Below are 57671 nucleotides of genomic sequence, written 5' to 3' on the forward strand. Positions count from 1 at the left end.
GGCGTCACCATCGGCAGCGCCGGGAAGGCGGGCGTCGGCACCGGCGGCATGGTGACCAAGGTCGAGGCCGCCCGGATCGCCACGGCCGCCGGAGTCCCGGTCGTCCTCACCTCGGCGAGCCGGGCCGCCGACGCCCTGGCCGGCCGCGACACCGGTACGTACTTCCACCGCACCGGACGCCGCTCCGCGGACCGGCTGCTCTGGCTCGCCCACGCCTCCACCCCGCAGGGCTCGCTGACCCTGGACGACGGGGCCGTCCAGGCGGTCGTCGAGCGGCACAGCTCGCTGCTGCCCGCCGGAATCGCGGCGGTCGAGGGCGAGTTCACCGCGGGCGACCCGGTGGAACTGCGCGACCTCGAAGGCCGCCCCGTGGCCCGCGGACTGGTCAACTTCGACGCCAAGGAGATCCCGCAGCTGCTCGGCCGCTCCACCCGTGACCTGGCGCGGGAACTCGGTCCGGCATATGAGCGCGAGGTCGTACACAGGGACGATCTCGTCCTCCTGTACCCCTGACAGACCCCCTGAAACGGCTGAAAGTCCAGCCTCAGGACGGAGACCTTCACCAAAACCGCCCCATACTCGGCCGCGGGCTGGTCAACTTTGTAGCGGGGACACAGCGGGGTACAGCACAGTGAACGCATTCACAGGAGGCCGCCGGTGAGACGAGCGCGCCCGGGGGCGCCACCCCGAGGAACGGGTGGCCGGGCCCTGACCAGCGTCGGAGCAGGTGCCGGCTTCGACGGGAGCCGGTCCATGGACCGCAGGGACGACCTGACCACCGGACCGGAGCCGACGACGGCGGGGGAGGAACGTACCCCGTCGAGACTCTGGCACATCACGCTCAGTGTCTCGGGCGCCGCGATTCCGCTGAAGGAGGTCAGACGCGGTCTCGAACAACTCGCGCACGACCACCCCTTCCTGCTGACCAGCCGGTACGCCGACGACCGCGCGGAGATCCGCTACTGGGAGGAGGCGCGCGATCTGCACGACGCGGCGGCCGTCGCGCTGCGGCTGTGGGGAGAGCACCGCTCCACCGCCGGGCTTCCGCCCTGGGAGATCGTCGGCCTGGAGGTCATCGACCGCGAGACGTACCACCAACGCGTCGCCGAGGGATACGGGCCGCCCCCGGCGACCCCGGTCGGCGTCCACCCGTACTGAGCGCGGAGACGGCCCCGGGGAGACGGTTCCGGACAGTTGTCTCGCATCACGGGATACGTGACGGATGCCCGCAGTGTGCGCACTACTCTGCGGGCATGACCACGTTCTCGCCGTACGACAACATGTCCCCGGTCGCCCAGGCCGCCTACCGGGCACGCTCCGCCGCCGCCGACATCGCGCCGCTGCCGCGCGCGGCGAAGGACGACGCGCTGCTGGCGATCGCGGACGCGCTGGAGGTGCGGACGGGCGAGATCGTCGAGGCCAACGCCGAGGACGTCGCCCGCGCCCGCGAGGCCGGCACGAGCGAGTCGATCGTCGACCGGCTCACCCTCACCCCGGAGCGGATCCGCGCCATCGCCGCCGACGTGCGGGACGTGGCGGCGCTGCCCGACCCGGTCGGCGAGATCGTCCGCGGCTCGACCCTGCCCAACGGCATCGACCTGCGGCAGGTCCGGGTGCCGCTCGGCGTCGTGGGGATCATCTACGAGGCCCGGCCCAATGTGACGGTCGACGCCGCGGCCCTCTGCCTGAAGTCGGGCAACGCCGTCCTGCTGCGCGGCTCGTCCTCGGCGTACGCCTCCAACGTCGCACTGGTCCAGGTGTTGCGCGACGCGGTCGGGGGATCCGGTCTCCCCGCCGACGCGGTGCAGCTGGTGCCGGGCGAGAGCCGCGATTCGGTACGGGAACTGATGCGGGCCAGTGGTCTCGTCGACGTCCTCATCCCGCGCGGCGGCGCCTCGCTGATCCGCACGGTGGTCGAGGAATCAACCGTTCCGGTCATCGAGACGGGCACCGGCAACTGCCATGTGTACGTGGATGCGCAGACCGATCTCGGCATGGCCGTCGACATTCTGATCAATTCCAAGGCGCAGCGCCCGAGCGTCTGCAACGCGGCCGAGACGCTCCTGGTCCACAAGGATGTCGCCGCGCAGTTCCTGCCCCGCGCCCTGGACGCGCTGGCCGAGGCCGGGGTGACCGTGCACGGCGACGAGCGGGTGCTCGAACACGCCGAGGGGTCCAAGGCCACCGTGGTGGCGGCCACGCCGGAGGACTGGGAGACCGAGTACCTCTCGTACGACATCGCCGCAGCCGTCGTCGAGTCGCTGGACGCGGCCGTCGCGCACATCCGGCTCTGGTCCTCCGGGCACACCGAGGCGATCGTGACCACCTCCCAGGCGGCGGCCCGCCGCTTCACCCAGTTGGTGGACTCCACGACGGTGGCCGTGAACGCTTCCACCCGCTTCACCGACGGCGGTCAGTTCGGCTTCGGCGCCGAGATCGGTATCTCCACGCAGAAGCTGCACGCCAGGGGCCCGATGGGGCTGCCGGAGCTGACCTCGACGAAGTACATCGTCACGGGCGACGGCCACGTGCGGTGACGGTCCGGGTGCGGTGAATGTTGCGGGCTCCCTGCCCAGAACGACCCGGCGGGGCTAGTCTGGAGCCGTGCCGGACGACGTGGGGGGCAGGCCGTTCCCGGACGGCTGGGAGCCCGACGACGACCGCGGGGGCGCGGACGAGGACTTCGCCTCCGTGGTGTTCGACGAGGACTTCGTACGGGCCGCCGAGTTCCATGAACCCACCGCGGTGGAGCGGCTGCTGGCGGCCGCGCAGGCGCGTGCCGAGGCCGAGGCGTCCCGCGCGCGGGCGGGCGGCGGCCAGCTGGACGACGAACTCCACGACGAGGCGTACGGGCCGGGCGGCCTGTACGGCCGCGGGAGCGCCTACGACGACCCGCTGGACCCTGACGACGACGCGTACGGCAGCGGCCCCTACGGGCGCCACGGCGGTGCTCTGCGCCCCTACCGGGGCGCGGCGCGCTGGCACCGGCCGGTGGCCTGGCTGCTCGCCGTGCTGATGGGCATCGGAATGGTCGCGCTGGCCTTCAGTGCCGTTTACCGCAACACCTCGGGCAGCAGCCGCCAGGACCCCGCCCCGCCGCCCGCCACCACGGGCGTGGACAGCGCCCCTGGGCCCGTCCCCAGCGCCATCCCGTCGACCTCGGTCGGACCTCTCCGGCCCACGGCCTCGACGGTCCCCCGCACGGGCTGAGGACGCGGATCCCGTCGGCGGAGGTTCTGTCCGAGGCCGCGTCCCCCGCGGCGACGGCGCACGCCGCGCCTCCCGTGCGCCCGTGTTCCCGGCATCTCGCGACGGCCCCCGGGGCCCACGACCGTTCGGGGACTGCCCGGAGACCGTCCGGAGGGCGGTTCCCCGGGCTCCGGGGCAACTCTCGGACGGTTCTCTTGCCGCCCGGCGTTTACCCAGGTCCCAATCGACCTACCCTGAAGGTGTGACCCCTCTCTCCGAGGGGGCTTCTCACTCGTCCGTATGCGTAGTCGTACGACGTCATGCGAGTTCATGGCGGGCGGGCCCTGTCCGAAGCCGTTCGGCCGAAGCAGAGCGAAGCGTTTCGGCCCCGGTCGGTGACGTGGAGTCGGGAGAAGTCATGGCAGACCGCGGAGAACCACCAGAAGGTCCGCCCGAGAACGCGCCGGGCGGCGGTGAGGACGAGTACAGGTCGCTCGTCTTCGACGAGTCGTTCGTGCGTGCTGCCCGCCTGAAGGAGTTCTCCGCCGAGGAGCGTATGGAGGAGCATGCCCCCGCCGTACGCAGTCTTCCGCCCCGGAGCCTGCGAGCGGGTTCCAGGGCCGTCATCGCCTTGGTGCTCCTCATTGCTCTGGCCTTCGGAACGGCCGTGTACATGGGCTTCCGCCACCCCTACACCGCGCCCGTCGGCCGAAGGGCCGAACCTCTGAGGTCGACCGTCGTGCCCCTGGCCCCCCGGGACGCCGTACCCGGTGGAACCGCTGCCGGGCTCCTCGCACGGAGCCCCGCCGCACAGTTCGCAATTGGTGCCGCAGGCATCAATCTGCCGGCGATCCGAGGGACGGACCACTTCTCGGACAGCGAGGTGGCGGCGGCTCTGACCACGGTCAAGGACTACCTGGCGGCGTCCTCGCTCGACCCCGACGTCCTCACGGGACACGCCGTGCGACCGGTGGAGCTCCTGCTCGACCCCGACCAGACGGCCCAGTTCAACCGCAGCATGAGCCGACCTGACGACGACGGACAACACGCCGCGACCGGCTGGCTGGTCCGGTTCGACCCGGCGAAAGTGGCGCTGGCCGGTCCGGACATACGGGTCCGGGGCACCCTGAGCTACACCGAGACGGGGTCGGACACCCTGGAGGTGGTGTCCGACCACACCTTCACCTACACGCTCCGCCCGGCCACCCCTGGGCCCCAACGCGCGGGCGGTGCCTCGCTCTTCACCGTACGGCGCGAGCTGCACTTCCGCTTCGACCGGGAGGACCTGCGGCTGCACCGGCTGGAGCTGCGCACCAGCTACGTACAGGCCGGACCGCAGGCGTGCCCGACGGACACCACCGGTGCGTTGCGGCCGCTGCTCGCCGGGCAGCGGGCCCTCTCCCACGGCCCCGCGGGCACCGACCCGTATGCGACGGGCCGGCCCACGGCAGCTGTTTGCGGGACGCTGGCGGTCAGCTCTCCGCGGACCCCGGCTCGGGCTGATCAGGGTTCCGGGGCTCCTCCGGCCGCGCCGAGCCGCCCGTAGCGCCGCCCTTGCCGGTGGCACCGCCGCCCTGACCGGTGAATTTGTCGCGGAGCTTGCCGCCGAGGTCCCCGGCGCCGCCCGCTATGTCGCCGACCAGCTTCATCAGCGGATCCTTGCTGGTCCGCACAGAGTCCGCGTAGTGGGCCGCGGACTGGCGGAAGGAGTCCGTCACCGAGGTGTCCTTGTCCTCGTCGCGCCGCGGGTAGTGACCGTCCATGATCCGCTGGTGGTCGCGGCTCTCGGACCACTTCTTCAGCTCGGCGGCGCGCACCGTGGTGAAGGGGTGCGAGCGGGGCAGCAGATTGAGGATCTTGAGCACGGAGTCGCGCAGATCGCCGCCCTTCTCGTACTCGTCGGCCTGGGCGAGGAAGGCGTCCACATTCATCTCGTGCAGATGATTGCCGCCCGCGATCTTCATCAGACCGCGCATCGACGCGTGCAGATCCTGGCCGACGAGCAGCCCCGCCCGGTCGGCCGACAGCTCCGACTTGCGGAACCACTCGCGCAGCGCCGTCACGATCGCCATGATCGCGACATTGCCGAGTGGGATCCAGGCGACCTTCAGCGCGATATTGGTGAGGAACAGCAGGATCGTGCGGTACACGGCGTGGCCGGAGAGGGCGTGCCCCACCTCGTGGCCGATGACGGCCCGCATCTCCTCCTCGTCGAGCAGCTCCACCAGCCCCGTCGTCACCACGATGATCGGTTCGTCGAGACCGATGCACATGGCATTGGGCTGCGGGTCCTGGTTGACATACATCGGCGGGACCTTCTCCAGGTCCAGGATGTAACAGGCGTCTCGCAACATGTCGTTGAGATGGACGAACTGCGCGTCGCTCACACGGACGGAGTCGGAGAGGAAGAGCAGTCGCAGGCTGCGCTCCGGCAGCAGACCGCTCAATGTCTTGAACACGGTGTCGAAACCGCTCAGCTTGCGCAGGGCCACCAGGGCCGAGCGATCCGCCGGGTGTTCGTAGGCCCGGGACGAGATTCCGGCGAATCGCCTGCGCTGGCGGCTCGGCACGCCCTCGTGGCTCTCGTGGCTGCGTTCGGTCATGAATTGGGCCCCCTGTTCGTACGAGACGTCGCTCGCCCCCTGACAAATCCCAGCGTAGGTGCTGGGGCTACGGTGTGCGGGGGGCTGTGGATAACTGAGGAGACGCCCGACATGCCGCACACCGTTGCTCTGCTCGCCGCCGCATCCGGGGACCAGGGGCCCGGTAACACGCTCCGTATCGTGCTGCTCGCCTCGCTCGTCGGAGCCGGCCTGCTCGCCTGGTTCCTGCTCCGCGGATACCGCAACGACGACCACAACGACTGAGTCGGCGTGAGCGTGCCCGGGGCGCCCGCATACGATGTGCGCGACGTCTCCCTTCCGACTCCCGATCGATAGGTCCTGCCGAAGATGAGCCTCACGAGCACCGCGCACCAGCTGGTCACTCTCGCCGCCGAGGGCGGCGAGCACGGTGGCAACCACGAAAGCCTCAGCCCGTACGTCACCGGGGGCGGTGCGTTCGTCGTGCTGCTGCTCCTGCTGTGGATCACCACCCGCTTCAACCGCGACCGCTGAGGCAAAGGCGTACAGCTGTGCCAGTAGGCTCTGCACGCATGGGAGAGCAGGAAATGCCTACCGGCCGGGGAAAGCGCCGAATCGGCGTGATGGGCGGGACGTTCGACCCGATTCATCATGGACACTTGGTGGCGGCCAGCGAAGTGGCCGCCCAGTTCCACCTCGACGAGGTGATCTTCGTTCCAACCGGGCAGCCGTGGCAGAAGAGCCACAAGCACGTCTCCCCGGCCGAGGACCGCTATCTCATGACGGTCATCGCGACGGCGTCCAACCCGCAGTTCTCGGTCAGCCGGAGCGACGTCGACCGCAGTGGGCCGACGTACACGATCGATACGCTGCGGGACCTGCGCGCGATCCACGGCGACGCGGACCTCTTCTTCATCACCGGCGCCGACGCGCTCTCCCAGATCCTCACCTGGCGTGACGCCGACGAGCTGTTCTCGCTCGCCCACTTCATCGGTGTGACCCGACCGGGGCATGTGCTCGCGGACCCCGGGCTGCCGGAGGGCGGGGTCTCGCTGGTGGAGGTTCCCGCGCTCGCGATCTCGTCCACGGACTGCCGTGAGAGGGTCGCGCAGGGGGATCCGGTCTGGTACTTGGTGCCGGACGGTGTCGTCCGCTACATCGACAAGCGCCAGCTGTACCGCGGCGACTGAGCCACGCAGAGGGGCACCGGTGAACGACCGACAGAACCCGTACGACCCGTACTACCAGCAGCCGCAGATCATCGGCTACGACGAGTACGGGCAGCCGGTGTACCAGCAGCCCGGACACCAGGCGTACGACCCGTATGCGCCTCAGCAGCCGCAGCCGCAGCAGCCGCAGCAGCAGTCACATCAGGCCGATCAGGGGTACGGATACGACCCGTACGCGCAGCCTCAACAGCCGTACCCCGGGCAGCCGCAGCAGCAGTACGACCCGTACAGCTCCCAGCAGCCCCAGCAGCCCCAGCAGCCCCAGCAGCCGCAACAGCAGGCATACGGCGGTTACGACGGCTACGGCTACGACACCGGCAGGCAGCCCGCCGCGGTCGACACCACCCAGCAGTGGAACATCCCGCAGCAGGCCGCCGCGCAGCAGACCACGCCCGCACCGGCACCGGTCACGCCGGAGCCCCGGCCGGAGCCCGACGTCGAGACCGAGCCGGAACCGGCCGTTCCAGGGCAGCGCCGCGCCGACTACCGCACCGAACAGTTCTCCTTCATCGAAGAGCCCGACGAGGACTCCGAAGACGTCATCGACTGGCTGAAGTTCACCGAGAGTCGCAGTGAGCGGCGCGAGGAGGCACGGCGTCGCGGCCGCAACCGCATGGTCGCACTGATAGTCGTGGTGGCCCTGGTGGTGGTCGGCGGTGTCGGCTACCTCTGGTCCGCCGGAAAGCTGCCGGGCCTCTCCGGCTCGGAGAAGGACAACACGGCCTCGACGGGCCCGCAGAAGCGGGACGTCATCGTGGTCCATCTGCACGACACCAAGAAGGGCGGCACCTCCACGGCGCTGCTCGTCGACAATGTGACGACCAAACAGGGGACCACCGTCCTGCTCCCCAACTCGCTCGCGGTCTCCGACGACGAAGGCGTCACGACCACCCTCGGCAAGTCCGTCGAGGACGACGGCGCCACCGGCACCCGCGGCTCCATCGACACCCTGCTCGGCACCAGGATCAGCGGTACGTGGCGGCTCGACACCCCCTATCTGGAGACCCTCGTCGATCTGGTCGGCAACATCGAGATCGACACCGACACCGAGGTGCCCGACACGAAGAAGGGTGCTTCCCCCCTGGTGAAGAAGGGCGAGGCGCAGACGCTGAGCGGTCGGATGGCCGTCGCGTACGCCACCTACCGACCGCCCGGTGAGGCCGAGACGAAGCAGCTCATGCGGTTCGGAGAGGTTCTGCGGGGCGTTCTGCGGAAGATCTCGGACGACCCGAAGGCCGCCACGGTCACCGTGCAGACGCTGGCGCAGATCCTCGACCCGTCCCTCCCGGAGAAGGATCTCGGCGCCTCGCTGGCGAAGCTCGCGCAGCGTGCCAAGATCGGCGACTACAAGACGGCACTCCTGCCGGTACAGGCCGACGGCACGCTCACCGACGCGGCCACCGAGAGCGTCGTCAAGGACATCCTCGGCGGCACGGTGAAGGCCCCGGACGCCGACGCGGCGGTGCGGGTCGCAGTCAAGAACGCCACCGGTGACAAGGACGGCATGGAGTCCGCCCGGATCAAGCTGGTCAACGGCGGCTATACCTTCGTCGGCGGCGGAACGGCCGAGACCGTGGCACTGTCCGAGGTCGTCTACAAGGCCGCGGCGGACAAGGAGAAGGCGACGCAGACCGCGAAGACCCTGGGCCTGCCGACGAGCGCGGTGAAGCAGGGCAAGCCCTCCGCGAACGCCGATGTGTCCGTCGTGATCGGCCAGGACTACGTAATCAAATGACCGGGTCCGCACCGCCCGGATGACGTCGATTCGATCGTCGAACGTTCGCTGCGTGGGCTGTCGGCGGTCCGTGAGACCCTAGGGGTTGATCTGACCGCCGACGAAAGCCTGCTTGTGACCGCCACGGACCGCTCCATCGAGCTCATCAACGCCGCCGCCCAGGCGGCCGCCGACCGGCTCGCGCACGACATCATCGCGTACGACGTCAGCGACGTGCTGTCGATCACGGACGCCTTCCTGCTGGCCTCGGCCCCCAGTGACCGCCAGGTCAAGTCGATCGTCGACGAGATCGAGGAACGGCTCCAGAAGGAGCTCGGCGCCAAGCCGGTACGCCGTGAGGGCGACCGCGACGCGCGCTGGATCCTCCTCGACTACGTCGACATCGTCATCCACGTCCAGCACAGCGAGGAGCGGGTCTTCTACGCGCTGGAGCGCCTCTGGAAGGACTGCCCCGAGATCGCGCTCCCGGAGGACGCCGTCAAGACCCGCGGCAAGGCCGAGGAGCATGCCAGGCTCACCGGCACGGAAGGTGAGCAGAGCTGAACGGCACCGGAAGCGGCAGGGGCCGCAGGATCGTCCTCTGGCGGCACGGCCAGACGGCGTGGAATCTGGAGCGCCGGTTCCAGGGCTCCACGGACATCGCGCTCACCGAGACCGGTGTCGGACAGGCTCAGCGGGCCGCCCGGCTGCTCGCCTCGCTGAAGCCGGACGCGATCGTCGCCTCCGATCTTCAGCGGGCGACGGCCACGGCCGCCGAGCTCGCCGCGATCACCGGCCTCGAAGTCACGCACGACGCGGGACTGCGCGAAACCTACGCGGGCGCCTGGCAGGGCCTCACGCACGAGGAGATCGTCGGGCAGTACGGCGAGCAGTACGCCGCGTGGAAGCGCGGCGCGCCCGTGCGCCGCGGCGGCGGTGAGCTGGAGACCGAGGTCGCCGACCGGGCCGCCCCGGTCGTGCTCGGACACGCCGACAAGCTGCCCGACAGCGGCACGCTCGTCGTGGTCAGCCACGGCGGCACCATCCGCACCACCATCGGCCGGCTGCTGGGCCTGGAGTCGCACCACTGGGAAGGGCTCGGCGGGCTCTCCAATTGCTGTTGGTCGGTGCTGGGCGAGGGGGCGCGCGGCTGGCGCCTGCTGGAGCACAACGCCGGCACTCTGCCCGAGCCGGTGCTCGGCGACGACACCTGACCAAGAACTGTCCCGTGATCCCCGGGCCCTTGGCCAAGGTCTTTCGTTTGGATCACGCCGGGCTCGGAGTGCCGGTGGCGGCGTGGCGGGGGAGAGTCGGGGCCTGTCATTTCGGTGGTCGGAGGCGGTGCTCGGAGGCCACCTCCGGGCGGCGTCGGCCGGATTTCACTTTCTGGCTGGTCACAGGCTAAAGTTCTTCTTGTTCGCAGCGCGGAAACGCAGAGAAACACAGCGAACAGCGGGGCTATAGCTCAGTTGGTAGAGCGCCTGCATGGCATGCAGGAGGTCAGGAGTTCAATTCTCCTTAGCTCCACAATCAAGATCCCGTCCTCATCAGGGGGCGGGATCTTCGTTTCCCCTGGCCTCCTCCGGTTGCACCTCCCGGTGCCACCGCGCCGTCATCTGCTGTCGGTTCTCCTCGTCGGCCGGGGCGCGGACCACGATCCGGCACCCCGGCAGCCCGTTGACGGTCAGTGGCATCGAAGGCGTCGGGCAGCCCGTCGACGGCCGGTGGCACCGAGGCGATCCCCTCCCAGCGGTCGCCGCTCGGCGATTCGTTGCGGCCGGCCGCACCAGGTCCCGCCCCCATGGGCGTGTTGGCGAATGCACGTTCTGAAGAGGCTGCCGACGCGGGCGGTGTCCGGGTGACCGTCACTCGGACAGGCGGGCTGATCGGTGCCGCGCCGTTCGGCTCGCTCCATCTCAACCGCCTTGATACGCCCGGGAGACAGGGGCCGGGCATGCGCGGCGGGGATGGGCTCCCGCGCTGTCGGGGGCCGCGACGACAGGCGCGTGCGCGGGCCTCGTGCGGCATCGGTGATCAGCCGGACATCCGGTGGGCTGAGCCCCTTGCGGGGGCATGGCAGAATCGGACCGCCGGAGGGGGCGACGGACCGAACGGGAGGGAGCGCGCGATGCCTGCGAGCCGCTACGAGGTCCCGGACCTGCTCCTTGTCCCCCGACGCCGCGACCGTACCGGCCGTCCTGCCGTTGGCCCGTCCCGTGCGGCCCGCGTGTCCGGCGGGAACGGCGGAGCCCTCTGCGTGTGCACCGCCCGCGGCCGAAGCCGGAGCTGACTCATGGGTGCACACAGGCGGAAATGCGACTGGTGCGGCAGCGGTACGCCCATCGTCAGGGACATGGATCCGATCAATCCGGACTACCAGTACTGGTGCGAGGAGTGCGCGCGGGCGCTGATCATAAAGGGCGACCCGATCGAGACCTACCGCGAGCTGGAGGGGGAGCCGATCTACGGACGGCTGTTGGAGGAGCACTGCACCCTCAAGCGCTTCTACTCCTTCGCCACTGCCTGAGACCCTGCCTCGACGCATGGTCGAGGTGTTGTAAATCGGTCAAATCGGGCCAGGTGGGAATCGATTTGGTGGAGTGGTGGGGTCACCGGTAATGTTCTCGATGTCGCCAAGGGGAACCGGGTGGCACACGGCAAGGGGCTATAGCTCAGTTGGTAGAGCGCCTGCATGGCATGCAGGAGGTCAGGAGTTCAATTCTCCTTAGCTCCACAGTGAAGACACAAGAAGCGGGTCATCCTTCCAGGGTGACCCGCTTCTTGTGTATGCGCGTCAATCGCGCCCGCTGCCGCGAGCCTTCGGCTCGGCGTGCACCGCGCGTCCGGGGCCGTGATCGCGCCGTCCTTGCTCGGAAGGCCTTGCGCGGCGTACCGGTCGCGGCGGTGACCAGCATCGGCGGGACCGTCCGGCGGGCCGGATCCGGTCAGCTCCGCCGTCCGTCCCGTGCTCGGTGGACGCGAGGTTGCGCGTGTGCCGGTCCGGTCGCGGCGCGGCCGTGCCCGGACCGGCTCCGGGTCCGTGCGGTACCCTGGCGCCATGCGTGCCGTACGCCTTCTGCTTAGCGAGCCGCGCTGATCAGTCCCGACCGGTGAGAATGCCTGGTCGGAATCGGCGCGGCGTCCCCTCCTGTGCGAGGGGATTTTTCGTTTCCGTAGACGCGTGTCCGTAGACGTGGGCGCCGGCAGATGACGATCGATGGAGCTTTGAGGATCATGAGCGAGACGAATTCCGCAGCCGAGACGGCTGCGCCGCACCGCTACACGGCGGCGATGGCCGCCGACATCGAGGCACGCTGGCAGGACTTCTGGGACGCCGAGGGCACGTACGAGGCGCCGAATCCGACCGGTGACCTGGCGGACGATCCGGAACTGGCCGCCAAGCCGAAGAAGTTCATCATGGACATGTTCCCGTACCCCTCGGGTGCGGGCCTGCACGTCGGTCACCCCCTGGGCTACATCGCCACCGATGTCTTCGCCCGTCACCAGCGGATGACCGGGCACAACGTGCTGCACACCCTGGGCTTCGACGCGTTCGGCCTGCCCGCGGAGCAGTACGCCGTGCAGACCGGCACGCACCCGCGGGTCTCCACCGAGGCCAACATCGAGAACATGACCGCTCAGCTGCGCCGGCTGGGCCTGGGTCACGACAAGCGCCGCTCGTTCGCCACGATCGAGTCGGAGTACTACAAGTGGACCCAGTGGATCTTCCTGCAGATCTTCAACTCCTGGTACGACACCGAGGCCGACCGGGCCCGTCCGATCGACGAGCTGGTCGCGCAGTTCGAGAGCGGTTCGCGTGCCACCCCGGACGGCCGTGACTGGAGCGTGCTGAGCGCCGCCGAGCGCGCGGACGTCCTGGGCGGGTACCGCCTGGCGTACGCCTCCGACGCGCCCGTCAACTGGTCGCCGGGTCTGGGCACCGTCCTGGCCAATGAGGAGGTGACGGCCGACGGGCGCTCCGAGCGCGGCAACTTCCCCGTCTTCAAGGCCAAGCTGCGCCAGTGGAACATGCGCATCACCGCCTACGCCGACCGGCTGCTGAACGACCTGGACGGGCTGGACTGGCCCGAGGCCATCAAGCTGCAGCAGCGCAACTGGATCGGGCGTTCCGAGGGGGCGCGCGTCGACTTCCCGGTCGACGGCGCGGGCGACATCACCGTCTTCACCACCCGCCAGGACACCCTGTTCGGTGCCACCTACATGGTGCTGGCGCCCGAGCACGAGCTGGTCGAGCGGATCATCCCGGCCGCCTGGCCCGAGGGCACCCACCCGGTGTGGACCGGCGGACACGCGTCCCCGGCCGAGGCAGTCACCGCGTACCGCAAGCTGGCCGCCGCCAAGTCCGACGTGGAGCGGCAGGCCGAGGCCAAGGACAAGACCGGTGTCTTCACCGGTGCGTACGCGACCAACCCGGTCAGCGGCGAGAAGGTGCCCGTATTCATCGCGGACTACGTCCTGATGGGCTACGGCACCGGCGCGATCATGGCCGTACCGGCACACGACGCGCGGGACTTCGCCTTCGCGCGCGCCTTCGAGCTGCCGATGCGCTGTGTCGTCGAGCCGTCGGACGACCGTGGCACGGACCCCTCGACCTGGGACGACGCCTTCGCCTCGTACGAAGCGAAGCTGGTCAACTCCGCCAATGACGAGATCTCGCTGGACGGTCTCGGCGTCGTCGACGCCAAGGCGAGGATCACCGAGTGGCTGAAGACGCACGGTGTCGGCGAGGGCACCGTCAACTTCCGGCTGCGCGACTGGCTGTTCAGCCGCCAGCGCTACTGGGGAGAGCCCTTCCCGATCGTCTACGACGAGGACGGCATCGCGCACCCGCTGCCCGAGTCGATGCTGCCCCTGGAACTGCCGGAGGTCGACGACTACTCGCCGCGTACCTTCGATCCCGAGGACGCCGACACCCAGCCCGAGACCCCGCTGTCCCGGAACGCCGACTGGGTCAACGTCACCCTGGACCTGGGCGACGGCAACGGTCCCAGGAAGTACCGCCGCGAGACCAACACCATGCCCAACTGGGCCGGCTCCTGCTGGTACGAGCTGCGCTACCTGGACCCGAACAACGACCGCAAGCTGGTCGACCCGGAGATCGAGCAGTACTGGATGGGCCCGCGCGAGGGGCAGCCGACCGGCGGCGTCGACCTGTACGTCGGCGGCGCCGAGCACGCCGTGCTGCACCTGCTGTACGCCCGTTTCTGGTCCAAGGTGCTGCACGACCTGGGGCACATCTCGTCCGCCGAACCGTTCCACAAGCTGTACAACCAGGGCATGATCCAGGCGTTCGTCTACCGGGACAGCCGCGGCATCGCGGTGCCGGCGGCGGACGTCGAGGAGCGCGACGGAAAGTTCTACTACCGGGACGAGAAGGTCAGCCGCGTCCTGGGCAAGATGGGCAAGTCCCTGAAGAACGCCGTCACGCCCGACGAGATCTGCGCCGAGTACGGGGCGGACACGCTGCGCCTGTACGAGATGGCGATGGGCCCTCTGGACGTGTCGCGGCCGTGGGACACGCGCGCCGTCGTCGGCCAGTACCGACTGCTGCAGCGGCTGTGGCGCAATGTCGTCGACGAGGAGACCGGCGAGGTCACCGTCGTCGACACGGAGCCGAGCGAGGAGACGCTGCGTGCGCTGCACAAGGCGATCGACGGCGTCGGCCAGGACATGGCCGGGATGCGCTTCAACACGGCGATCGCCAAGGTCACCGAGCTGAACAACCACCTGACCAAGGCGGGCGGCCCGCTGTCCCGGAGCGTCGCCGAGTCGCTGGTGCTGCTGGTGGCGCCGCTGGCGCCGCACATCGCCGAGGAACTGTGGCGGCGCCTGGGCCACACCGAGTCGGTCGTGCACCAGGACTTCCCGGTCGCCGACCCGGCATACGTCGTGGACGAGACCGTGACCTGTGTCGTACAGGTCAAGGGCAAGGTGAAGGCACGCCTGGAGATCTCTCCGTCGATCACCGACGAGGAGCTGGAAGCACTGGCCCTGGCCGACCCGGCCGTGGTCACGGCGCTGGACGGTGCGGGCATCCGCAAGGTGATCGTACGTGCGCCGAAGCTGGTCAACATCGTCCCGGCGTGACGGCGCCTATGGTCGCCGCGTGAGAGTGTGCACCGTTCTCGCGTGACGTCCGTCGCGTAACCGCATGATGCCGTACGGCGATGTGGGGGCGTTCCCCTACGGGCAGGTTGGGGGTTCCGAAGGAACCTGCGGCCTGCCCTTTCCGTTTACCGTGGAGGGGCCGGCACCCGGCAGCCGAAACGACATCCGAGGGGCGCTCATGGAAGCCGTGATCCTGATTCTGGGGTTGCTCTTTTTCGCGTTCGTGGCCCTGGGGGTCTATGCGGGCGTCAAGGCCATCGGCGCGGCGAAGCGGGGCGTGGATCGCACGATCACCCAGGCACGCCGCACCGTCGAGGACACCACGCTGCGGGCGAAGAGCTACGGCCAGCCGGGCGTGGCCGGTGAGCTGGCCCAGCTGCGGCTCTCGCTGCGCACGTCCATGCGGGCCACACAGGAGGCGCTGCGGACGGGCGTCGTGGAGGATGCCTCGCTCTCGGAGTCGCTGGGCCTCTTCGAGCGGCTGAGTGCGCACGGTCGGGAGCTGGACGACGACCTGAAGCGACTGGAGCGCGAACCCGACCGTGCGACGGTCGCCTCGCTGCTGCCGGGCCTGAAGCAGCGTACGGAGCGGATCACGCACTCGGCGGATTCGCTGCGCTGGGCCGCGCGCGACCGGGCGCGGCGGTTCATCGAGGACGATCTGGACGCGCTGAACGCGCAGATCGACGTGGAGGCGGGGGCGCTGCGGCACTGGACGGTGGAGCCGGACGAGCCTGTCCGCGGACAGGGACAGCCACAGGGCGAGCGACATGAGCCGGGGATCGGGCAGGCGCAGGGACAAGCGCGGGGGAGCCGACGGGGGCAGGGAGCCGGGCCGGCCGACGATGCGGCACAGGCGATCACGGCTCCGGACCCGCGACGACGGACCGCGTACCCGTGGCAGAAGACAGCCCGGCCCGAAACGACGAACTGAGCCCCGCTCGAAACGACGAACCGAGCCCGGCCCGAAACGACGAACCGACTCAGACGTTCGTCGACCGGCGGCGACAGGATGCGGTCCGAAGAGATCGGGAGCGATCATTCGGTCGGGGTCGGACTGCCGAGCCGCGGACTCGCCAGGTAACCTCCCGCTCATGTCCCGCCATGTCGCGATCGTCACCGATTCCACGGCCTACCTGCCGCCCGAGGCGATGGAGCGGCACGGCATCACCGCGGTGCCGCTGACCGTCGTCCTCGGTGATCAGGCTCTGGAGGACGGCACCGAGATCTCGGCCCGCTCCCTCGCCCTGGCACTCCAGAAGCGTCGCCCCGTGACGACCTCCCGGCCCAGCCCGGAAGTCTTCGCCGCCGCGTACCGGGCGTCCGCCGAGGCAGGAGCCGAGGGCATCGTCTCGCTGCACCTCTCGGCCGAGATCTCGGGTACGTACGATGCCGCTCTGCTCGCGGCGAAGGACGCGCCGGTCCCGGTACGGGTCGTCGACACCGGGATGGTCGCCATGGCCCTCGGATTCTGCGCCCTGGCGGCCGCGGAGACGGCGGAGGTGGGCGGAAGCCTGGACGAGGCCGTCGCGGCGGCGGAGAAGCGGGCCGCGGGCACCTCCGCGTACTTCTACGTCGACACGCTGGACTATCTGCGCCGCGGCGGCCGTATCGGGACCGCGCAGGCACTGCTGGGTTCGGCGCTCGCCGTGAAGCCGCTGCTCCAGCTGGACGGAGGCCGTATCGAACTGCTGGAGAAGGTACGGACGGCCTCGAAGGCGATCGCGCGCCTGGAGGAGATCGTCACGGAGCGGGCGGGAGGTGACCGGGTGGACATCGCCGTGCATCACCTGGCGGCACCCGAGCGGGCCGAGCGGCTGGCCGAGCGGTTGCGCGAGCGGGTGTCCGGCCTCGTCGAGCTGCATGTCAGCGAGGTGGGTGCGGTGATCGGAGCGCACACCGGGCCCGGTCTGCTCGGCGCCGTGGTCTCGCCGCGCTGAAGCCGGTCCGACGACCCTGCTCATCGGCTTTCACTCGTCTGGGTGGTCGAGTTGTCCACAACTGGTGGGTTGTCCACCGGAATTGAGCCTGTTCGGCGAGTCCGGACGGATGTGCCTACCGTCGTGAGGCATGGCTCCCCGATCACATCGTGCAACCAGAGGAAGCGGCAGCGGTCCCGGCCGCGCCGGTAACGGCCCCGGTCCGGGCCCCGGACGACGGCGGTCCTCGCGCGGGCGCGCGGAGGACGTAGTGGCGGCTTCGCGCGGTCGGGCGGACGCCCTCATGACAGGGGCGTACGGCGGGCGAGAGGCGCGGCCCGCGTCGAGGACGGCAGTGGCTCCGGTTTCGGCGCCCGCTTCCGCTTGGGGCCCTGTTTCCGTCTCCGCCTCCGGTGCGGCACCTGCGCCCTCTTCCACTTCTGCCCCTGCTGCGGTTCCCGCCGCCGCCTCCGCCCCGGCTCGGCCCCCGGGCCTCACTCCGACGTCGAGTTCCGCTGCCGGCAGGGCCATGGTCAAGTCCGCGGTGACAGCCACGGCTTCCGCGTCGCCCTCGGCGGCTACCTCGCCGGCGGCCTCGACGGCCGCCCTGACGCCGTCACCGTCACCGTCACCGACCCCGGTCTCCGGCTCCGCGGCGCCGGGGGGTTGGGAGCGGACGGTTCCCGCGTTGCGGGAGCGGATTCCGGTGTGGCTGCAGCTCAGATGCGGCGTGCAGCCGCGGACCCTCGCCGCGCTGGCCGTTGTCCTGGTCGCGGCCGCGGTCTTCGCCGCGGTGCACTTCTGGTCCGCGCGCCCTCATTCCGTACGCGTTCCTGATCCGGTCAACGAGGGTGCGCCCGGCAGGACTTCGAAACCGGTGGCGGCGGGCGACGCACTGCCCGAACCGTCACCCGGGCTGCCACCCGCGACAGGGCCGGACGGGCACGTCGTCGTCGATGTGAGCGGAAAGGTCCGAAAGCCGGGAGTCCTTCGACTGCCGTCCGGCTCAAGGGTCGCCGATGCGCTGCGAGCGGCGGGCGGAGCCAGGCCCGGTGCCGATCTCGCGGGCCTCAACCGGGCTCGTGTGCTCATGGACGGAGAGCAGATCGTGGTGGGTGTCCCACCTGACCCCGCCGGCACCGGCGGTGCGGGAGGAGCCGCTCCGGGCGCCGGCAGCGGGCCCTTGGCAGGGCCGGTCAGTCTCAACCAGGCGACCGTCGAACAACTCGACACCCTGCCCGGTGTCGGCCCGGTTCTCGCCCAGCACATCATCGACTACCGCACACAGCACGGCGGATTCCGGTCCGTCGAGGAACTCCGCGAGGTCAATGGGATCGGCGACCGCCGGTTCGCCGACCTCCGGCCGCTGGTGGGGCCGTGAGTCCCCCGGACGTCCATGCGGCGGCGTCGGGCCGGCGGTCGAGTGCTTCCGACCCGCGGCACGAGGGCCCGCTCGACCTTCGGCTGGTCCCGCCGGCCATGGCGGCCTGGGCCGGAGCGTCGCTCGCGCTGAGCGCGCCGGGGCGGTGGACGACGGCGGGCGTGATGCTCTGCGTCGGTGCGGCCATGGTGCTCCTGGCGATGCGGGGAGTTTCGGCGACCCGTGCGATGCGCGGCCGGCCGGCCGGTACCGGGGGAGGGGCTGCGCGGGGCGAAGACGCGGTACGCAATCGGCGGCCGCGCAGCAACGCGACCACAATCGTGACGGCCGCGGCTGCGGCGCTCCTCTGCGCGGCGGCCGGGGCCGCGTCGGCCGGGTTGCACCGTGCCGAGGCACGGCAGGGGCCGGTCCCGGGGCTGGCCCAGCGGTTCGCGAGGGTCGAGGCGGAGGTGACGGTGACGTCCGACGCCCGGTGGACCCTGCCCCGGGTGCGGGGCGATCACAGCGCGCCCGCCTCGCTCCTCATGGACGCCGAGATCACGGCGCTGACCGGGCCCGACGGGGCGGTCACCCGGTTGAGCACGCCGGTGCTGCTCATCGTCCCGCCCGGCCGATCGACCGCCCAGTGGCAGCAACTGCTCCCTTCCACACGCGTGCGCGTCGGCGGTCGGCTGGCGCCTTCGCGGCACGACGGGGAGCGCAATGCCGCCGTGCTGCGGCCGGAGGGCAAAGGCCCGCCCCGCGTCACCGGGCCGCCTTCCTCGGTCCAGCGCACGGCGGGTGCCCTGCGTGGCGGGCTGCGGCGGGCGACCGAGCGGCTCGATCCCGATGCGCGGGCTCTTCTGCCGGGCCTGGTGGTCGGCGACACCTCACGGGTCACCCCGGAACTGCACGATGCCTTCCAGGCGACCGACCTCACCCACCTGATGGCGGTCTCCGGTGCCAACCTGGCGATCCTGCTCGTTCTGCTGATCGGACCGCCGGGCACGGCGACGCGCGCCGAACGTCGAGGCCTGGCACCCAGGTTGGGCATCTCGCTGCGGATGACCGCGTTGCTCGGCGGCGGGCTCACGCTCGCCTTCGTCATCGTCTGCAGACCCGAGCCGAGCGTGCTGCGTGCCGCGGCCTGCGGACTGATCACGCTGCTCGCCATCGGCACGGGGCGCCGCAGGTCACTGATCCCCGCGCTGGCCGCCGCGGTCCTCCTGCTGGTCCTGTACGACCCGTGGATGGCGCGCAGTTACGGCTTCGTCCTCTCCGTCCTGGCCACCGGAGCCCTGCTCACCATCGCCCCGAAATGGAACGACGCACTGCAGCGGCGTCGAGTTCCGTCCCGGCTCGCCGAGGCGCTGGCCGCGGCCGCCGCCGCGCAGGCGGTGTGCGCGCCGGTGGTCGTGCTGCTCGCCTCCCGGGTCAGCCTGGTGGCGATCCCGTGCAATCTGCTGGCCGAGTTCGCGGTGGCGCCCGCCACGGTTCTCGGGTTCGCCGCACTCGCCCTGGCACCGGTGGCCATGCCGGTGGCAGAGCTGCTCGCCCGGATCGCGGGGTGGCCGACCGGGTGGATCGCCTCGGTGGCCCGCACCGGGGCGGCCCTGCCCGGTGCGGAGATCGACTGGCCCGACGGCGGGAGGGGCGCGCTGCTGCTCGCCGCGCTGACGGCTCTCGTGGTGCTGTGCGCCCGTCGTGTCGTGCGCCGTCCCTGGGTCTGTTCGGCCGCCGTACTGCTGCTGCTCCTCGCGGTGTTGCGCCCGGTCCCCCTCACCCGGGTGCTGTCCGGATGGCCGCCGCCGGACTGGGCATTCGCGATATGCGACGTGGGGCAGGGCGACTCGCTGGTGCTGGCCGCGGGGGACGGCACGGGCGTGGTCGTCGACACCGGTCCTGATCCCCGGCTCGCCGACCGCTGCCTGCGCGACCTGGGCATCACCGAGGTGCCGCTCCTGGTGCTCACGCACTTCCACGCGGACCATGTACGGGGCCTGCCCGGCGTGTTGAAGGGCCGGGCGGTGGGAGCGATCCAGACGACGAGCCTGGACGAACCGCCGGACCAGGTCGCGTTCGTACGGAGAACCGCTGCCGCGTCGCGCGTCCCTCTGGTGCGGGCCGTTCCCGGTGAGCGTCGCCGGATCGGGCCGATCGACTGGCGGGTTCTCTGGCCGGCGGGCGCCATCGGGGCGGGCGGCTCGTCGGCGGTCCCGGGGGCCTGGCCCGTACCGCAGGAGCCGAACGACGCCAGCGTCACCCTGTACGTCCGGACCGGCGGGCTGACCCTGCTGCTCCTGGGAGACCTCGAACCTCCCGCCCAGCAGGGGTTGTTGCGCAGCCGTCCCGCGCTGCCACGGGTGGACGTCCTCAAGGTCGCCCATCACGGCTCCGCCCATCAGGACCCCGCTCTGCTGCGCAGCGCGCACCCGAGACTGGCCCTGGTGAGCGTCGGCAGGGACAACCCGTACGGTCACCCTGCCCCACGCACCGTCGACGCGCTCAGAGCGGGCGGTGCGGTGGTGCTGCGCACGGACACGGACGGCGCGATCGCCGTGACGGGTGCCGGGGCCGGGCTGAGGGCGGTGAGCCGGTCGTGAGCCCCACTCCGGCGACCGCCTGCGCGGCCGGGCGTAGGGCCGTGCAGGCGTGCGGTCGCCGCGGCTCAGGCGAGCCAGGCCCCGTCGGTCATGAGGTCCCGCCCGGCGAGTTCGTTCTCCTCCCGCCACGCCTTGACCGCGTACGGGGTGAAACGGAGGTAGACCCACGTGGTGCGGCCCCGCGGATCCCAGTTCAGTTTTGTCGCGAAGGCGTCGCCCGATGCCACGGGGAGGTCCGCCCCCTCGACGACCTCGGCCGTCGCCTCGATGAGCACCACGTCACGGGTGTGACCGAGGCTGATCCTGGCCCGCCCGGTCGGAGTGACATTGACCGCGGTGGGGTTGGTGCGCCGGGTGGCCATCAGCAGTGTTCCGGCGTCCCACACGAACGACAGCGGCACCAGGCTCGGTTCCCCGTCGGCAGAAGCGGTCGCCACCCATGCGTCCTGGTCCTTCTCCAGACGGTCGAGTACGTCCTGCTTGCGCTGCTCCCGGCTGCGCGCCGGCTCCGGATTCGTCATGCTCCGTAAGCTAGTGCCTCTCGTTCGGGCCGCGCCGGGCTCGCGTGCCCCGGCAACGCGCCTCGCCGTCTTGCCGTCGGCCGCCATGGCGCCGCCATGACTTCCTCCTCCGCCGTGCGGCGCACCGCACCGGACGCCGCGAGCCACCCGGCAGACCTTTCCGGCCGCAGCGTCGGCGGGACGCGACGGACCGGTGACGCACACAGGCGGAACGGCCAATTCGGACCTTCGGTAACACCTCTACTCAAGCTCCTGCGAGTCGCTCTGTTTGCCTCGAACGCCACAAGAGTGATCGAATGCATGCTCGTCGGTGGGCCGCTGCTCCGACGAGGACGTCCAGCCGCCAGGCCCCAAGGTGAATCGCCCCCGGGGGTTGGTGGAAGATGTTCGGTCGTTGGCTGGGAAACAAGGGAGCGGCGGGTGCCGCGCGCGGCAACGCCCTCTCCGGACTTGAGGTGCCGCGCACCGCCGGAGTACTCAGTTGCCGAGTGCTCGACCCGGTCAACGAGATGGTGCCGCAGGCCGAGTTCGTCATCACGGACAGCACGGGCCGCAAGGTCGTCGGCGGTGAGACGGACCCGTACGGCAGCGTCCTCGCCACGGTCCCCGCCGGTGAGTACCGACTGGCCGTCACGGCTGAGGGCTTCACTCCGTTCCATGGTGCGGCCACGGTCGTCGAGGGCGGCCATGCGAGCCTCGGCGATGTGACCCTGCAACTGTCCACGCCCCCGCAACTGCCCGATCCGGGCGAGTGGGAGGTCGAGCCGATGCACTCGCAGATCGGCTTCACGGCCCGGCACATCGGCATGGCGCGCATCCACGGCCGGTTCAACACCTTCGCCGGGGCCGTCCGGATCGCCGACCGCATGGAGGACTCGGCGATGCACGTGGTCATCGACGCCGCGTCGATCGACACGAACGTCCAGATGCGCGACGACCACCTGCGCTCCAGCGACTTCCTCGATGTGGGTCGCTACCCGATGCTGGAGTTCTACAGCGACCGTTTCGTCCACCGCGGCGGTACCCGCTGGGGCGTGACCGGCGCGCTCACACTGCACGGCGTCAGCCGCACGGTCACGCTGGACACCCAGTACCTCGGTCTGGGCAACGGCCTGGAGGGCGAGACCCGCGCCGCCTGCCGGGCCACCACGGAACTGCACCGCGAGGACTTCACCCTCACCTGGCAGACCATGCTGGCACGCGGCATCGCGGCCGTCGGCTCCAGCATCTCCATCGACATGGACATCCAGATCGTCCCCAAGAGCTGAGCGGAGGTCCCCGGTGCCTGCCCAGGACGACGTCTAAGGGGCTTCGAGCCAGCCCTCGTACTCCGCGGCGAACGCGTCCAGTGCCGAGGCGTCCAGCCGCCCCGCCGGGTCCTCCACGACCACCAGCCACTGGGCGTCCTCGGCATCGTCCTCCCCGGCCAGCGCATCGCGTACGAGTTGAGGCTCCTCGGGCACCCCGAAACGGTCGGCGAGTTCTCCGGCCACCTCCTCCGCGGCCTCGCGGTCGGGCAGCACCAGTACATGTCTCACATCGCTCACCTGCTCATTCTCCCGTACGGCGTACACCGTCCGGTCCGGCCGGCACGGCCTCGCCGGGCGGGTGGCGCCGGGCTCCCAACGGCCGTTCATGGGCATGACGCTCTCGGGACAACGGGTACCGGCGACCGCCGAAGGCGGCAGTGCGGCGTCCGGGCGTCGCAGGACGTCCGGGTCCGGTGCGAGTTCCGTGGCGGCGAGGTTCTCCTCCGGCGTCGTCCGGCGCTTCGTGCCGGGGACGGGTCGGGCAAGGGAGCCCGGTGGCTGTCAGTGCCCCATGGGATGCTGGACGGCGATGGCCACCAGAAGGAATTCCACCGACGACCCGCTCGCCCCCGTCACGCTCGCCGTGGGACAGGAGGACCTGCTCCTCGACCGTGCCGTGCAACAGGTGGTGGCGGCGGCCCGCGCCTCCGATCCCGACACGGACGTCCGCGACCTCACCTCCGACCAGCTCCAGCCCGGCACCCTCGCCGAGCTGACGAGCCCGTCGCTCTTCGCCGAGCGCAAAGTGGTGATCGTGCGCAACGCGCAGGACCTCTCCGCCGACACGGTCAAGGATGTCAAGGCGTATCTGGGCGATCCGGTCGAGGAGATCACTCTCGTGCTGCTGCACGCCGGCGGCGCCAAGGGCAAGGGGCTGCTGGACGCGGCGCGCAAGGCCGGGGCGCGGGAGATCGCGTGTCCGAAGACGACGAAGCCGGCCGAGCGACTCTCGTTCGTACGGTCGGAGTTCCGGGCGCTGGGGCGCTCGGCGACCCCCGAGGCGTGCCAGGCGCTGGTCGACTCCATCGGCAGCGATCTGCGGGAGCTGGCCAGCGCTGTCTCGCAGCTCGTCGCGGATGTCGAGGGCACGATCGACGAGGCGGTCGTGGCCCGTTACTACACGGGCCGTGCGGAGGCTTCGAGCTTCACGGTCGCCGACCGGGCGGTGGAGGGTCGGGCGGCGGAGGCGTTGGAGGCCTTGCGTTGGTCGCTGTCGACCGGGGTGGCGCCCGTGCTGATCACCAGTGCGCTGGCACAGGGCGTACGCGCGATCGGCAAGCTGTCGTCGGCGCGCGGGGGCCGGCCCGCCGACCTCGCGCGTGAGCTGGGCATGCCTCCGTGGAAGATCGACCGGGTGCGCCAGCAGATGCGCGGCTGGACGCCGGGCGGCGTGGCGGTGGCGCTACGGGCGGTCGCCGATGCGGACGCGGGCGTCAAGGGGGGCGGCGACGACCCGGAGTACGCGTTGGAGAAGGCCGTGGTCGCGGTGGCGCGGGCGGCCCGGTCGGGGCGGTAGGCCGTGTCGTCGAACCGCCGACGTCCGCCGAAGGCCGGGTGCAGGCCTGGCTGATGCGGTCGTCCCGACCGGCGCGGGCCGGCGTCGCTCGGCGCCGCACGGACGGACTCGGTGGTTCACCCCGCCCACCGATCCATGGCGGGCGGGTCGGACCGGGACCCCGTATGCCGAAGGCCCCGGCCTCGCTCTGGGGGAGAGCGGAGATCGGGGCCTTCGGTTCACGCTTGGTGCGCCGCACCCGCGTGGCGAACGCAGGTTCGGTGTGCGGCGCGGGGACCGGGCAGGGACGGGAGAGAGGGCCCGCTGATCCGTTCCGGCGGTTACATCAGAAAAGCTCAGCCCTGGAGGGAGGCAACCTTGGAGGCCAGCGCCGACTTCTTGTTGGCGGCGGCGTTCTTGTGGATGACACCCTTCGAGACGGCCTTGTCGAGCGCGCGGGAGGCGTCGCGAGCGGCCGTGGTGGCCTTCTCGACGTCACCGGCGGCGGCAGCCTCACGGGCCTTGCGGATAGCGGTCTTGAGCGAGGACTTGACGGCCTTGTTGCGCAGGCGCGCCTTCTCGTTCGTCTTGTTCCGCTTGATCTGGGACTTGATGTTCGCCACGAAAAGAGCCTTTTCAGGTTCGTTGGATCTTCGATGTGCGCCCCACGGCCCGGGAGAGTCGCGAGGCACAGCTGTCAACGGTACCAGCACCGCTCCGACCGGCCCAAACCGGTCTTCGCCCCGCAACCATGGGACGATGGAGGCTACGTATCGATCCGACCGAACCGACATCGACCCGAGACACGGCGTTCGGCGTCTCAAGAATCAGGACCCTGCGTGCCCGCGACTCCTACCCACGTGCCCGAGCCGAGCCGTACCGACCCGGCGCTGATCCGCAACTTCTGCATCATCGCGCACATCGACCACGGCAAGTCGACCCTTGCCGACCGGATGCTTCAGCTGACGGGCGTGGTCGACCAGCGGCAGATGCGCGCCCAGTACCTCGACCGGATGGACATCGAGCGCGAGCGCGGCATCACCATCAAGTCCCAGGCGGTTCGACTGCCCTGGGCACCCGAAACGGGTGAGGACCAGGGCCGCACCCATGTCCTCAACATGATCGACACCCCGGGCCACGTGGACTTCACCTACGAGGTCTCCCGTTCGCTCGCCGCCTGCGAGGGCACGATCCTGCTGGTCGACGCCGCGCAGGGCATCGAGGCCCAGACGCTGGCCAACCTCTACCTGGCGATGGAGAACGACCTCACCATCGTCCCGGTGCTCAACAAGATCGACCTGCCTGCCGCGCAGCCGGAGAAGTTCTCCGAGGAACTGGCCAACCTCATCGGCTGCCGGCCGGAGGACGTGCTCAAGGTCTCGGCGAAGACCGGCCTCGGTGTGGAGGCGCTGCTCGACCGCGTGGTCAAGGACGTCCCGGCCCCGGTCGGCAGGGCCGACGCCCCCGCCCGCGCGATGATCTTCGACTCGGTCTACGACTCGTACCGCGGCGTCGTCACGTACGTCCGTGTCGTCGACGGACAGCTCAACAAGCGCGAGCGCATCAGGATGATGTCGACCGGCGCCACCCACGAACTGCTGGAGATCGGTGTCTCCTCCCCGGAGATGACCCCGGCCGACGGCCTCGGTGTGGGTGAGGTGGGCTACATCATCACCGGGGTGAAGGACGTCCGGCAGTCCAAGGTCGGTGACACCATCACCTCCTTGAGCAAGGGCGCGACCGAGGCGCTGGGCGGCTACAAGGACCCCAAGCCGATGGTGTTCTCGGGCCTGTACCCGCTGGACGGCTCGGACTACCCGGACCTGCGCGAGGCGCTCGACAAGCTCCAGCTCAACGACGCCGCCCTGGTGTACGAGCCGGAGACCTCCGCCGCGCTCGGCTTCGGCTTCCGCGTCGGCTTCCTCGGCCTGCTCCATCTCGACGTGATCCGCGAACGGCTGGAGCGCGAGTTCGGCCTCGAACTCATCGCCACCGCCCCCAACGTGGTCTACCGCGTCGAGATGGAGGACGGCACCGAGCACACCGTCACCAACCCGAGCGAATTCCCCGAAGGCAAGATCGACAAGGTGCACGAGCCCGTCGTGCGCGCCACGGTCCTGGCCCCCAGCGAGTTCATCGGCGCGATCATGGAGCTCTGCCAGAACCGGCGCGGCACCCTGCTCGGCATGGACTACCTGTCCGAGGACCGGGTCGAGATCCGCTACACCCTGCCGCTCGCCGAGATCGTCTTCGACTTCTTCGACCAGCTGAAGTCCAAGACGCGGGGTTACGCCTCCCTCGACTACGAGCCCACCGGCGAGCAGTCCGCCCAGCTCGTCAAGGTCGACATCCTGCTGCACGGCGACAAGGTCGACGCGTTCTCCGCGGTCACGCACAAGGACAAGGCGTACGCGTACGGTGTGCGGCTCGTCGCCAAGCTGCGCGAGCTGATCCCGCGGCAGAACTTCGAGGTGCCGATCCAGGCGGCCATCGGCTCCCGGGTCATCGCCCGCGAGACGGTCCGCGCCATCCGCAAGGACGTCCTCGCCAAGTGCTACGGCGGTGACATCTCCCGTAAGCGGAAGCTGCTGGAGAAGCAGAAGGAAGGCAAGAAGCGGATGAAGATGGTCGGCAATGTGGAGGTGCCGCAGGAGGCCTTCATCGCCGTGCTGTCGACGGACGAGTCCGGCGGGGACGGCAAGGGCAAGAAGTAGCGTCCCCCGCGGGGCCGGGGAGTTCCTCGGGCCCCGGCTCCGCCCCGCCCCACCCGGTGGTGGCCCGACGGGCCCCTGTGTCGCACCGCGCCGCGACACAGGGGCCCGTTCGTTATGAAGCGGCGGCCCATTGCCCCTTACGCCGCGGACGCGGGCGCTCTACCCTGATCACGGCCTCGTAGTTACTCGCCAGTTAAACAAGCGGGACCGAGCACCGCAGGACCGAACACAGGCGTACCGCCGAATACACGGACGTACACAGGAACACGCGCAGGAAACACTCGTAGGAACAAGCAGCAACCAGCAGCCGGTCGTGAAGCACTGCCGCAGGCCCGGAGGATGTCGTGAGCGACACACAGACCCTGATCGAGAACCGACCGCCCTCCGTGGCGAACCTCTTCGTCGACCGCGTGGCGGCCACTCCGGACGAGGAGGCCTACCGCTACCCCGTCCCCGCGGCCACCGGCGAGGGGCCCGACGAGTGGAAGTCGCTGAGCTGGGCGCAGGCCGCCGAGCGGGTGTACGCCGTCGCGGCCGGGCTGATCGATCTGGGCGTGCGACCGGAGGAGCGCGTCGCGCTCGCGGCCGGAACCCGGGTGGAATGGATCCTCGTCGACCTCGGTGTGATGTGCGCGGGCGCCGCCACCACCACGATCTACCCGTCGACCAACGCCGAGGAGTCGGCGTTCATCCTCTCCGACTCCGAGAGCCGGGTGCTGGTCGCCGAGAACGCCGGCCAGCTGGCCAAGGCCCGTGAGCGGCGCGCGGAGCTGCCGAACCTCGCCCATGTCGTCGTCATCGACCCCGAGGGCGCCGGACCCGCCGAGGGCGACCCGGAGGGCTGGGTCCTGACCCTCGCCGATCTGGAGGCCCGCGGCGCCGAGCACCTGGCGAAGCATCCCGACGCGGTCGAGGAGCGGGTCGCCGCCATCACGGCCGACCAGCTCGCCACGCTGATCTACACCTCGGGCACCACCGGCCGCCCCAAGGGCGTGCGCCTGCCGCACGACAACTGGTCGTACATGGCCAAGGCCACCGTGGCGACCGGCATGATCAACAAGGACGACGTCCAGTACCTCTGGCTGCCGCTCGCGCACGTCTTCGGCAAGGTCCTCACCTCGGGCCAGATCGAGGTCGGCCACGTCACCGCCGTCGACGGCCGGGTCGACAAGATCATCGAGAACCTTCCGGTGGTCCAGCCGACGTACATGGCCGCCGTCCCCCGTATCTTCGAGAAGGTCTACAACGGTGTCGCCGCCAAGGCGCGGGCCGGTGGCGGGGCCAAGTACAAGATCTTCCAGTGGGCGGCCGGGGTCGCCCGTGAGTACGCGGTGGTCTCGCAGGACAACTTCCGGCGCACCGGCACGGCCTCCGTCCCGTTCGCGCTCGGTGCCAAGCACAAGGTCGCCGACACCCTCGTCTTCGCCAAGATCCGCGAGGCCTTCGGCGGGCGGCTGCGCGCCTGCATCTCCGGTTCCGCGGCCCTCGCCCCCGACATCGGCCACTTCTTCTCGGGCGCCGGCATCCACATCCTGGAGGGCTACGGCCTCACCGAGACCAGCGCCGCCTCCTTCGTCAACCCGGGCGAGGCCTACCGCACCGGCACCGTCGGCAAGCCCCTCCCCGGCACCGAGGTACGGATCGCCGACGACGGCGAGATCCTGCTGCGCGGCCCCGGCCTGATGGAGGGCTACCAGGGGCTGCCGGAGAAGACCGCCGAGGTGCTGGAGGCGGACGGCTGGTTCCACACCGGCGACATCGGAGAGCTGTCCGTGGACGGCTATCTCCGGATCACCGACCGCAAGAAGGACCTCATCAAGACGTCCGGCGGCAAGTACATCGCCCCGGCGGAGGTCGAGGGGCAGTTCAAGGCGGTCTGCCCGTTCGTCTCCAACATCCTGGTGCACGGCGCGGACCGCAACTTCTGCACCGCCCTGATCGCGCTCGACGAGCCGACCATCCTCGGCTGGGCCGCCGAGAACGGCCTGGGCGGGAAACCGTACGCCGAAGTGGTGGCCTCCGCACAGGTCGTCGAGCTGATCGGGGGCTACGTGAGGCGGCTCAACGAGGGGCTGCAGCGCTGGCAGACCATCAAGAAGTTCCGGCTGCTGCCCCGCGATCTCGACATCGAGCACGGCGAACTGACGCCCAGTCTGAAGCTGAAGCGGCCGGTCGTGGAGCGTGAGTACAAGGACCTCATCGACGACATGTACGTGGGGTCCCGCGAGGCCTAGCGCCGGTCCTCGCGGACCGGTCGCGCGGTGCGGCTGCCTCGGTTCCTCTTCGCTCACTTTCTCTGCTCACTTCGGCAACTCGTCGCTTATGGGCATGGTCCATCTGTCACTCTGTCGGTGTCGTCAGCGGCGCCCAGCGAGAAACAGACAGAACGAGAACAGACAGAGCGAGAACAGGTCAGGAGCCGCACCGTGGGGCCCATTCCCTTGCAGCGGGACATAGTTCAGCGTCCCGGTACCACCGCCGACCATGCGGACGCACGACCGGTCGCCCGTACGTCCCTGCCCGGAAACCTCCTCGCACCCTCCGCCGGCCGCCGTTTCGTGCGGGCCGCCCTCACCGAGTGGGCCGGACTCGGACTGCCGGCGGCCGTGGGCTTCAGCGAGCGCCTGGCCGATGACGCGGAGGTCGTCGTCAGCGAACTCGTCACCAATGCGGTCGTGCACGCCGGGACCAACGTCGAGTTGCTCTGCCGACTGGAGGAGACCACCGAGGACGAGGTGGCGGCCCTGGTGCTGGAGGTCTCCGACCACCACCCGGCCCGTGCCGTGCGCAGCGAACGCAAGGAGGACGACGGCGGCACGACGGGCGTGACGCAGGACGGGGTCCCCACCGTCTCCGACGGGCCCGCCGAGTACGGTCGCGGGCTCCAGCTCGTCGGCACCCTCGCCGAGCGCTGGGGCATCACCTACCGCACCGGCCTCAAGACCGTCTGGGCGCGCCTCCCCGTCGACGACTGGAACCCGTTCCCCGGATCGTCCACCGACCCGGGCTTCCAGCAGGGGCTGCGCGCCGCCGAACTGCTCGCCCCCACCGCCCGGCGGGCGCTGCGCGACGATGCGGACTGGGCCGGCCGCGGCGCGCTGTCGTTCCTGGCCGAGGCCTCGGACCTGCTCGCCGGCCAGCTCGACGAGGACATCGTGGCGGCGCTGGCCGGACAGTTACTGGTGCCCAGACTCGCCGACTGGTGCGCGGTCTGGCTGGAGCCGGAGAACGGCGGTCCCTCGGCCGTCCCCCGGCTCGCCAGCGTCTGGCACCGGGACGAGGCCGAGACCGGGCCGCTGCGCACGGCGCTGGAACAGGACCCGATCCGGCTGCCCGAACGGGTGGGCACCGGACCCGTCTCCATGCCCTGGCCGGGTGGCGAGGAGGACGGCGGCGAATCCGACGGACATGCCGTCGGGTCCGCCCTGGCCTACCGGATCACCTCGGGCGGCCGGACACTCGGCGCCGTGCTCCTGGGCCGGGAGGGGCTGGCACGTGTCCCCGACGAAGTGACCGCCCTGATCGAGGACTTCGTACGCCGCGTCGGCCTCGCCGTGGGCGCCGCCCGCGCCTATACCCGGCAGGCCACCATCAGCCGCATCCTGCAACGCGCGCTGCTGCCCGGCAAGGTCGCCGACATACCGGGCGTCACCAGCTCCCTGGTCTACGAACCCAGCGACGACGGGGTCGTCGGCGGCGACTTCTACGACATCTTCCCGTGCCCCGGCGACCGCTGGTGCTTCGTTCTCGGTGACGTCCAGGGCAGCGGCCCGGAAGCCGCCGTCGTCACCGGCCTCGCCCGGCCCTGGCTCCGGCTGCTGGCCCGTGAGGGGTTCGGCGTCGGCGAGGTGCTCGACCGGCTCAACCGGCTGCTCCTCGACGATGCGATGGAGGCCGCCGAGGCGGCCGCGCTCATGGTGGCCGCGGCGGGCGGCCAGCAGACGGCGGACACCGGACAGTCCCGCTTCCTCTCCCTGCTGTACGGAGAACTCGTGCCGCTGCCCGACGGCGGCGTGCGTTGCACCCTCGCCAGCGCGGGCCACCCGCTGCCGCTGCTGCTGCGGCCCGACGGCGAGGTGCGCCCGGCTGCCGAGCCGCAGATGCTGCTCGGGATCTTCGACGACGTCGCGTACGAGAGCCAGAGCTTCGACCTGGCGCCCGGCGACAGCCTGCTGTGCGTCACGGACGGCGTGACGGAGCGGCGCTGCGGGCCGCTCATGTTCGACGACGGGGACGGCCTGGCCCTCGCGCTCGCCGGCTGTGCCGGACTGTCGGCGGACGGGATCGCGGACCGGATCAAGCGGGCCGTGCACGAATTCGCCGAGCGGCCGCCCGATGACGATCTGGCCCTGCTGGTGCTCCAGGCGGGGTGAGGACGAGAACGGGGGGACGACGAGGGGAGAGCAGGGGGAAGGACGAGGGGGCGGGCGGGACGGGACGGCGCGGTCGCCGAGGGAGCCGTGCGGTCCGTGGGCGCCGTCGTTCCGTGATCACGGGCGTGGCTCGGAGGTTCCCGGGCGGCGAGCGACAATGGGCGGTATGCCTTCCGTACTGCCCGATGGTGAACCCGTACCCGACGACGGGGCGCTGCCCCGCCATGCCCTGGAAGGCGCCGCCGACCGGCCGCTCGGCTTCTACCTGCATGTGCCCTACTGCGCGACCCGCTGCGGCTACTGCGACTTCAACACCTACACCGCCACCGAGCTGCGCGGCTCCGGCGGTGCCCTGGCTTCCCGCGACAATTACGCGGCCCATCTGATCGGCGAGGTCCGCCAGGCCCGCAAGGTCCTGGGCGACGATCCGCGTCCGGTCCGTACGGTCTTCGTCGGCGGTGGTACGCCGACGCTGCTGGCCGCCGCGGACCTGGTGCGGATGCTGGGAGCGATCCGCGAGGAGTTCGGGCTGGCGGACGATGCGGAGATCACCACCGAGGCCAATCCGGAGTCCGTCGGTCCGGCGTATCTGTCCGAGCTGCGGGAGGGCGGCTTCAACCGGATCTCGTTCGGGATGCAGAGCGCGCGGCAGCATGTGCTGAAGATCCTGGACCGTACGCACACGCCGGGACGGCCCGAGGCGTGTGTCGCCGAGGCGCGGGAGGCGGGCTTCGAGCACATCAACCTCGACCTGATCTACGGCACGCCCGGGGAGTCCGACGACGACTGGCGGGCCTCGCTGGACGCGGCGATCGGAGCGGGGCCGGACCATGTGTCGGCGTACGCGCTGATCGTCGAGGAGGGTACGCAGCTGGCCCGCCGGATCCGGCGCGGCGAGATCCCGATGACCGACGACGACGCCCACGCGGACCGGTACCTGATCGCGGACGAGGCGATGGCCGCGGCGGGCTTCTCCTGGTACGAGGTGTCGAACTGGGCCCGTACGCCCGAGGGCCGCTGCCTGCACAACGAGCTGTACTGGCGCGGCGCCGACTGGTGGGGTGCCGGTCCCGGGGCGCACAGCCATGTCGGCGGGGTGCGTTGGTGGAACGTCAAGCATCCGGGGGCTTACGCGCAGGCCCTGGCCGAGGGGCGGTCGCCCGGCGCCGGGCGCGAGATCCTCTCCGCGGAGGACCGCCGGGTCGAGCGGATCCTGTTGGAGCTGCGGCTCGTGGACGGCTGCCCGCTGTCGCTGCTGGCGCCGGCGGGGCTGGCCGCGGCGGGGCGGGCGGTGGACGACGGGCTGCTGGAACGCGGGCCGTACGGGGCGGGGCGGGCGGTGCTCACCCTGCGCGGGCGGTTGCTGGCGGACGCGGTGGTGCGGGACCTGGTGGACTGAGGGGCGGGGGGCGGGGCCGGGCTCCCGCTCCCGCCCCCGGCCGGCGGGCTCCCGCCCCAGGCCCCCGGGCGCCGGAGAAGCTACTCGGGCGGCGCCGTCACGAAGTCGATCAGATGCTCCACCGAGCCCAGCAGCGCCGGCTCCAGGTCCCGGTACGAGCGCACCGTGGACAGGATCCGCTGCCAGGCCGCCCCCGTGTTCTCCGGCCAGCCCAGCGAGCGGCACACGCCCGTCTTCCAGTCCTGTCCGCGCGGCACCACCGGCCAGGCCGGAATGCCCACGGTCGACGGCTTCACCGCCTCCCACACGTCGATGTAGGGGTGGCCGACCACCAGTACGTCCGCGTCCGAGACCCGGTCCGCGATCCGGGACTCCTTGGAGCCGGGGACCAGGTGGTCGACCAGGACGCCGAGCCTGGCGTCCGGGCCGGGGGAGAACTCGCGCACGATGGCGGGGAGGTCGTCGATGCCCTCCAGGTACTCGACGACCACGCCCTCGATCCGCAGGTCGTCGCCCCAGACCCGCTCGACCAGCTCCGCGTCGTGGCGGCCCTCCACATAGATCCGGCCCGCCCGCGCCACCCGGGCGCGCGCCCCGGGGACCGCGACCGACCCCGAGGCCGTACGTGTGGGGCGCACGGGACCGGCGGCCGACGGGCGTACCAGCGTGACCACCCGGCCCTCCAGCAGGAAGCCGCGCGGCTCCATCGGGAACACCCGGTGCTTGCCGAAACGGTCCTCCAGGGTCACGGTCGGACCCTGGGCCGTCTTCTCACAGCGGATCACCGCACCGCAGAATCCGGTGGAGACCTCCTCCACGACCAGATCGGGCTCGGCGGGGACCTCGGGAACGGGGGCGGACCTCTTCCACGGCGGGGTCAGGTCCGGCTGGTAGCTGCGCATTGGATGACGATAGGACGACAACACCTCACGACACGCCGAAGAGGGCGGCCAGCCGGTCGCGCTGGGCCCTGACGAACGCCGCGTCCACCACCGCCCCGTGCCCCGGGACGTACACCGCGTCCTCGCCGCCGAGCGCCAGCAGCCGGTCCAGCGCGGCCGGCCAGCGGGACGGCACCGCGTCCCGGCCCGCCTGCGGTTCGCCGGACTCCTCGACCAGGTCGCCGCAGAGCACCACCGTCGGGGAGCCGGGGACGAGCGCCACCAGATCGTGGCCGCTGTGGGCGGGGCCCACGTTCGCCAGCAGCACCTGACGGCCGCCGCCCAGATCGAGGGTCCACTCGCCGCACACCTCGTGGTGCGGTGCCACCAGCACACCGGCGGCCTCCGCCGCGTCGTGCTCGGGCACCCCGTGGCGCACCGCGTCGGCGCACAGCTCGTCCGCCCCGCGCCTCAGGAGCCCGGCCATGCCGACCGCTCCGTACACCTGGGCGCCGGAGAACGCCGCAGTACCCAGCACATGGTCGAAATGAGGGTGGCTGAGTGCGATATGCGTCACCCTCCGGCCCAGCAGGGCCTGTGCCTGGGCCCGCACCTGCGCCCCCTCGCGGAGCGTCGATCCGGTGTCGTAGAGCAGCGCGCCGTCCGTTCCGGCCACCAGTGCGACCGTCGCATCCCATCCGGGAAGCCGCCGCCGGCCCACTCCGTGACCGAGTCGCTCCCAGCCGAACTCTTCCCAAGAGGCGTCCATACCGCGACGCTATCCGCAAAGACCTGCACGGTCTCGCGGCAGGGTGGCCGGTCGCCCTTGCTAGGCCCCCACTCGTCCGCCGTACACTGGCCGGGGGATTGCTGGCACTCACATCGGCAGAGTGCCAGGAGGATTCCTGGCAAAGAAACAGGAACGGCCCGAGAACCACCGAGGAAACACAGCTGGAGGTGTGCGCGATGCTCAGCGAACGCAGACTCGAAGTGCTGCGCGCCATCGTCCAGGACTATGTCGGCACCGAGGAGCCCGTCGGCTCCAAGGCGCTCACCGAACGGCACAAGCTGGGGGTCTCCCCGGCCACCGTCCGCAACGACATGGCGGTGCTGGAGGACGAGGGCTTCATCGCCCAGCCCCACACCAGCGCGGGACGCATCCCGACGGACAAGGGCTACCGGCTCTTCGTCGACAGGCTCGCGGGTGTCAAGCCCCTCTCGTCGCCGGAACGTCGCGCCATTCACAACTTCCTCGACGGCGCGGTCGACCTCGACGACGTCGTGGGCCGCACCGTTCGGCTGCTGGCGCAGCTGACCCGGCAGGTCGCCATCGTGCAGTACCCCTCGCTGACCCGGTCCACGGTGCGGCATGTGGAACTGCTCTCGCTGGCGTCCGCCCGGCTGATGCTCGTGCTGATCACGGACACCGGCCGGGTCGAACAGCGCATGATCGACTGCCCCGCTCCGTTCGGTGAGACCTCTCTCGCCGATCTGCGGGCCCGGCTCAACAGCCGGGTCGTCGGACGCCGTTTCACGGACGTCCCGCAGCTGGTGCAGGACCTGCCGGAATCCTTCGAGAGCGAGGACCGGGGAACCGTGTCCACCGTGCTCTCCACCCTGCTCGAAACCCTCGTCGAGGAGACGGAGGAGCGGCTGATGATCGGCGGCACCTCCAACCTCACCCGGTTCGGGCACGACTTCCCCGTGATGATCCGGCCGGTGCTGGAGGCATTGGAGGAGCAGGTCGTGCTGCTGAAGCTGCTCGGCGAGGCCAAGGACTCGGGCATGACCGTACGGATCGGGCACGAGAACGCCCACGAGGGGCTCAACTCCACGTCCGTCGTCGCGGTCGGCTACGGTTCGGGCGACGAGGCAGTCGCCAAACTCGGCGTGGTCGGACCGACCCGCATGGACTACCCCGGAACGATGGGAGCGGTACGCGCAGTGGCACGTTACGTCGGACAGATCCTGGCGGAGTCGTAAGTGGCCACGGACTACTACGCCGTACTCGGCGTGCGCCGCGACGCATCTCAGGACGAGATCAAGAAGGCATTCCGGCGGCTCGCCCGTGAGCTGCATCCGGATGTGAACCCCGATCCGAAGACCCAGGAGCGGTTCAAGGAGATCAACGCCGCCTACGAGGTGCTGTCGGACCCGCAGAAGAAGCAGGTCTACGACCTCGGCGGCGACCCGCTGTCCGCCTCCGGCGGCGGTGGCGCGGGCGGATTCGGACAGGGCGGCTTCGGCAACTTCTCCGACATCATGGACGCGTTCTTCGGTACGTCGTCGCAGCGCGGGCCCCGTTCGCGCACCCGGCGCGGCCAGGACGCGATGATCCGGCTGGAGATCGATCTGGCGGAGGCCGCGTTCGGCACCACCAAGGACATCCAGGTCGACACGGCCGTCGTCTGCGCGACCTGCAACGGCGAGGGCGCCGCGCCCGGCACCTCCGCCCAGACCTGCGACATGTGCCGCGGCCGCGGTGAGGTCTCCCAGGTCACCCGGTCCTTCCTGGGCCAGGTCATGACCTCGCGGCCCTGCCCGCAGTGCCAGGGCTTCGGCACGGTCGTGCCGACCCCCTGCCCGGAGTGCGCCGGCGACGGCCGCATCCGCTCGCGGCGCACACTCACCGTGAAGATCCCCGCCGGTGTCGACAACGGCACGCGCATCCAGCTGGCGGGCGAGGGCGAGGTCGGCCCCGGCGGCGGTCCGGCCGGTGATCTCTACGTGGAGATCCACGAGCTGCCGCACCCGGTGTTCCAGCGCCGCGGCGACGATCTGCACTGCACGGTCACCATCCCCATGACGGCGGGCGCGCTCGGCACCAAGGTGCCGCTGGAGACGCTCGACGGACTGGAGGAGGTCGACATCAGGCCCGGCACCCAGTCCGGCCAGTCCGTCCCGCTGCACGGACGCGGCATCACGCATCTGCGGGGCGGCGGACGCGGCGATCTGATCGTGCACGTCGAGGTGATGACCCCGACGAAGCTGGACCCGGAGCAGGAGCGACTGCTGCGGGACCTGGCGAAGGTGCGTGGCGAGGAGCGGCCCACCGGCCAGTTCCAGCCCGGACAGCAGGGGCTCTTCTCCCGGCTGAAGGACGCCTTCAACGGCCGCTGACGGTCCCCGCACACCGTTCCTGACCGCCGGACGGGCTCGCTCGCCGAGCCCGTCCGGCGTTTAAGGGCAAAATGGACCGCAGGCCGCGCACGCCGAGGCGTGCGGGACGTGACACGATGCGGTCATGTCATCCGTGTTGACCGATCTCTGCCGGTATCCGATCGTGCAGGCCCCGATGGCGGGTGGAGCGTCCTGTCCGCAGCTCGTCGCCGCCGTCGCCGAAGCGGGCGGGCTGGGTTTCCTCGCCGCCGGGTACAAGACCGCGGACGGCATGTACAACGAGATCAAACAGCTGCGCGGGCTGACCGGTCAGCCCTTCGGCGTCAATCTCTTCATGCCGCAGCCGGGGCTCGCCGACCCGAGCGCCGTCGAGGTGTACCGGCACCAGCTCGCCGGTGAGGCCGCCTGGTACGAGACCCCGCTCGGCGACCCGGACTCCAGCGGCGGCGACGACGGCTACGAGGCCAAGCTCGCCATCCTTCTGGAGGACCCGGTCCCGGCCGTCTCCTTCACCTTCGGCTGCCCGACCCGCGACACCCTCGACGCGTTCGCCGGAGTCGGCACGTACACGGTGGTGACGGTCACCACGCCCGAGGAGGCCCAGGCCGCCCAATGGGCGGGCGCCGACGCGGTCTGCGTCCAGGGCACGGAGGCAGGCGGCCATCAGTCCACCCACCGGGACGACCCGCAGACCGACGGCACCGGGATAGGACTGCTCTCCCTGGTGGCCCAGGTCCGCGAGACGGTACAGGTGCCGATCATCGCCACGGGCGGGCTGATGCGCGGGTCCCAGATCGCCGCGGTGCTCGCCGCGGGCGCGGAGGCGGCGCAGCTCGGCACGGCTTTCCTCGTTTGCTCCGAGTCCGGGGCGCATCCGCTGCACAAGCAGGCACTGACCAACCCGCTGTTCGTACGGACCGCCCTGACCCGGGCGTTCTCCGGCCGCCCGGCCCGGGGCCTGGTCAACCGTTTCATGCGTGAGCACGGTCCGTACGCCCCGGCCGCCTACCCACAGGTCCACTATCTGACCGCCGGGCTGCGCAAGGCGGCGGCCACGGCCGGGGACGCCCAGGGCATGGCGCTGTGGGCGGGGCAGGGACATCGGATGGCACGCGAGCTGCCCGCCGGCCGGCTGGTCGGCCTGCTCGCCGAAGAACTGGACGCCGCACGGACGGCAGTGAGCACAGGGAGTACGCAGTGACCGCACCGGTCTTCGTCGTCGAACAGGTTCCCGACGGGCCCGAGTTCGTCCTGGAAGGGGCCGAGGGCCGCCACGCCGTTTCGGTGAAGCGGCTGCGCGCGGGTGAGGATGTCGTGCTGACGGACGGCCACGGCCGTTGGACGGAGGGCGTCGTCAGGGCCGCCGAGGGGAAGGACCGGCTCGTGGTCGCCGACCTGGTGGCCGTCCACGAGGAGCCCCGGCCCGCACCCCGCATCACCGTCGTCCAGGCCCTGCCCAAGGGCGACCGCGGCGAGGTCGCCGTCGAGACGATGACGGAGACCGGTGTCGACGCGATCGTTCCCTGGCAGGCATCGCGCTGCATCACGCAGTGGAAGGGCGACCGCGGCCTCAAGTCCCTGGCGAAATGGCGCAACACCGCCCGGGAGGCGGGCAAGCAGTCGCGCCGGGTCCGCTTTCCCGAGGTCGCGGACGCACTGACGACCAGACAGGTTGCCGCGCTCATGGCCACGGCGGACTTCGCCGCCGTCCTGCACGAGGAGCGGGGGTACGACAGCGAGCCGCTGGCCACCGCCCAACTCCCCACCCAGGGCGAGATCGTGCTGGTCGTCGGCCCCGAGGGCGGGGTCTCACCGGACGAACTGGAGGCCTTCGCCGCGGCGGGCGCCCGGATCTGCCGGCTCGGAACGAGCGTTCTGCGCACCTCGACGGCGGGCACGGCGGCAACGGCACTGCTGTTGGGGCGCACCGGCCGCTGGTCGTGAGACCGCCCCGCCCGAGCCCCCTTTCGTGCGCCGGAGCCACCCCCGGTGTGGCCGCAAGCCGTCTACCGCCCCGCGGGGGAACGGTGGGAAGCTGCCCGTATGGGGACAACAAGGGCATGGGGTCAGGGAAGTATCCGTCGCTTTCTGGCCGCGTCCGCACTCGCGGGCACGGCGGTCGCAGGTGTCGTGGCCTGTGAACCCGTGGGCGGGCTGAACTCCGCATCCATCGCCGTGACCACCGACCGGACCGGCACCAGCGCCCTGGAGCGCAACGGGGTCGATGTCCAGTGGCTGAGCTGCACGGCCGACGTGGTGGGGGACCGGATCGGGGGCGCGTCGCCCTCCGCCTCCGCGCGCCGGATCGCGGACGTCGACTGCACCGGGCGGACCGGCACGGGCAAGGCCATCACGATCGACGGCCAGGTGACCCACGCGCTCGACGGGCGGTGTGTCCGTGGGGACCTGACCGGAAAGGCCGCCGGGAAGGTCGTCTTCCGGGCGGATGTGCTCGGCGACTGCAACGCCGTCCCGTCGCCCGTCGCCGTGAACCCACCCCTCGGCGGCGGCGACGGCGGCGCCCGGCCCACGGTCACCGTGACGGTCACGGTGACCGAGGCGCCCCGGGGCAAGTGGTCGCTCCCGCCGTCCGGCCACCCGGCGCACTCCGGCCAACTCGGTTCCGCGGAGCACGCCCGCGGCCTAGGCTGACCGGTGTGACGCAGCCTGCCTACCTCCGATACCCCCATGTCCAGGGCGATTTGATCGCCTTCACCGCCGAGGACGATGTCTGGCTGGCGCCGCTGGACGGCGGCCGGGCCTGGCGTGCCAGCGCCGACAACCGACCGGTCACCAACCCGCGGATATCTCCCGACGGAACCCGGGTCGCCTGGACGTCCACCCGGGACGGGGCCCCGGAGGTACACATCGCGCCGGTCGACGGCGGCCCCTCCGAGCGGCTCACGTACTGGGGCGACGCCCGGACCTCCGTCCGCGGCTGGACGCCCGAGGGCGACGTGCTGGTCATCAGCGCCCAGGGGCAGGCGTCGATGCGGCGCAGCTGGGCCAGGGCCGTCCCGGTCGACGGCGGCCCCGCGCGGACCCTGCCGTACGGGCCGGTCGGCTCCCTCGCGTACGGGCCCGGCGGCCGGATCCTGCTGCTCTCGGCCACGATGGGGCGCGAGGCCGCTACCTGGAAGCGCTACCGGGGCGGCACCGCGGGCAAGTTGTGGATCGCGGCAGAGGGCGCGGGCGACGGCCCGGCGGAGTTCGTGCGGCTGCACGAGGACCTCGACGGGAACATCGAAGCCCCGATGTGGGTGGGCGGCGGGGCCCTTGCCGGCCGACCGGAGTCGGGCACGTCGGAGCGGGTCGCGTTCCTCTCCGACCACGAAGGGGTCGGTGCGCTCTACTCCTCGCTCCCCGACGGTTCGGACCTGCGCCGCCACAGCGGCGTCGAAGGCTTCTACGCCCGTCACGCGACGACCGACGGCACCCGCGTCTGCTATGCCTCCGCCGGTGAACTCTGGCTGCTGGACGACCTCGAAGGAGCCGAACCCCGCCGCCTCGGCATCCGGCTCGGCGGCCAGCGCGCCGACCTCCAGCCGCACCCCGTGCACGCGGGCAGCCACCTCGACTCCGCGTCCCCGGACCGTACGGGACGCGGCAGTGCCGTCGGGACGCGCGGTGCCGTCCACTGGGTCACCCACCGCGAGGGCCCGGCCCGCGCGCTCGCCGTCGAACCGGGGGTGCGGGCCAGGATGCCCCGCGCCTTTCAGGCGGACGGCGACCAGCACGCCGTCTGGGTCACCGACGCCGAGGGCGACGACGCCCTGGAGTGCGCCCCCGCCACCGGCACCGCACCGGGTGCCGTACCGCGTCGCCTCGCCGCGGGTCGTATCGGCAGGGTCCTCGACCTCGCAGCGGCACCGGACGGCAGCCGGTTCGCCGTCGCCGCGCACGACGGACGGCTGCTGATCGTCGAACGGGAGAGCGGTGAGGTCCACGAGGTGGACCGCAGCGAGCACGGTGATGTCTCCGGGCTCGTCTTCTCGCCCGACTCCTCCTGGCTGGCCTGGTCGCACCCCGGACCCGATCCGCTCAGACAGCTCAAGCTCGCGCACCTCGCGGATCTGTCCGTCGCCGAGGCCACTCCGCTGCGTTTCCGGGACTTCGCCCCCGCGTTCACCACCGACGGCAAGCACCTCGCGTTCCTCTCCGAGCGGTCCTTCGACCCGGTCTACGACGCCCATGTCTTCGATCTGGCGTTCATCGGCGCCTGCCGTCCGCATCTGCTGACGCTCGCCGCCACCACGCCCTCCCCGTTCGGGCCGCAGCGCCACGGTCGCCCGACCGAGAAGGAGAAGGGCGGCGACGGCGAGGACAACCCGACCGCGCTGCCCGTCACTCGGATCGACCTCGAAGGACTCGCCGAGCGGATCGTGCCGCTGCCCGTCGAGGCAGCCAGCTACTCCACGCTGCGGGCCGCCAGGGACGGGCTGCTGTGGCTGAGCCACCCGGTGACCGGGGTGCTCGGTACGAGCGGCGCCACGCCGGACTCCCGGCGGCCCGAGACCGTCCTGGAACGGTACGACCTGGAGAAGCTGCGCTGCGAGGAACTCGCCTCGGACGTCGGCGGTTTCGAGGTCAGCGGCGACGGCAAGCGGATCGTCCTGCGGACCCGGGGCAAGCTGCGCGTCGTGCCGTCCGACAGCCGCGTACCGGCCGGTGACGACGACCACGACGGCGACAGCAGCGTCACCGTCGACCTCTCCCGGATCCGCCGGATCCTCGACCCGGCCGCCGAGTGGCGTCAGATGTACGACGAGGCCGGGCGCATCATGCGGGACAACTTCTGGCGTCCCGACATGGGCGGTGTCGACTGGGACGGGGTCCTGGACCGCTACCGCCCGGTGCTGGAGCGCGTCGCCACCCACGACGACCTGGTGGACCTGCTGTGGGAGGTGCAGGGGGAGCTCGGCACCTCGCACGCCTATGTGACACCGCCCGGGGGATGGCGCGACGACTCGACCCGGCAGGGGCAGCTCGGCGCGGACATCTCCCGTACGGACGAGGGGAGTTGGCGCATCGACCGCATCCTGCCCTCCGAGACCTCCGACCCGGCGGCCCGGTCGCCGCTGACCGCACCCGGGGTGGCGGTGCGCGTCGGGGACACGATCCTCGCCGTCGACGGGCAGCCGGTCGACCCGTTGACCGGACCCGGACCGCTGCTCACCGGTTCGGCCGGCAAGCCGGTCGAGCTGACCGTGTCGCCGGTGGACGGCGGCTACCCGCGCCATGTCGTCGTCGTGCCGGTCGCCGACGAGGAGGCGCTGCGCTACCACGCGTGGGTCGCCGACCGGCGGGCCTACGTCCACGAGCACTCCGGCGGACGCCTCGGCTACCTCCATGTCCCCGACATGGTCGGCTCGGGCTGGGCCCAGCTCCACCGCGATCTGCGCCTCGAAGTGGCCCGCGAGGGGCTGGTCGTGGACGTCCGGGAGAACCGCGGCGGCCACACCTCGCAGCTGATCGTGGAGAAGCTCGCCCGGCGCATCGTCGGCTGGGACATGCCGCGCGGGATGCGGCCGTACAGCTACCCGGAGGACGCGCCGCGCGGCCCCGTGGTGGCCGTCGCCGACGAGTTCTCCGGCTCGGACGGCGACATCGTGAACGCCGCGATCAAGGCGCTGCGCATCGGGCCGGTGGTGGGTACGCGCACCTGGGGCGGGGTGGTCGGCATCGACAGCCGCTACAAGCTCGTCGACGGGACGTCGGTGACTCAGCCCAAGTACGCGTTCTGGTTCGAGGGTTACGGCTGGGGCGTGGAGAACCACGGGGTCGATCCCGACGTCGAGGTCGTGGTGACGCCGCAGGACCATGCGGCGGGGCGCGATCCGCAACTGGACGAGGCGATCCGGATCGCGCTGGCGTCGCTGGCCAGGACGCCGGCGAAGCGGGCGCCGGAGCCGCCGGGGATGTAGGGGGTGGACGCGGGAGGGGCGGGTGCGCCTGCGGTCGGCGGGTCAGCCCGCCCGTCCCTTCCCGGTACGGGGGAGGAGCCCGCCGCCGGCGCCCCGATACCATGCCGTACAACGATCACCACCGACCGAGGAGCCGACCCCATGGCGGGAGAACCGCAGCCGGACTGCCTGTTCTGCAAGATCGTCTCGGGTGACATCCCGGCAACCATCGTCCGGGAGACCGACACCACCGTCGCCTTCCGGGACATAAACCCTCAGGCCCCCACCCACGTGCTCGTCATCCCCCGCGTCCACCACCCGGACGCCGCCGCCCTCGCCGCGGCCGAGCCGGGAATCGCCGCCGACGTACTGCGCGAGGCCGGACACGTGGCCGCCGACGAGAAGATCGTGGACACCGGCTACCGGGTCGTCTTCAACACCGGCTCCGGCGCCGGCCAGACCGTCTTCCACGCGCACGCCCACGTCCTGGGCGGCCGCGGGCTGCAGTGGCCCCCCGGCTAGAACGGCCGATCGCACACCGTGTCCGTACGCGAACTCGTGGTCCTCGGCACCGCCAGCCAGGTCCCGACCAGACACCGCAACCACAACGGCTATCTGCTGCGCTGGGACGGCGAGGGCATCCTCTTCGACCCGGGTGAGGGGACCCAGCGCCAGATGCTGAGGGCCGGCGTCGCCGCGCACGACATCGACCGGATCTGCGTCACGCACTTCCACGGCGACCACTCGCTCGGCCTGGCCGGGGTGATCCAGCGGATCAACCTCGACCAGGTCCCGCATCCGGTCACCGCGCACTACCCGGCGAGCGGACAGCACTTCTTCGAGCGGCTGCGTTACGCGACCGCCTACCGCGAGTCCGTCGAGCTGACCGAGGCTCCGGTCGCGGCCGACGGGGTGCTCGCGGCCACGGACGCGTACACGCTCAGCAGCCACCGGCTCTCGCACCCCGTCGAGTCGTACGGCTACCGGCTGGTCGAACCCGACGGGCGCCGGATGCTGCCCGCCAGACTCGCCGAGCACGGCATCAAGGGGCCAGACGTCGGCCGGATCCAGCGCGAGGGTTCTCTCGGCGGTGTCACGCTCGACGACGTCTCCGAGCGCAGGCGCGGCCAGCGGTTCGCGTTCATCATGGACACGAGGCTCTGCGACGGCGTGCACGTGCTGGCCGAGGGATGCGATCTGCTGGTCATCGAGTCGACCTTCCTCGACGAGGACGAACGACTCGCCACCGACCACGGCCATCTGACCGCCGGCCAGGCGGGCCGGGTGGCCCGGGACGCGGGCGTACGGCACCTCGTGCTGACCCACTTCTCGCAGCGCTACGACGACCCGGCCGTCTTCGAGGCGCAGGCCCGCGCCGCGGGGTTCGAGGGCGAACTGACCGTCGCCCGCGACCTCGGCAGGGTTCCCGTGCCCACCCGGCGCCCCTGAAACAGGGCGGCCGCCCCGCCATTTCTGGACACGGGTGTCCACCGGCACCCGCGAACACATTGAACACATCAGCACCACCGTTTGTGAGCGTGAAAGACCCGTGCACCTCCCCAAAGCCGAACTCCACCTCCACATCGAAGGCACCCTCGAACCCGAGCTGGCCTTCGCGCTCGCCGAACGCAACGGCGTGACGCTGCCGTACGCGGACACCGAAGAGCTGCGCACCGCCTATCTCTTCGACGATCTGCAGACCTTCCTCGATCTGTACTACGCCCTGATGGCGGTGCTCAGGACCGAGGAGGACTTCGAGCAGCTCGCCGACGCGTATCTCACCCGCGCCGCGGCCCAGGGCGTCCGGCACGCGGAGATCTTCTTCGACCCGCAGGCCCACACCGCCCGCGGCGTCCCGATCGGCACCGTCGTCGAGGGGCTCGGCAGGGCGCTGGACCGCAGCGAGGAGAAGCACGGCATCTCCACCCAGCTGATCATGTGCTTCCTGCGCGACCGGTCCGCCGAGTCGGCGCTTCAGACCCTTCAGGCCGCGAAGCCGTATCTGCACCGGATCAGCGCGGTCGGCCTGGATTCGGCGGAGGTCGGGCATCCGCCCGTCAAGTTCCGCGAGGTGTACGAGGCGGCCGGGGCGCTCGGACTGCGCAAGGTCGCCCACGCCGGTGAGGAGGGCCCGCCCGAGTACATTCGCGAGGCCCTGGACGTCCTCGGGGTCGAGCGCATCGACCACGGGCTGCGCTGCATGGAGGACGCGGACCTGGTGAGGCGGCTCGTCGCCGACCGGGTGCCGCTCACCCTGTGCCCGCTGTCCAACGTACGGCTGCGCGCCATCGACACGCTGGAGGAGCATCCGCTGCGGGCCATGATGGCCGCCGGACTGCTGTGCACGGTGAACTCCGACGACCCCGCCTACTTCGGCGGCTACGTCGGGGACACCTTCCACGCCGTCCACGAGGCGCTCGGTCTGGACCACGAGCAGCTGCGCACCTTGGCCCGCAACTCCTTCGAAGCGGCCTTCCTCGACCACGACGAGGAGCGCAGGGCGCGCTATCTCTCCGAGGTCGAGGCGTACGCGTTCGACTGACCGGCCGCACCGGACGGGCCGGCCGTGCGGAACGCGTTCCTGACCGGGCGCCTGCGGCGCAGCGCGGGCAGGGTGATCTCCGTGACGGCCTGCTCGGGCGAGCCCAGCTTGGGTACGGCGCCGGGCACCGCGCCGGTGGTGACGGCGAGCAGCGCGGCCGGGGCACCGCCCCTGCGCCGCACCGATCCCGGCACCAGCGGCCGGCCACCGGTGTGCAGGGCGACGGCCGTGACCGGGGCCGCGACCAGGAGTGTGACGGCGCCGAGGATCAGACCCATGACCGGGTAGCCGGCCTGCTCGGACAGCACACTGCCGAGGACCGGTCCGCAGGCCACCCCGACGGATGAGGCCGAACCCGCGAGGACCGCCCAGCGGCCCCGCACGTCCAGGGAAGCGGCCAGCCCGATCAGGTACGACAGGACCACCGGGTAGACGGTGTTCCACAGGATCTCGCCGGTCGCGAACGAACCGAGGCTCCCGGCCGACGAACTGAGCACGATGCTCGCCGCGATGATCACGGTGCCCAGGCCGATCGGCACCGCCCGGCCGAGCCGGGCGCCCAGCACCCCGGCGCCCATCACACCGAGCAGGGCCGCACCGAGCGCGGCGGCGAACACCGCGCCGATGGTCACCTCGGAGAGACCGGCCTGGACCACGCCGATCCGGCTGCTGACGCCCCACAGCGCGTTCTGCGCCATGGACCAGACGAGCATGCCGCCCGCCAGCACCAGACCGGAGCGCCGGTGCGGCAGCCGGCCGACGACGGGGGCCGCGGGACCGCCGGGCGCGGGGCCGCCGAGCCGTGCGGTGGCGGGCCAGACGAGCAGGGCGACCAGGGCGATCGAGGCGAAGGGCAGCCGGTGGCCGCCGCCGAGGTGCGGGATCGTCAGATAGAGGGCGCCCGCCGTCGCGGAGACGCTCAGCAGACCGAGCGACGAGGTCCGGTGCGGATCGCGCTGGGCCGCGATGCCCGCCGCGGCCACGGCGGTGGCCGTACCGGAGCCGAAGCCGCCGATCATCGCGCCCATGACCACCAGCGGCACGGAGCCCGCCAGCGCGGCGCAGCCGTACCCCGCCATGGCCAGTACCAGCCCGATCCGCGCCGGGCGCCGGGGCCCGTACGTCTCGACCCGGCCCGCCAGCGTGAATCCGGCCGTGGCCGAGCTCACCAGCAGGGCGCTGCCCACCAGCCCGGCCTGGGCGGTACTGAGGCCCAGATGGACGGAGAGCCGCCCGACGATGGTGGGGAGCAGATAGGCGGCGAGGTAACCGGCGGTGAACACGGCGACCAGGGGCCACGCGGCGCGAGGGCGCGAGGACATGGGCGTTCCTGAAGACATGCCGAAGGAGGCAGAGAAGGCAAGGGAGGGCAATGCGGGACATATGGGGAGAGACGGTGCACGCGTCGGCAACTGCCGCCAACGGGGCTCGCGGGCCAATTTGTATCAACTGCGTCCAGCCCACCGAAAGCCGCCTCGATGTGATCTGGATCACATATGCGTTTACGCTTTGAGTGCTCGGGTAGACGCTGACATTTGCGCAGGTCGGAGCCCTTGGGTGCGGAGCCGGTGCGAGCCCCGGGGACGGGGCGGCGCGGACCCTCCGGACAGAGGAGCGGATCGGGCACACTGGCCGCATCTGCCACGACCGGGGAGCGCAAGGTGAGCACGGACATTCCAGCCATCGACCCACTGGACGGGCTGCGTGCCCCGCAGGACCCGGACTGCGACGTCTTCCTCACCGGCACGGTCTTCCTCGACATCATCTTCACCGGTCTGGACAGCGCCCCGGTGCGCGGTACCGAGTCCTGGGCGCGCGGCATGGGTTCCAGCCCCGGCGGGGTCGCCAACATGGCCACCGCGCTCGCCCGGCTGGGCCTGCACACCTCACTGGCCGCGGCGTTCGGCGACGACCACTACGGGGAGTACTGCTGGGACGCCCTGGAGCAGGGCGAGGGCATCGACCTGTCCATGTCGCACACCGTTCCCGGCTGGCACTCACCGGTGACCGTCTCCATGGCTTACGAGGGCGAACGGACGATGGTCTCGCACGGCCACGAGGCCCCGGGCCCCGAAAGAACCCCCGGCGCCGTGCTCCCGGCCGAGGAGTCCGTCTTCCCGCGCTGTCCGCCCCGCGCGCGGGCCGCCATCGCCTCGCTCGTCCCCGGGCGCAGCGAGCCCTGGGTGGCCAAGGCCGCCGGGAACGGTGCCCGGATCTTCGCCGACGTCGGCTGGGACGAGACCGGCCGCTGGGACCTGGACGCCCTGGCCGACCTGGAACACTGCGAGGCGTTCCTGCCCAACGCCGAGGAGGCGATGCGCTACACCCGCACCGACTGCCCGCGCGCCGCCGCCCACGCCCTGGCCGAACGGGTGCCGCTCGCCGTGGTCACCCTGGGCCAGGAGGGCGCGTACGCGGTGGACGCGGCGACCGGGGCGAGCGCCGAGGTGCCCGCCATCGAGGTCGAGGCGCTGGATCCGACCGGGGCGGGCGACGTCTTCGTCGCCGGCTTCGTCACCGGCACCCTGGCGGACTGGCCGCTGGCCGATCGGCTGGCCTTCGCCGGACTGACCGCGGCGCTCTCGGTGCAGGAGTTCGGCGGTTCGCTGTCGGCACCGGACTGGGAGGAGATCGCCGCATGGTGGCAGCAGGTGCGCACCTTCGCGGACCAGGACCCCGCGGCGCTCCAGCGGTACGCGTTCCTGGAAGAACTGCTGCCTGCGGCCGCCCGGCCGTGGCCGCTGCGCCGGGCCGTCCCGACGATCGGCTTCCGCCGTCCGGCCTGAACGGGGCAGTTGTGTTCGCAGCCCTGTGCGAAAAAGCTCTCGGTGTTGTCGGTGCCAAGTCGTACGCTTGGTAATCCAGAGGTTGTCGATCGGCGAGAACCCTGCAACAGGAGGTATGAGCAGGCCACAGAGCCGGCCCATGACTCAGACACCCACAGCCCAGACCCTGGCGCCGGGGCAGGCGCGAGCCCAGTTCACCGTTCCGGCCAAGCATCCGATGGTGACCGTCCTGGGCTCCGGTGACGCCCTGCTGCGCGTGATCGAAACGGCCTTCCCGGCGGCCGACATCCATGTCCGGGGAAACGAGGTCAGCGCCGCCGGAGACGCGACGGAAGTCGCCCTGATCCAGCGCCTGTTCGACGAGATGATGCTGGTGCTCCGCACCGGTCAGCCGATGACGGAGGACGCAGTGGAACGCTCGATCGCCATGCTCAGGGCGAGTGAGAGCGGCGAAGGGGACGGTCAGGAGACGCCGGCCGAGGTGCTCACCCAGAACATCCTCTCCAGCCGCGGTCGCACCATCCGTCCCAAGACGCTCAACCAGAAGCGGTACGTCGACGCGATCGACAAGCACACGGTCGTCTTCGGCATCGGCCCCGCGGGCACCGGCAAGACCTATCTCGCCATGGCGAAGGCGGTCCAGGCCCTGCAGTCCAAGCAGGTCAACCGGATCATCCTGACCCGGCCCGCCGTCGAGGCGGGCGAGCGGCTCGGCTTCCTGCCGGGCACGCTCTACGAGAAGATCGACCCGTATCTGCGCCCGCTCTACGACGCCCTGCACGACATGCTCGACCCCGACTCGATCCCGCGGCTGATGGCGGCGGGCACGATCGAGGTCGCGCCGTTGGCCTACATGCGTGGCCGCACGCTCAACGACGCGTTCATCATCCTCGACGAGGCGCAGAACACCAGCGCCGAGCAGATGAAGATGTTCCTGACCCGGCTCGGCTTCGACTCGAAGATCGTCGTCACCGGTGACGTCACCCAGGTCGACCTGCCGAACGGGACCAAGAGCGGTCTGCGTCAGGTCCAGGACATCCTGGACGGCGTCGAGGACGTGCACTTCTCCCGGCTCACCTCCCAGGATGTCGTCCGGCACAAGCTGGTCGGCCGTATCGTCGACGCGTACGAAAAGTACGACAGCCGAGACAGCCACAAACGGAAGTAGTCGCAGCGCACCATGTCGATCGACGTCAACAACGAGTCCGGAACCGAGGTCGACGAGCAGGCGATCCTCGACATCGCCCGCTACGCGCTCGCGCGGATGCGGATCCACCCGCTCTCCGAACTCTCGGTGATCGTGGTGGACACCGACGCCATGGAGCAGCTCCACATCCAGTGGATGGACCTGCCGGGGCCGACGGATGTCATGTCCTTCCCGATGGACGAACTCCGTCCGCCGTCGAAGGACGACGAGGAGCCCCCGCAGGGGCTCCTCGGTGACATCGTGCTCTGCCCGGAGGTCGCCAAGAAGCAGGGCGAGGACGCGGAGACCCGGCACTCCATGGACGAGGAGCTCCAGCTCCTCACCGTCCATGGAGTGCTGCATCTCCTCGGGTACGACCACGAGGAGCCGGACGAGAAGGCCGAGATGTTCGGCCTCCAGGCCGCGATCGTGGACGGCTGGCGCGCCGAGCGCGGCCTGACCGGTCCCTCGCCCGCCCCCACCGTCTCGTGAGCGTTCCTCTCGTCCTCGGTGCCGTTCTGCTGGTCGTCGTCGGCTGGCTGGCGGCCTGCGCGGAGGCGGGTATCGCCCGCGTGTCCAGCTTCCGGGCCGCCGAGGCCGTCCGCTCCGGGCGGCGCGGCAGTCAGAAGCTCGAACAGGTCGCGGCCGACCCGACCCGGTATCTCAACGTCGCCCTGCTGGTGCGGGTCGCCTGCGAGATGTCGGCCGGTGTGCTCGTCACCTACGCCTGCCTGAAGGAGTTCCCGCAGACCTGGGAGGCGCTGGCCGTCGCGATGGCCGTGATGGTCCTCGTGTCCTATGTCGCCATCGGCGTGTCACCGCGCACCATCGGCCGCCAGCACCCGCTGAACACGGCCACCGCCGCCGCCCACGTGCTGCTGCCGCTGGCCAGGGTCATGGGCCCGATCCCGCAGCTGCTGATCCTCATCGGCAACGCGCTGACGCCCGGCAAGGGGTTCCGCAAGGGACCGTTCGCCAGCGAAGCCGAACTGCGGGCCCTGGTCGACCTCGCCGAGGCGGAGTCGCTGATCGAGGACGAGGAGCGCCGCATGGTGCACTCCGTCTTCGAGCTCGGTGACACGCTCGTGCGCGAGGTCATGGTGCCTCGGACCGACCTGGTCTGCATCGAGCGCTACAAGACGATCCGGCAGGCGCTGACCCTGGCGCTGCGCTCCGGTTTCTCGCGGATCCCGGTCACCGGGGAGAACGAGGACGACATCGTCGGCATCGTGTACCTCAAGGACCTGGTCCGCAAGACGCACATCAACCGGGAGTCGGAGGCCGATCTGGTCTCCACGGCGATGCGGCCGGCGGCGTTCGTGCCCGACACGAAGAACGCCGGCGATCTCCTGCGCGAGATGCAGCAGGAGCGCAGCCACGTCGCCGTCGTGATCGACGAGTACGGCGGCACCGCGGGCATCGTCACCATCGAGGACATCCTCGAAGAGATCGTCGGCGAGATCACCGACGAGTACGACCGTGAACTCCCGCCGGTCCAGGAGCTGGAGAACGGCTGCTTCCGGGTGACCGCCCGCCTCGACATCGGCGACCTGGGGGAGCTGTTCGGCCTCGACGAGTTCGACGACGAGGACGTGGAGACGGTCGGCGGTCTTCTCGCGAAGGCGCTCGGACGGGTTCCGATCGCCGGTGCGTCCTCGCCGGTCGACCTGCCCGACGGCCGCCGGATCCGGCTGACCGCGGAGTCCCCGGCGGGCCGCCGGAACAAGATTGTCACGGTGCTGGTGGAGCCCGTGGAGCCGGAGGGGGTGGAGGAGGGGTGACTCCGCATCAGCTGAGGGCCTTCTGCCTGGAGTTCAACGCGAGCGTCGAGGAGTTCCCGTTCGGGCCGGAGGCGTCCGTCTTCAAGGTGCTCGGCAAGATGTTCGCGCTCAGCACGTTGGACGCGCGTCCACTGACCGTGAACCTCAAGTGCGATCCGGACGAGGCGGTGCGGCTCCGCGAGGAGTACGACGCGGTGGTGCCGGGCTGGCACATGAACAAGCGGCACTGGAACACGGTGACGGTGTCCGGGGTGCCGGACCGGGTGCTCCGTGAGCTCATCGAGGACTCCTACGACCTGGTGGTGGCGGGTCTGCCGAAGGCGGAACGGCTGCGACTGGACCGGGCGTAGGACGTTGCGGGGCGGGGCCTTCGGCGCGTCGTCGGTCATGGGAAGGGCCGGGGCGGGGAAGGGGCCCTTCGGTTCGTATGCTCGGCACATGACTGAGAGCACCGACCTCGGCCCCGAGGACCGCAAGATCGTCACGCTGGCGCGCAGCGCCCGCGCCCGCAACGGTGTGCCGGAGGGCGCGGCCGTACGGGACGAGACCGGACGGACGTATGTCGCGGGCACCGTCCGACTGGAGTCGCTGAAGCTCAGCGCCCTGCAGACCGCCGTGGCGATGGCCGTGGCCAGCGGCGCCACGTCGCTGGAGGCGGCCGCGGTCGTCTCCGAGGCGCAGACCCCGTCGGACGCGGACCGCGCCGCGGTACGGGACCTGGGCGGCCCGGACACCCCGGTCCTGCTCGCCGGGCCCGACGGTGCGCTGCGGGTCAGCGTGACGGCGGGCTGACGGCGACAGGACCCGTACCTGGGGTACGGACGCCCCGCACCCCGCCGGCGCGGGGCGTCCGTACCCCCAGGTGGGAGGAACGCGCGGATCTTGACACCATCTGATGGTCCATCAGTCGATGCGTTTCGCTTCCATTGACTTCTTTTCGGCCGGAGTCGTCAATGGGCCCCCTGTCGGCGCAGAAGAGCCGCTGTGCCGCATCCCGCAGGAGGGGGCTCCATGCGTCCGACCGTTCGAAGCAGCAGCATGCGAAGATCCGGCGCGCGAAGAGGTTCCGGGCGCGGCCGTCGCTGGGGCGCCGCGCTGGGCGTGGGCGCGCTCGTCGTGGCCGGGGGCGGGGGACTCGCGGGCCCCGCGCAGGCCATGGTGACGGCCTCCGTGCCGGTGGACTTCCCCACCCACTGCATCCCGCCGGCCATCGCGGGCATCCCCCCGATCGACGGGCCGACCAAGGCCGAGATCACCGTCGACAACGCCGCACCCACGGTGGGCGACACCGTCACGGTCACGTACACCGTCGTCAAGCCCGCCGCGGGCAACCCGGTCGATCTGGCCCTGCCCGCCGACATCATGACGCCGACCGGCAAGGTCACCGTCGGCGGCGCGCAGTCCGCGAGCATCACCGTCGCGGGCCCGAAGAAGAACGCCCCGGTACCCGGCAAGGGCGACTTCCCGTCGTTCTCGATGACCGGCACGTTCACGGTCACCGCGCCCGGACGGATCACGCTGTCGCCCGGTGACTACAACATCCACACCAGCTACATCATGGAGCTGGACACCCCCTGCACGGTGACGGATCCGCCCGCCCCCGTCTCCGAGACGATCCTCGCGACGGACGGCGGCGGCCAGGTCAACGAGCGTGCCATCCAGCTCGGGGCGGCGTCCGGCAAGGCGGGCGACGCGGTCACCGTGACCGGGTCGAAGTTCACCGCGGGCGCGGACATCACGCTGGCGGGCCGGGCCGGGGACAAGCAGACCGCCGACACGGCCACCGTCAAGGCGGACGGCTCCGGCGGCTTCAGCGGCCGGCTCACCGTCGACGATCCGGCGACCACCGGCATCGTCGCCTACGAGGGCGGTGCCTGGGACGCGGGCAAGGGCGCGGGCCCGCAGGCCTACACCGTCACCGGGGGCGGCGGGATCCCTGACGGCAGCCAGCGGCTCGACTCGTCCGTGAAGGCGGGCACGCTGTCCATGGTCCAGGCCGGGGACACGGTCGAGATGTCGGCGGTCGACTTCGGCAGGGGCGGCGCCTCCCGCGGCTCCCTGCAGACGGTGACGGTCGAGGACTACCGCGGCGGGCCCGCCGGCTGGTCCCTGACCGGAAAGGTCACCGACTTCAAGGGCCCCGGCGGCGCCACGATCGGGGCGTCCGCACTCGGCTGGACCCCGGTCTGCGCGACGAGGGCCGGAAGTCCCAGCATCTGTGCGGCCGGTTCCCAGGGGCCGGTCGGCAGCGCGGGCGCCACGCTGGCGTCCACGCCGAACGGGACCCTCACCGGCGGCGAGTTCACCGTCGACGCCAGGCTCGCGCTGAACGTACCGGCGTACACCGCCCCCGGCGCGTACTCCGGCGTGCTCACCCTCACCCTCACGTGACCGAGCAGCCCCGACCGATCCGGTGGACCGGGCGCGCACCCGCCCGGACCACCGACGACACGACCACCCGGGGGTCCCGCACCGTGCGCAAGCTGTCCGTACTCCTCCTGGCCGGCGCCCTGCTGCTGACCGGCGCCCCCGCCGTCCACGCGGCGGACAACGGCAGCTGGGCGGTCTACCCGGCCACCGCCCAGGCCGGTCAGCGCCCGTACTTCTACCTCTCCGCCGACCCCGGCGCCACGCTCGACGACCGGGTCACCGTCACCAACAAGACGGACCGGCCGCAGACCTTCCGGCTGTACGCCGCCGACGCCTACAACACCCCGCGCGACGGAGGCTTCGCCGTCCGTGCCCAGAACGAGCGACAGCGCTCGGTCGGCGCCTGGGCGAAGACCGACCGCGACCGGATCACGGTTCGGCCGCACGGCTCGGTCACCGTGCCGGTCACCATCACCGTCCCCGAGGACGCCGAGCCGGGCGACCACCCCGGCGCCCTCGTCGCCCTCGACGAACGCATCGACCCCGCCGACGCGGGCGCCGTCGCCGTCGGCATCCGCAAGGCGGTCGGTGCCCGGATCTACCTGCGGGTGAACGGACCGACCATGCCCGCGCTCTCCGTCGACGACGTGAAGGTCGAGCACACCCAGCCACTGGTCCCGGGCACCGGGAAGAGCCGGGCCGTGATCTCGTACACGCTCCACAACCGGGGCAACGTCACCCTCAACCCCAAGGTCGCCCTCAGGGCCGAGGGCCTCTTCGGCCGCACCCTGCTCGCCCGCGACCTGAAGAAGATCCCCTCCGAGCTGCTGCCCCGCCAGCAGGTCCGGCTGACCGAGCAGTGGGCGGACGCGCCCCAGCTGGAATGGGGCGAGATCGAAGTGACCGCGAGCGCCCGCGACACCCGCGAGTCCGCCGCCGTCGGGTACTTCGCCCTGCCCTGGCTGGTGGCCGGGGTCCTGCTGGTGATCGTCGGCGCGGGCGCGGGACTGTGGATCCGGGCCCGTCGGAGCCGTACCGGCACGGCCTGAGGCGACGCGCGACAGGCCCCGCCGCGCCCCTTGGTACGGCGGGGCCGCCGGGATCGGGGACAATGGGCGCCATGAGCGTTCGACCTGACACAGAAGCCGCTGCACAGCAGGCTGCGAACAGCGCCCCGCACAGGGCCGGTTTCGCCTGCTTCGTGGGCCGCCCCAACGCGGGCAAGTCCACCCTCACGAACGCTCTGGTCGGCCAGAAGGTGGCGATCACCTCCAACCGGCCCCAGACCACCCGGCACACCGTGCGCGGCATCGTGCACCGCGAGGACGCGCAGCTGATCCTGGTCGACACCCCGGGCCTCCACAAGCCGCGCACCCTGCTCGGCGAGCGTCTCAACGACGTCGTGCGCACCACGTGGGCCGAGGTCGACGTCATCGGCTTCTGCCTGCCGGCCGACCAGAAGCTGGGCCCCGGCGACAAGTACATCGTCAAGGAACTCGCGGGCATCAAGAAGACCCCGAAGATCGCCGTCATCACCAAGACCGACCTGGTCGACTCCAAGCAGCTCGCCGAACAGCTGCTGGCCGTCTCCCGCCTCGGCGAGGAGCTCGGCTTCGAGTGGGCCGAGATCATCCCGGTCTCCGCGGTGAAGGCGGAGCAGGAGGCGGGACGCAGTCCCTCGAACAAGGGCGGTGGTGGCAGAGGGGCCGGCCAGGTGGACCTGCTGGCCGATCTGATCGCCCCGCTGCTGCCCGAGAGCCCGCCGCTCTACCCGGAGGGCGACCTCACCGACGAGCCCGAGATGGTCATGGTCGCGGAGCTGATCCGTGAGGCCGCGCTCGAAGGCGTACGGGACGAGCTGCCGCACTCCATCGCGGTCGTCGTCGAGGAGATGCTGCCGCGCGAGGACCGCCCGGCGGACAAGCCGCTGCTCGACATCCATGCCAACGTCTACATCGAGCGCCCCAGCCAGAAGGGCATCATCATCGGCCCGAAGGGCAAGCGGCTGAAGGACGTCGGCACGAAGTCGCGCAAGCACATCGAGGCACTGCTCGGCACGCCGGTCTTCCTGGACCTGCACGTGAAGGTGGCCAAGGACTGGCAGCGCGACCCGAAGCAGCTGCGCAAGCTCGGGTTCTGACCCGGGTCAGGGACGTGCCGGTGTTCCGGCCGCTGCCCAGGCGCGCGCCCGTCTCACGCGCCCTCCTTCAGGACGCGTGAGATCAGTGCGCGCTGGGCGTCGGTCAACCGGGGGTCCGCGCAGTGGATGGTCCGGTCACCGACCGTGATCCGGTACCGGAAACCGTCCGGGACGCCGAGGGGCGGGGTGTCATGGCCCGAGACGAGCGCCGAGCGGGCCAGTGCCTCCCACTGCGCGGCGTCGGCCCGACCGGCGGTGTCGACCTCGCCATGGCGTGCGATGCCGGCGAAGCCGCCGGTCCTGCTGACCTGAATCCGCATGCGGTGTCCTCCATCGCCGGACGGGCCGGGAAATGCCCTACGCGGTCGGCACGCCCACCTCCGACCATGCCTTCAGGACGGCCTCCGCCTCGTCGCCCTCTCCGAAGCGGCTGCGGGCCGCGGCCACGGTCAGCCGGGCGAAGGACGCGAAGTCCGCGTCCACGGCCAGTCGACCACCTGTGAGCACATCGAACCAGAGCTGCCCGGCGCGTTCCCACGCGTTGCCGCCGAGGGCCGCCGCCAGGAGATAGAACGCCCGGTTCGGGATGCCGGAATTGAGGTGCACTCCGCCGTTGTCCTCGCCGGTGTGGATGTAGTCCTCCATCGACGCGGGCTGCGGGTCCTTGCCGAGCACGTCGTCGTCGTACGCCGTTCCCGGTGCCTTCATCGAACGCAACGCCTCGCCCCGGACACCGGGGGCCAGCAGTCCGGCGCCGATCAGCCAGTCGGCCCGGTCGGCGCTCTGGCCCAGCGAGTACTGCTTGACCAGGGAACCGAAGACGTCGGACATCGATTCGTTGAGCGCGCCGGACTGGCCGTAGTAGCTCAGATTGGCGGTGTACTGGGTCAGGCCGTGCGTCAGTTCGTGGGCGATCACGTCGATGGCGACGGTGAAGTCCAGGAAGATCTCCCCGTCCCCGTCGCCGAAGACCATCTGCTCGCCGTCGAAGAAGGCGTTGTTGTACTTCTCGTCGTAGTGCACGGAACCGATCAGCGGGAGCCCGTTGCCGTCGATCGAACGGCGGCCGTATGCCTTGAGCAGCAGTTCGAAGGTGGCGCCGAGTCCCGCGTACGCGCGGTTGACGCTCGCGTCCTTCGTCGGCTCCTGGCCCTCGGCACGGACCTTGGTGCCGGGCAGCCGGGTGCGGTGACGGCAGTCGTACAGCGTCCGGTCGGGCTTGTCGGACGCCTCGTTGCCGGTCGTGGGGGTGACGGGCACGGTGACGACCGTGGCCATCTGGCGGCGGGTGCGGCGGGCGGCGTCGCTCTCCAGGGTGCGGCGGGCGGGGCCCGCGAGGTCGGGGTTGTCGGACTGCGACAGCTTGTCGAGGACGTGGGGCGGCACGATGGTGCAGAAGACGGGGCGGAACCCGTGCTGAGACTGAGGCTGCATGCAGCCGACTGTGGCACCGGGTAACGGCCATGTCACTGGTTGCGACCAGGATTGACGAAATGGAGTGATCGATCACTCTTGGGCGTTTCCGGCGCCCGGTCCCGCATACTGATACGGGACGGACGCATCAGGCGCCTCTCGGTTAGTCTCGTCGCATCATGCGTTTCGGGCTGCTTCTTCTTAGCTGCCGCGGCGAGGGCCTGTAGTCGTAGGCCGACCCCCTCCCCGCGGAGTCTGGTGCTGCAGCGACACAGTCGGCCGTCCCATTGGTTGGACCCCGAGGAGCCGTACGCCATGACCGCCGCACATCCCGCTCAGACCCCCGCCGGGAACGCTGTCGGACGCCCGACGCCGATCACCAACGCCACTCAGCTGCAGAAGCCGTCCGGGATGCCGATCCACAAGTACGGCCGGTACGAGGCCGTCGAGATCCCCGACCGCACCTGGCCGGACAACCGGATCACCGTCGCGCCCCGCTGGCTCTCCACCGATCTGCGTGACGGCAACCAGGCCCTGATCGACCCGATGTCGCCGGCCCGCAAGCGCGAGATGTTCGATCTGCTCGTACGCATGGGCTACAAGGAGATCGAGGTCGGGTTCCCGTCCTCCGGCGAGACCGACTTCGCGTTCGTCCGCTCCATCATCGAAGAGGGCGCGATCCCCGAGGACGTGACGATCTCCGTCCTGACGCAGGCCCGCGAGGACCTGATCGAGCGGACCGTCGAGTCCCTCGTCGGCGCCCACCGCGCGACCGTGCACCTGTACAACGCGACGGCGCCCACCTTCCGCCGGGTCGTCTTCCGCGGCTCGAAGGACGACATCAAGCAGATCGCCGTGGACGGCACCCGGCTGGTCATGGAGTACGCGGAGAAGCTGCTGGGCCCGGAGACGATCTTCGGCTACCAGTACAGCCCCGAGATCTTCACCGACACCGAGCTGGACTTCGCCCTGGAGGTCTGCGAGGCGGTCTGTGACGTCTGGCAGCCGGAGG

At 71.0% G+C, this 57671-nt stretch carries 51 protein-coding genes and 2 tRNA genes (2 of these 53 only partly in view); 44 read left to right on the forward strand and 9 right to left on the reverse strand.

Going from position 1 to position 57671, the window contains the following annotated elements:
• From proB to ACIOHC_RS02340, 5 genes are all read left to right on the forward strand, one after another.
• Positions 1-513 carry the 3' end of a glutamate 5-kinase gene (gene proB, locus ACIOHC_RS02320; RefSeq protein WP_351079166.1) on the forward strand. 573 nt of this gene lie to the left of the window's left edge, so 513 of the gene's 1086 nt are visible here — the last part of the coding sequence; its start codon lies off the left edge, out of view; the stop codon is at positions 511-513.
• Positions 514-657: 144 nt separating this feature from the next.
• Complete coding sequence (locus ACIOHC_RS02325) at positions 658-1158, forward strand: hypothetical protein (protein WP_365692341.1); 501 nt, start codon at positions 658-660, stop codon at positions 1156-1158.
• Between the two features lie 95 nt (positions 1159-1253).
• Positions 1254-2537 carry a glutamate-5-semialdehyde dehydrogenase gene (locus tag ACIOHC_RS02330; RefSeq protein WP_401841019.1) on the forward strand — a complete coding sequence of 428 codons (1284 nt, stop codon included), beginning with the start codon at positions 1254-1256 and terminating at the stop codon, positions 2535-2537.
• A gap of 67 nt (positions 2538-2604) precedes the next feature.
• Entirely contained in the window at positions 2605-3210 is a 606-nt protein-coding gene (locus tag ACIOHC_RS02335; protein ID WP_351079036.1) for a hypothetical protein, read from the forward strand.
• Between the two features lie 397 nt (positions 3211-3607).
• On the forward strand, positions 3608-4735 hold the full coding sequence (locus ACIOHC_RS02340; protein WP_351079038.1) for a hypothetical protein: 1128 nt from the start codon (positions 3608-3610) through the stop codon (positions 4733-4735).
• Here ACIOHC_RS02340 and ACIOHC_RS02345 read toward each other — a convergent pair.
• Positions 4662-5792: a M48 family metallopeptidase gene (locus ACIOHC_RS02345; protein ID WP_351079041.1), complete on the reverse strand. Its 1131-nt coding sequence runs from the start codon at positions 5790-5792 to the stop codon at positions 4662-4664. The genes ACIOHC_RS02340 and ACIOHC_RS02345 overlap by 74 nt on opposite strands.
• Before the next feature lie 111 nt (positions 5793-5903).
• Between ACIOHC_RS02345 and ACIOHC_RS02350 the strand changes: the two genes are divergently transcribed.
• The 14 genes from ACIOHC_RS02350 to ACIOHC_RS02415 all read left to right on the forward strand — a co-directional run bounded on the left by ACIOHC_RS02350 (position 5904) and on the right by ACIOHC_RS02415 (position 20725).
• Positions 5904-6056 carry a hypothetical protein gene (locus ACIOHC_RS02350; RefSeq protein WP_351079044.1) on the forward strand — a complete coding sequence of 51 codons (153 nt, stop codon included), beginning with the start codon at positions 5904-5906 and terminating at the stop codon, positions 6054-6056.
• Between the two features lie 84 nt (positions 6057-6140).
• Complete coding sequence (locus ACIOHC_RS02355) at positions 6141-6305, forward strand: hypothetical protein (protein ID WP_327367385.1); 165 nt, start codon at positions 6141-6143, stop codon at positions 6303-6305.
• 38 nt (positions 6306-6343) lie between these two features.
• Complete coding sequence (gene nadD / locus ACIOHC_RS02360) at positions 6344-6961, forward strand: nicotinate-nucleotide adenylyltransferase (protein WP_351079047.1); 618 nt, start codon at positions 6344-6346, stop codon at positions 6959-6961.
• Between the two features lie 19 nt (positions 6962-6980).
• On the forward strand, positions 6981-8735 hold the full coding sequence (locus tag ACIOHC_RS02365) for a LytR C-terminal domain-containing protein (protein ID WP_401841022.1): 1755 nt from the start codon (positions 6981-6983) through the stop codon (positions 8733-8735).
• A 114-nt stretch (positions 8736-8849) separates the two neighbouring features.
• Positions 8850-9278, forward strand: coding sequence for a ribosome silencing factor (rsfS, locus tag ACIOHC_RS02370; protein WP_351079050.1), 429 nt, complete (start codon positions 8850-8852; stop codon positions 9276-9278).
• On the forward strand, positions 9275-9928 hold the full coding sequence (locus tag ACIOHC_RS02375; RefSeq protein WP_351079169.1) for a histidine phosphatase family protein: 654 nt from the start codon (positions 9275-9277) through the stop codon (positions 9926-9928). Before rsfS ends, ACIOHC_RS02375 begins: the two co-directional genes overlap by 4 nt.
• A gap of 240 nt (positions 9929-10168) precedes the next feature.
• Positions 10169-10241, forward strand: a tRNA-Ala gene (locus ACIOHC_RS02380).
• A gap of 766 nt (positions 10242-11007) precedes the next feature.
• Positions 11008-11241, forward strand: coding sequence for a hypothetical protein (locus tag ACIOHC_RS02385; RefSeq protein WP_073723092.1), 234 nt, complete (start codon positions 11008-11010; stop codon positions 11239-11241).
• Between the two features lie 134 nt (positions 11242-11375).
• Positions 11376-11448: transfer RNA gene (locus tag ACIOHC_RS02390), tRNA-Ala, on the forward strand.
• Positions 11449-11948: 500 nt separating this feature from the next.
• Entirely contained in the window at positions 11949-14822 is a 2874-nt protein-coding gene (gene leuS / locus ACIOHC_RS02395; RefSeq protein ID WP_351079051.1) for a leucine--tRNA ligase, read from the forward strand.
• A 199-nt stretch (positions 14823-15021) separates the two neighbouring features.
• Positions 15022-15777, forward strand: coding sequence for a hypothetical protein (locus tag ACIOHC_RS02400; RefSeq protein ID WP_351079053.1), 756 nt, complete (start codon positions 15022-15024; stop codon positions 15775-15777).
• Positions 15778-15937: 160 nt separating this feature from the next.
• Positions 15938-16783, forward strand: coding sequence for a DegV family protein (locus ACIOHC_RS02405; protein ID WP_401841026.1), 846 nt, complete (start codon positions 15938-15940; stop codon positions 16781-16783).
• A gap of 667 nt (positions 16784-17450) precedes the next feature.
• Complete coding sequence (locus ACIOHC_RS02410; RefSeq protein WP_401841029.1) at positions 17451-18143, forward strand: helix-hairpin-helix domain-containing protein; 693 nt, start codon at positions 17451-17453, stop codon at positions 18141-18143.
• A complete protein-coding gene (locus ACIOHC_RS02415; RefSeq protein ID WP_401841031.1) occupies positions 18140-20725 on the forward strand; it encodes a ComEC/Rec2 family competence protein in 2586 nt (861 codons plus the stop codon). The genes ACIOHC_RS02410 and ACIOHC_RS02415 overlap by 4 nt, the downstream gene beginning before the upstream one ends.
• A 65-nt stretch (positions 20726-20790) precedes the next feature.
• Here the strand turns inward: ACIOHC_RS02415 and ACIOHC_RS02420 are convergent, their stop codons facing one another.
• Complete coding sequence (locus tag ACIOHC_RS02420; RefSeq protein WP_401841033.1) at positions 20791-21246, reverse strand: pyridoxamine 5'-phosphate oxidase family protein; 456 nt, start codon at positions 21244-21246, stop codon at positions 20791-20793.
• A gap of 383 nt (positions 21247-21629) precedes the next feature.
• Here ACIOHC_RS02420 and ACIOHC_RS02425 point away from each other — a divergent pair, with 383 nt between their 5' ends.
• On the forward strand, positions 21630-22514 hold the full coding sequence (locus ACIOHC_RS02425; RefSeq protein ID WP_351079065.1) for a YceI family protein: 885 nt from the start codon (positions 21630-21632) through the stop codon (positions 22512-22514).
• Between the two features lie 33 nt (positions 22515-22547).
• Here ACIOHC_RS02425 and ACIOHC_RS02430 read toward each other — a convergent pair whose 3' ends face one another.
• Positions 22548-22793: a hypothetical protein gene (locus ACIOHC_RS02430; protein ID WP_351079066.1), complete on the reverse strand. Its 246-nt coding sequence runs from the start codon at positions 22791-22793 to the stop codon at positions 22548-22550.
• 292 nt (positions 22794-23085) lie between these two features.
• On the opposite strand from ACIOHC_RS02430, the gene holA reads away from it, so the two are divergent.
• On the forward strand, positions 23086-24072 hold the full coding sequence (holA, locus tag ACIOHC_RS02435) for a DNA polymerase III subunit delta (protein ID WP_401841036.1): 987 nt from the start codon (positions 23086-23088) through the stop codon (positions 24070-24072).
• Positions 24073-24407: 335 nt separating this feature from the next.
• On the opposite strand, the gene rpsT is transcribed toward holA, so the two are convergent.
• Positions 24408-24674 (reverse strand): 30S ribosomal protein S20, encoded by a 267-nt coding sequence (gene rpsT / locus ACIOHC_RS02440; RefSeq protein WP_124717766.1) that lies wholly within the window; start codon positions 24672-24674, stop codon positions 24408-24410.
• A 216-nt stretch (positions 24675-24890) separates the two neighbouring features.
• Between rpsT and lepA the strand changes: the two genes are divergently transcribed.
• The 4 genes from lepA to hemW all read left to right on the forward strand — a co-directional run bounded on the left by lepA (position 24891) and on the right by hemW (position 32537).
• Positions 24891-26765 carry a translation elongation factor 4 gene (lepA, locus tag ACIOHC_RS02445; protein ID WP_351079071.1) on the forward strand — a complete coding sequence of 625 codons (1875 nt, stop codon included), beginning with the start codon at positions 24891-24893 and terminating at the stop codon, positions 26763-26765.
• 344 nt (positions 26766-27109) lie between these two features.
• Positions 27110-28999, forward strand: a complete 1890-nt coding sequence (locus ACIOHC_RS02450; protein WP_401841038.1) for an AMP-dependent synthetase/ligase — start codon at positions 27110-27112, stop codon at positions 28997-28999.
• A gap of 207 nt (positions 29000-29206) precedes the next feature.
• Positions 29207-31138, forward strand: coding sequence for an ATP-binding SpoIIE family protein phosphatase (locus ACIOHC_RS02455; protein WP_365692349.1), 1932 nt, complete (start codon positions 29207-29209; stop codon positions 31136-31138).
• Between the two features lie 166 nt (positions 31139-31304).
• Complete coding sequence (gene hemW / locus ACIOHC_RS02460; RefSeq protein ID WP_351079075.1) at positions 31305-32537, forward strand: radical SAM family heme chaperone HemW; 1233 nt, start codon at positions 31305-31307, stop codon at positions 32535-32537.
• 80 nt (positions 32538-32617) lie between these two features.
• On the opposite strand, the gene ACIOHC_RS02465 is transcribed toward hemW, so the two are convergent.
• Together ACIOHC_RS02465 and ACIOHC_RS02470 are read right to left on the reverse strand one after the other, a co-directional pair.
• On the reverse strand, positions 32618-33439 hold the full coding sequence (locus ACIOHC_RS02465; protein WP_389635603.1) for a DUF3097 domain-containing protein: 822 nt from the start codon (positions 33437-33439) through the stop codon (positions 32618-32620).
• 25 nt (positions 33440-33464) lie between these two features.
• Positions 33465-34187, reverse strand: coding sequence for an MBL fold metallo-hydrolase (locus ACIOHC_RS02470; protein WP_351079079.1), 723 nt, complete (start codon positions 34185-34187; stop codon positions 33465-33467).
• Between the two features lie 197 nt (positions 34188-34384).
• Here ACIOHC_RS02470 and hrcA point away from each other — a divergent pair, with 197 nt between their 5' ends.
• The 9 genes from hrcA to ACIOHC_RS02515 all read left to right on the forward strand — a co-directional run bounded on the left by hrcA (position 34385) and on the right by ACIOHC_RS02515 (position 44983).
• Positions 34385-35401: a heat-inducible transcriptional repressor HrcA gene (hrcA, locus tag ACIOHC_RS02475; protein WP_351079082.1), complete on the forward strand. Its 1017-nt coding sequence runs from the start codon at positions 34385-34387 to the stop codon at positions 35399-35401.
• The gene (gene dnaJ, locus ACIOHC_RS02480; protein WP_351079084.1) at positions 35402-36538 is read left to right on the forward strand and encodes a molecular chaperone DnaJ; all 1137 of its coding nucleotides are present in this window, start codon (positions 35402-35404) and stop codon (positions 36536-36538) included.
• Between the two features lie 124 nt (positions 36539-36662).
• Complete coding sequence (locus tag ACIOHC_RS02485) at positions 36663-37739, forward strand: nitronate monooxygenase (RefSeq protein ID WP_401841042.1); 1077 nt, start codon at positions 36663-36665, stop codon at positions 37737-37739.
• Positions 37736-38482 carry a 16S rRNA (uracil(1498)-N(3))-methyltransferase gene (locus tag ACIOHC_RS02490; protein WP_351079087.1) on the forward strand — a complete coding sequence of 249 codons (747 nt, stop codon included), beginning with the start codon at positions 37736-37738 and terminating at the stop codon, positions 38480-38482. The genes ACIOHC_RS02485 and ACIOHC_RS02490 overlap by 4 nt, the downstream gene beginning before the upstream one ends.
• A gap of 99 nt (positions 38483-38581) precedes the next feature.
• Positions 38582-39190 carry a hypothetical protein gene (locus tag ACIOHC_RS02495; RefSeq protein WP_401841045.1) on the forward strand — a complete coding sequence of 203 codons (609 nt, stop codon included), beginning with the start codon at positions 38582-38584 and terminating at the stop codon, positions 39188-39190.
• A 5-nt stretch (positions 39191-39195) separates the two neighbouring features.
• Positions 39196-42462, forward strand: a complete 3267-nt coding sequence (locus ACIOHC_RS02500) for a S41 family peptidase (RefSeq protein WP_389635598.1) — start codon at positions 39196-39198, stop codon at positions 42460-42462.
• 141 nt (positions 42463-42603) lie between these two features.
• Entirely contained in the window at positions 42604-42963 is a 360-nt protein-coding gene (locus ACIOHC_RS02505; RefSeq protein ID WP_351079093.1) for a histidine triad nucleotide-binding protein, read from the forward strand.
• 18 nt (positions 42964-42981) lie between these two features.
• Entirely contained in the window at positions 42982-43890 is a 909-nt protein-coding gene (locus ACIOHC_RS02510; RefSeq protein WP_351079095.1) for a ribonuclease Z, read from the forward strand.
• A gap of 100 nt (positions 43891-43990) precedes the next feature.
• Positions 43991-44983: an adenosine deaminase gene (locus tag ACIOHC_RS02515; RefSeq protein WP_365692319.1), complete on the forward strand. Its 993-nt coding sequence runs from the start codon at positions 43991-43993 to the stop codon at positions 44981-44983.
• Here ACIOHC_RS02515 and ACIOHC_RS02520 read toward each other — a convergent pair.
• Entirely contained in the window at positions 44947-46305 is a 1359-nt protein-coding gene (locus tag ACIOHC_RS02520) for an MFS transporter (RefSeq protein ID WP_401841050.1), read from the reverse strand. The two genes, ACIOHC_RS02515 and ACIOHC_RS02520, sit on opposite strands and share 37 nt — an antisense overlap.
• A 339-nt stretch (positions 46306-46644) precedes the next feature.
• Here ACIOHC_RS02520 and ACIOHC_RS02525 point away from each other — a divergent pair, with 339 nt between their 5' ends.
• The 9 genes from ACIOHC_RS02525 (at position 46645) to ACIOHC_RS02565 (ending at position 55246) form a co-directional block, all read left to right on the forward strand.
• Positions 46645-47769 (forward strand): carbohydrate kinase family protein, encoded by a 1125-nt coding sequence (locus ACIOHC_RS02525; protein ID WP_401841053.1) that lies wholly within the window; start codon positions 46645-46647, stop codon positions 47767-47769.
• A gap of 139 nt (positions 47770-47908) precedes the next feature.
• Positions 47909-48937 (forward strand): PhoH family protein, encoded by a 1029-nt coding sequence (locus ACIOHC_RS02530; RefSeq protein ID WP_351079103.1) that lies wholly within the window; start codon positions 47909-47911, stop codon positions 48935-48937.
• 12 nt (positions 48938-48949) lie between these two features.
• Positions 48950-49447 (forward strand): rRNA maturation RNase YbeY, encoded by a 498-nt coding sequence (gene ybeY, locus ACIOHC_RS02535; protein WP_351079104.1) that lies wholly within the window; start codon positions 48950-48952, stop codon positions 49445-49447.
• The gene (locus tag ACIOHC_RS02540) at positions 49444-50736 is read left to right on the forward strand and encodes a hemolysin family protein (protein WP_351079106.1); all 1293 of its coding nucleotides are present in this window, start codon (positions 49444-49446) and stop codon (positions 50734-50736) included. Before ybeY ends, ACIOHC_RS02540 begins: the two co-directional genes overlap by 4 nt.
• Positions 50733-51086 (forward strand): MmcQ/YjbR family DNA-binding protein, encoded by a 354-nt coding sequence (locus tag ACIOHC_RS02545; RefSeq protein WP_351079108.1) that lies wholly within the window; start codon positions 50733-50735, stop codon positions 51084-51086. Before ACIOHC_RS02540 ends, ACIOHC_RS02545 begins: the two co-directional genes overlap by 4 nt.
• A gap of 88 nt (positions 51087-51174) precedes the next feature.
• Positions 51175-51528 carry a cytidine deaminase gene (locus ACIOHC_RS02550; protein WP_351079110.1) on the forward strand — a complete coding sequence of 118 codons (354 nt, stop codon included), beginning with the start codon at positions 51175-51177 and terminating at the stop codon, positions 51526-51528.
• A 246-nt stretch (positions 51529-51774) separates the two neighbouring features.
• Positions 51775-53127, forward strand: coding sequence for a beta-xylosidase (locus ACIOHC_RS02555; RefSeq protein ID WP_401841055.1), 1353 nt, complete (start codon positions 51775-51777; stop codon positions 53125-53127).
• A gap of 83 nt (positions 53128-53210) precedes the next feature.
• Complete coding sequence (locus tag ACIOHC_RS02560) at positions 53211-54155, forward strand: WxL protein peptidoglycan domain-containing protein (RefSeq protein ID WP_365692347.1); 945 nt, start codon at positions 53211-53213, stop codon at positions 54153-54155.
• 62 nt (positions 54156-54217) lie between these two features.
• On the forward strand, positions 54218-55246 hold the full coding sequence (locus tag ACIOHC_RS02565; protein WP_351079113.1) for a GTPase Era: 1029 nt from the start codon (positions 54218-54220) through the stop codon (positions 55244-55246).
• 53 nt (positions 55247-55299) lie between these two features.
• On the opposite strand, the gene ACIOHC_RS02570 is transcribed toward ACIOHC_RS02565, so the two are convergent.
• Positions 55300-55566, reverse strand: a complete 267-nt coding sequence (locus tag ACIOHC_RS02570) for a protealysin inhibitor emfourin (RefSeq protein ID WP_351079115.1) — start codon at positions 55564-55566, stop codon at positions 55300-55302.
• A gap of 37 nt (positions 55567-55603) precedes the next feature.
• Positions 55604-56680, reverse strand: a complete 1077-nt coding sequence (locus ACIOHC_RS02575) for a M4 family metallopeptidase (protein WP_401841058.1) — start codon at positions 56678-56680, stop codon at positions 55604-55606.
• Between the two features lie 294 nt (positions 56681-56974).
• Between ACIOHC_RS02575 and leuA the strand changes: the two genes are divergently transcribed.
• On the forward strand, positions 56975-57671 hold the beginning of the coding sequence (gene leuA, locus ACIOHC_RS02580; protein WP_351079120.1) for a 2-isopropylmalate synthase. Its footprint extends 1100 nt past the window's final position; 697 of the gene's 1797 nt are visible here — the first part of the coding sequence; the start codon lies at positions 56975-56977; the stop codon falls past the right edge of the window.

Source organism: Streptomyces sp. NPDC088252 (assembly GCF_044740965.1).
Classification (GTDB): Bacteria; Actinomycetota; Actinomycetes; order Streptomycetales; family Streptomycetaceae; genus Streptomyces.

What these genes read in the sequence shown, in the direction of transcription:
- ACIOHC_RS02330 (WP_401841019.1), top strand. Translation starts at nt 1,254, where the DNA reads ATGACCACGTTCTCGCCGTACGACAACATGTCCCCGGTCGCCCAGGCC.
- ACIOHC_RS02340 (WP_351079038.1), top strand. Translation starts at nt 3,608, where the DNA reads ATGGCAGACCGCGGAGAACCACCAGAAGGTCCGCCCGAGAACGCGCCG.
- ACIOHC_RS02345 (WP_351079041.1), bottom strand. Translation starts at nt 5,792, where the DNA reads ATGACCGAACGCAGCCACGAGAGCCACGAGGGCGTGCCGAGCCGCCAG.
- ACIOHC_RS02350 (WP_351079044.1), top strand. Translation starts at nt 5,904, where the DNA reads ATGCCGCACACCGTTGCTCTGCTCGCCGCCGCATCCGGGGACCAGGGG.
- ACIOHC_RS02355 (WP_327367385.1), top strand. Translation starts at nt 6,141, where the DNA reads ATGAGCCTCACGAGCACCGCGCACCAGCTGGTCACTCTCGCCGCCGAG.
- nadD (WP_351079047.1), top strand. Translation starts at nt 6,344, where the DNA reads ATGGGAGAGCAGGAAATGCCTACCGGCCGGGGAAAGCGCCGAATCGGC.
- ACIOHC_RS02385 (WP_073723092.1), top strand. Translation starts at nt 11,008, where the DNA reads ATGGGTGCACACAGGCGGAAATGCGACTGGTGCGGCAGCGGTACGCCC.
- leuS (WP_351079051.1), top strand. Translation starts at nt 11,949, where the DNA reads ATGAGCGAGACGAATTCCGCAGCCGAGACGGCTGCGCCGCACCGCTAC.
- ACIOHC_RS02400 (WP_351079053.1), top strand. Translation starts at nt 15,022, where the DNA reads ATGGAAGCCGTGATCCTGATTCTGGGGTTGCTCTTTTTCGCGTTCGTG.
- ACIOHC_RS02405 (WP_401841026.1), top strand. Translation starts at nt 15,938, where the DNA reads ATGTCCCGCCATGTCGCGATCGTCACCGATTCCACGGCCTACCTGCCG.
- ACIOHC_RS02420 (WP_401841033.1), bottom strand. Translation starts at nt 21,246, where the DNA reads ATGACGAATCCGGAGCCGGCGCGCAGCCGGGAGCAGCGCAAGCAGGAC.
- ACIOHC_RS02425 (WP_351079065.1), top strand. Translation starts at nt 21,630, where the DNA reads ATGTTCGGTCGTTGGCTGGGAAACAAGGGAGCGGCGGGTGCCGCGCGC.
- holA (WP_401841036.1), top strand. Translation starts at nt 23,086, where the DNA reads ATGGCCACCAGAAGGAATTCCACCGACGACCCGCTCGCCCCCGTCACG.
- hemW (WP_351079075.1), top strand. Translation starts at nt 31,305, where the DNA reads ATGCCTTCCGTACTGCCCGATGGTGAACCCGTACCCGACGACGGGGCG.
- ACIOHC_RS02465 (WP_389635603.1), bottom strand. Translation starts at nt 33,439, where the DNA reads ATGCGCAGCTACCAGCCGGACCTGACCCCGCCGTGGAAGAGGTCCGCC.
- ACIOHC_RS02470 (WP_351079079.1), bottom strand. Translation starts at nt 34,187, where the DNA reads ATGGACGCCTCTTGGGAAGAGTTCGGCTGGGAGCGACTCGGTCACGGA.
- hrcA (WP_351079082.1), top strand. Translation starts at nt 34,385, where the DNA reads ATGCTCAGCGAACGCAGACTCGAAGTGCTGCGCGCCATCGTCCAGGAC.
- ACIOHC_RS02485 (WP_401841042.1), top strand. Translation starts at nt 36,663, where the DNA reads ATGTCATCCGTGTTGACCGATCTCTGCCGGTATCCGATCGTGCAGGCC.
- ACIOHC_RS02495 (WP_401841045.1), top strand. Translation starts at nt 38,582, where the DNA reads ATGGGGACAACAAGGGCATGGGGTCAGGGAAGTATCCGTCGCTTTCTG.
- ACIOHC_RS02505 (WP_351079093.1), top strand. Translation starts at nt 42,604, where the DNA reads ATGGCGGGAGAACCGCAGCCGGACTGCCTGTTCTGCAAGATCGTCTCG.
- ACIOHC_RS02520 (WP_401841050.1), bottom strand. Translation starts at nt 46,305, where the DNA reads ATGTCCTCGCGCCCTCGCGCCGCGTGGCCCCTGGTCGCCGTGTTCACC.
- ACIOHC_RS02530 (WP_351079103.1), top strand. Translation starts at nt 47,909, where the DNA reads ATGACTCAGACACCCACAGCCCAGACCCTGGCGCCGGGGCAGGCGCGA.
- ybeY (WP_351079104.1), top strand. Translation starts at nt 48,950, where the DNA reads ATGTCGATCGACGTCAACAACGAGTCCGGAACCGAGGTCGACGAGCAG.
- ACIOHC_RS02550 (WP_351079110.1), top strand. Translation starts at nt 51,175, where the DNA reads ATGACTGAGAGCACCGACCTCGGCCCCGAGGACCGCAAGATCGTCACG.
- ACIOHC_RS02555 (WP_401841055.1), top strand. Translation starts at nt 51,775, where the DNA reads ATGCGAAGATCCGGCGCGCGAAGAGGTTCCGGGCGCGGCCGTCGCTGG.
- ACIOHC_RS02565 (WP_351079113.1), top strand. Translation starts at nt 54,218, where the DNA reads ATGGGCGCCATGAGCGTTCGACCTGACACAGAAGCCGCTGCACAGCAG.
- ACIOHC_RS02570 (WP_351079115.1), bottom strand. Translation starts at nt 55,566, where the DNA reads ATGCGGATTCAGGTCAGCAGGACCGGCGGCTTCGCCGGCATCGCACGC.
- ACIOHC_RS02575 (WP_401841058.1), bottom strand. Translation starts at nt 56,680, where the DNA reads ATGCAGCCTCAGTCTCAGCACGGGTTCCGCCCCGTCTTCTGCACCATC.